Annotated in this window: 53 protein-coding genes (2 of these 53 running past the window's edge); 13 read left to right on the top strand and 40 right to left on the bottom strand. The window is 67.1% G+C overall.

What is annotated here, in order from left to right:
- From H977_RS0109025 to deoC, 5 genes are all read left to right on the top strand, one after another.
- Positions 1-1,452, top strand: the 3' portion of a protein-coding gene (locus H977_RS0109025) for an FGGY-family carbohydrate kinase (RefSeq protein ID WP_029107555.1). Its footprint begins 108 nt before the window's first position; the window shows 1,452 of its 1,560 coding nt (coding positions 109-1,560); its start codon lies off the left edge, out of view; it ends in the stop codon at positions 1,450-1,452.
- A 95-nt stretch (positions 1,453-1,547) separates the two neighbouring features.
- Positions 1,548-2,510, top strand: a complete 963-nt coding sequence (locus tag H977_RS0109020) for a sugar-binding transcriptional regulator (protein ID WP_029107554.1) — start codon at positions 1,548-1,550, stop codon at positions 2,508-2,510.
- 34 nt (positions 2,511-2,544) lie between these two features.
- Complete coding sequence (locus H977_RS0109015; protein WP_029107553.1) at positions 2,545-4,047, top strand: sugar ABC transporter ATP-binding protein; 1,503 nt, start codon at positions 2,545-2,547, stop codon at positions 4,045-4,047.
- Complete coding sequence (locus H977_RS0109010) at positions 4,040-5,047, top strand: ABC transporter permease (protein WP_029107552.1); 1,008 nt, start codon at positions 4,040-4,042, stop codon at positions 5,045-5,047. Before H977_RS0109015 ends, H977_RS0109010 begins: the two co-directional genes overlap by 8 nt.
- Positions 5,048-5,080: 33 nt before the next feature.
- On the top strand, positions 5,081-5,773 hold the full coding sequence (gene deoC / locus H977_RS0109005) for a deoxyribose-phosphate aldolase (protein ID WP_029107551.1): 693 nt from the start codon (positions 5,081-5,083) through the stop codon (positions 5,771-5,773).
- A 91-nt stretch (positions 5,774-5,864) separates the two neighbouring features.
- Here deoC and secG read toward each other — a convergent pair whose 3' ends face one another.
- The 10 genes from secG to uvrC form a co-directional block, all read right to left on the bottom strand.
- A complete protein-coding gene (gene secG / locus H977_RS0109000) occupies positions 5,865-6,098 on the bottom strand; it encodes a preprotein translocase subunit SecG (protein WP_029107550.1) in 234 nt (77 codons plus the stop codon).
- A 45-nt stretch (positions 6,099-6,143) separates the two neighbouring features.
- Positions 6,144-6,938, bottom strand: coding sequence for a triose-phosphate isomerase (gene tpiA / locus H977_RS0108995; RefSeq protein WP_029107549.1), 795 nt, complete (start codon positions 6,936-6,938; stop codon positions 6,144-6,146).
- Between the two features lie 2 nt (positions 6,939-6,940).
- Entirely contained in the window at positions 6,941-8,176 is a 1,236-nt protein-coding gene (locus H977_RS0108990; protein WP_029107548.1) for a phosphoglycerate kinase, read from the bottom strand.
- A gap of 5 nt (positions 8,177-8,181) precedes the next feature.
- Positions 8,182-9,204, bottom strand: coding sequence for a type I glyceraldehyde-3-phosphate dehydrogenase (gap, locus tag H977_RS0108985; protein WP_029107547.1), 1,023 nt, complete (start codon positions 9,202-9,204; stop codon positions 8,182-8,184).
- A gap of 94 nt (positions 9,205-9,298) precedes the next feature.
- On the bottom strand, positions 9,299-10,291 hold the full coding sequence (locus H977_RS0108980) for a phospholipase D-like domain-containing protein (protein WP_029107546.1): 993 nt from the start codon (positions 10,289-10,291) through the stop codon (positions 9,299-9,301).
- Complete coding sequence (locus tag H977_RS0108975) at positions 10,288-12,063, bottom strand: ABC transporter ATP-binding protein (RefSeq protein ID WP_036475489.1); 1,776 nt, start codon at positions 12,061-12,063, stop codon at positions 10,288-10,290. The genes H977_RS0108980 and H977_RS0108975 overlap by 4 nt, the downstream gene beginning before the upstream one ends.
- A 252-nt stretch (positions 12,064-12,315) precedes the next feature.
- Positions 12,316-13,293 carry a DNA-binding protein WhiA gene (gene whiA, locus H977_RS0108970; RefSeq protein ID WP_029107544.1) on the bottom strand — a complete coding sequence of 326 codons (978 nt, stop codon included), beginning with the start codon at positions 13,291-13,293 and terminating at the stop codon, positions 12,316-12,318.
- Positions 13,290-14,348, bottom strand: a complete 1,059-nt coding sequence (yvcK, locus tag H977_RS0108965) for a uridine diphosphate-N-acetylglucosamine-binding protein YvcK (RefSeq protein ID WP_029107543.1) — start codon at positions 14,346-14,348, stop codon at positions 13,290-13,292. Before yvcK ends, whiA begins: the two co-directional genes overlap by 4 nt.
- 49 nt (positions 14,349-14,397) lie before the next feature.
- Positions 14,398-15,312 carry an RNase adapter RapZ gene (gene rapZ, locus H977_RS0108960; RefSeq protein WP_051288754.1) on the bottom strand — a complete coding sequence of 305 codons (915 nt, stop codon included), beginning with the start codon at positions 15,310-15,312 and terminating at the stop codon, positions 14,398-14,400.
- Positions 15,313-15,349: 37 nt separating this feature from the next.
- The gene (gene uvrC, locus H977_RS32785; protein ID WP_081681664.1) at positions 15,350-17,554 is read right to left on the bottom strand and encodes an excinuclease ABC subunit UvrC; all 2,205 of its coding nucleotides are present in this window, start codon (positions 17,552-17,554) and stop codon (positions 15,350-15,352) included.
- 50 nt (positions 17,555-17,604) lie between these two features.
- Between uvrC and ggt the strand changes: the two genes are divergently transcribed.
- Positions 17,605-19,563, top strand: coding sequence for a gamma-glutamyltransferase (ggt, locus tag H977_RS0108950; RefSeq protein ID WP_196808193.1), 1,959 nt, complete (start codon positions 17,605-17,607; stop codon positions 19,561-19,563).
- Positions 19,564-19,573: 10 nt separating this feature from the next.
- Here the strand turns inward: ggt and H977_RS0108945 are convergent, their stop codons facing one another.
- The 4 genes from H977_RS0108945 to H977_RS0108930 form a co-directional block, all read right to left on the bottom strand.
- Positions 19,574-20,026, bottom strand: coding sequence for a PH domain-containing protein (locus H977_RS0108945; RefSeq protein ID WP_029107540.1), 453 nt, complete (start codon positions 20,024-20,026; stop codon positions 19,574-19,576).
- A gap of 5 nt (positions 20,027-20,031) precedes the next feature.
- On the bottom strand, positions 20,032-20,511 hold the full coding sequence (gene ribH / locus H977_RS0108940; protein WP_029107539.1) for a 6,7-dimethyl-8-ribityllumazine synthase: 480 nt from the start codon (positions 20,509-20,511) through the stop codon (positions 20,032-20,034).
- Positions 20,508-21,836, bottom strand: coding sequence for a bifunctional 3,4-dihydroxy-2-butanone-4-phosphate synthase/GTP cyclohydrolase II (locus H977_RS0108935; protein ID WP_029107538.1), 1,329 nt, complete (start codon positions 21,834-21,836; stop codon positions 20,508-20,510). The genes ribH and H977_RS0108935 overlap by 4 nt, the downstream gene beginning before the upstream one ends.
- A gap of 95 nt (positions 21,837-21,931) precedes the next feature.
- Positions 21,932-22,531 carry a riboflavin synthase gene (locus H977_RS0108930; protein WP_029107537.1) on the bottom strand — a complete coding sequence of 200 codons (600 nt, stop codon included), beginning with the start codon at positions 22,529-22,531 and terminating at the stop codon, positions 21,932-21,934.
- 73 nt (positions 22,532-22,604) lie between these two features.
- Here H977_RS0108930 and H977_RS0108925 point away from each other — a divergent pair, with 73 nt between their 5' ends.
- Positions 22,605-23,321: an LppX_LprAFG lipoprotein gene (locus H977_RS0108925; protein WP_029107536.1), complete on the top strand. Its 717-nt coding sequence runs from the start codon at positions 22,605-22,607 to the stop codon at positions 23,319-23,321.
- Complete coding sequence (locus H977_RS0108920; protein WP_029107535.1) at positions 23,321-24,994, top strand: MFS transporter; 1,674 nt, start codon at positions 23,321-23,323, stop codon at positions 24,992-24,994. Before H977_RS0108925 ends, H977_RS0108920 begins: the two co-directional genes overlap by 1 nt.
- Positions 24,995-24,999: 5 nt before the next feature.
- Here H977_RS0108920 and H977_RS35205 read toward each other — a convergent pair whose 3' ends face one another.
- From H977_RS35205 to H977_RS0108885, 8 genes are all read right to left on the bottom strand, one after another.
- On the bottom strand, positions 25,000-25,155 hold the full coding sequence (locus tag H977_RS35205) for a hypothetical protein (protein ID WP_155946567.1): 156 nt from the start codon (positions 25,153-25,155) through the stop codon (positions 25,000-25,002).
- Between the two features lie 153 nt (positions 25,156-25,308).
- Complete coding sequence (gene ribD / locus H977_RS0108915) at positions 25,309-26,310, bottom strand: bifunctional diaminohydroxyphosphoribosylaminopyrimidine deaminase/5-amino-6-(5-phosphoribosylamino)uracil reductase RibD (protein ID WP_029107534.1); 1,002 nt, start codon at positions 26,308-26,310, stop codon at positions 25,309-25,311.
- Positions 26,307-26,984, bottom strand: coding sequence for a ribulose-phosphate 3-epimerase (gene rpe, locus H977_RS0108910; protein ID WP_029107533.1), 678 nt, complete (start codon positions 26,982-26,984; stop codon positions 26,307-26,309). The genes ribD and rpe overlap by 4 nt, the downstream gene beginning before the upstream one ends.
- A 68-nt stretch (positions 26,985-27,052) precedes the next feature.
- Entirely contained in the window at positions 27,053-28,462 is a 1,410-nt protein-coding gene (locus tag H977_RS0108905) for an RsmB/NOP family class I SAM-dependent RNA methyltransferase (protein WP_029107532.1), read from the bottom strand.
- Complete coding sequence (fmt, locus tag H977_RS0108900; protein WP_029107531.1) at positions 28,459-29,388, bottom strand: methionyl-tRNA formyltransferase; 930 nt, start codon at positions 29,386-29,388, stop codon at positions 28,459-28,461. Before fmt ends, H977_RS0108905 begins: the two co-directional genes overlap by 4 nt.
- A gap of 33 nt (positions 29,389-29,421) precedes the next feature.
- Positions 29,422-29,958 carry a LemA family protein gene (locus tag H977_RS0108895; protein ID WP_029107530.1) on the bottom strand — a complete coding sequence of 179 codons (537 nt, stop codon included), beginning with the start codon at positions 29,956-29,958 and terminating at the stop codon, positions 29,422-29,424.
- Positions 29,952-31,772, bottom strand: coding sequence for a DUF2207 domain-containing protein (locus H977_RS0108890; protein WP_029107529.1), 1,821 nt, complete (start codon positions 31,770-31,772; stop codon positions 29,952-29,954). The genes H977_RS0108895 and H977_RS0108890 overlap by 7 nt, the downstream gene beginning before the upstream one ends.
- 91 nt (positions 31,773-31,863) lie before the next feature.
- Entirely contained in the window at positions 31,864-32,583 is a 720-nt protein-coding gene (locus tag H977_RS0108885; protein ID WP_036475484.1) for an SDR family NAD(P)-dependent oxidoreductase, read from the bottom strand.
- 67 nt (positions 32,584-32,650) lie between these two features.
- On the opposite strand from H977_RS0108885, the gene H977_RS0108880 reads away from it, so the two are divergent.
- The gene (locus H977_RS0108880; protein WP_029107527.1) at positions 32,651-33,208 is read left to right on the top strand and encodes a MarR family winged helix-turn-helix transcriptional regulator; all 558 of its coding nucleotides are present in this window, start codon (positions 32,651-32,653) and stop codon (positions 33,206-33,208) included.
- Positions 33,209-33,252: 44 nt separating this feature from the next.
- Here H977_RS0108880 and H977_RS0108875 read toward each other — a convergent pair whose 3' ends face one another.
- Entirely contained in the window at positions 33,253-35,253 is a 2,001-nt protein-coding gene (locus H977_RS0108875) for a primosomal protein N' (RefSeq protein WP_029107526.1), read from the bottom strand.
- A complete protein-coding gene (locus H977_RS0108870) occupies positions 35,250-35,972 on the bottom strand; it encodes a lysoplasmalogenase (RefSeq protein ID WP_051288752.1) in 723 nt (240 codons plus the stop codon). The genes H977_RS0108875 and H977_RS0108870 overlap by 4 nt, the downstream gene beginning before the upstream one ends.
- On the opposite strand from H977_RS0108870, the gene H977_RS0108865 reads away from it, so the two are divergent.
- Positions 35,971-36,915: an alpha/beta hydrolase gene (locus H977_RS0108865; RefSeq protein ID WP_029107525.1), complete on the top strand. Its 945-nt coding sequence runs from the start codon at positions 35,971-35,973 to the stop codon at positions 36,913-36,915. The genes H977_RS0108870 and H977_RS0108865 overlap by 2 nt on opposite strands.
- A 3-nt stretch (positions 36,916-36,918) precedes the next feature.
- On the opposite strand, the gene H977_RS0108860 is transcribed toward H977_RS0108865, so the two are convergent.
- Both H977_RS0108860 and H977_RS0108855 read right to left on the bottom strand, forming a co-directional pair.
- Positions 36,919-37,485 carry a cytochrome b gene (locus H977_RS0108860; protein WP_029107524.1) on the bottom strand — a complete coding sequence of 189 codons (567 nt, stop codon included), beginning with the start codon at positions 37,483-37,485 and terminating at the stop codon, positions 36,919-36,921.
- Positions 37,482-38,564, bottom strand: a complete 1,083-nt coding sequence (locus H977_RS0108855) for a catalase family peroxidase (protein ID WP_231395912.1) — start codon at positions 38,562-38,564, stop codon at positions 37,482-37,484. The genes H977_RS0108860 and H977_RS0108855 overlap by 4 nt, the downstream gene beginning before the upstream one ends.
- A 146-nt stretch (positions 38,565-38,710) precedes the next feature.
- Here H977_RS0108855 and H977_RS0108850 point away from each other — a divergent pair, with 146 nt between their 5' ends.
- Complete coding sequence (locus tag H977_RS0108850; protein ID WP_029107522.1) at positions 38,711-39,400, top strand: suppressor of fused domain protein; 690 nt, start codon at positions 38,711-38,713, stop codon at positions 39,398-39,400.
- Positions 39,401-39,524: 124 nt separating this feature from the next.
- Positions 39,525-41,009 (top strand): flavin-containing monooxygenase, encoded by a 1,485-nt coding sequence (locus H977_RS0108845; protein ID WP_029107521.1) that lies wholly within the window; start codon positions 39,525-39,527, stop codon positions 41,007-41,009.
- A 66-nt stretch (positions 41,010-41,075) separates the two neighbouring features.
- On the opposite strand, the gene metK is transcribed toward H977_RS0108845, so the two are convergent.
- The 5 genes from metK to mihF form a co-directional block, all read right to left on the bottom strand.
- Positions 41,076-42,275: a methionine adenosyltransferase gene (gene metK / locus H977_RS0108840; RefSeq protein WP_029107520.1), complete on the bottom strand. Its 1,200-nt coding sequence runs from the start codon at positions 42,273-42,275 to the stop codon at positions 41,076-41,078.
- A gap of 144 nt (positions 42,276-42,419) precedes the next feature.
- Complete coding sequence (coaBC, locus tag H977_RS0108835) at positions 42,420-43,667, bottom strand: bifunctional phosphopantothenoylcysteine decarboxylase/phosphopantothenate--cysteine ligase CoaBC (RefSeq protein WP_029107519.1); 1,248 nt, start codon at positions 43,665-43,667, stop codon at positions 42,420-42,422.
- A gap of 18 nt (positions 43,668-43,685) precedes the next feature.
- A complete protein-coding gene (gene rpoZ, locus H977_RS0108830; RefSeq protein ID WP_029107518.1) occupies positions 43,686-44,012 on the bottom strand; it encodes a DNA-directed RNA polymerase subunit omega in 327 nt (108 codons plus the stop codon).
- Positions 44,013-44,101: 89 nt separating this feature from the next.
- The gene (gmk, locus tag H977_RS0108825) at positions 44,102-44,695 is read right to left on the bottom strand and encodes a guanylate kinase (protein WP_029107517.1); all 594 of its coding nucleotides are present in this window, start codon (positions 44,693-44,695) and stop codon (positions 44,102-44,104) included.
- Positions 44,696-44,706: 11 nt separating this feature from the next.
- Positions 44,707-45,021 (bottom strand): integration host factor, actinobacterial type, encoded by a 315-nt coding sequence (gene mihF / locus H977_RS0108820; protein ID WP_003880790.1) that lies wholly within the window; start codon positions 45,019-45,021, stop codon positions 44,707-44,709.
- 498 nt (positions 45,022-45,519) lie between these two features.
- Between mihF and H977_RS34750 the strand changes: the two genes are divergently transcribed.
- Positions 45,520-46,071 (top strand): hypothetical protein, encoded by a 552-nt coding sequence (locus H977_RS34750; protein ID WP_081681663.1) that lies wholly within the window; start codon positions 45,520-45,522, stop codon positions 46,069-46,071.
- A 156-nt stretch (positions 46,072-46,227) separates the two neighbouring features.
- Here the strand turns inward: H977_RS34750 and pyrF are convergent, their stop codons facing one another.
- The 9 genes from pyrF to H977_RS0108770 all read right to left on the bottom strand — a co-directional run.
- Complete coding sequence (pyrF, locus tag H977_RS0108810; protein ID WP_029107516.1) at positions 46,228-47,040, bottom strand: orotidine-5'-phosphate decarboxylase; 813 nt, start codon at positions 47,038-47,040, stop codon at positions 46,228-46,230.
- Between the two features lie 2 nt (positions 47,041-47,042).
- Positions 47,043-50,396: a carbamoyl-phosphate synthase large subunit gene (carB, locus tag H977_RS0108805; protein WP_029107515.1), complete on the bottom strand. Its 3,354-nt coding sequence runs from the start codon at positions 50,394-50,396 to the stop codon at positions 47,043-47,045.
- Positions 50,397-51,587, bottom strand: coding sequence for a glutamine-hydrolyzing carbamoyl-phosphate synthase small subunit (gene carA / locus H977_RS0108800; RefSeq protein WP_036475481.1), 1,191 nt, complete (start codon positions 51,585-51,587; stop codon positions 50,397-50,399). It abuts the gene before it with no gap.
- Complete coding sequence (locus H977_RS0108795) at positions 51,584-52,084, bottom strand: PH-like domain-containing protein (RefSeq protein ID WP_029107513.1); 501 nt, start codon at positions 52,082-52,084, stop codon at positions 51,584-51,586. Before H977_RS0108795 ends, carA begins: the two co-directional genes overlap by 4 nt.
- Positions 52,081-53,415, bottom strand: coding sequence for a dihydroorotase (locus tag H977_RS0108790; protein WP_029107512.1), 1,335 nt, complete (start codon positions 53,413-53,415; stop codon positions 52,081-52,083). Before H977_RS0108790 ends, H977_RS0108795 begins: the two co-directional genes overlap by 4 nt.
- Entirely contained in the window at positions 53,412-54,368 is a 957-nt protein-coding gene (locus tag H977_RS0108785) for an aspartate carbamoyltransferase catalytic subunit (protein ID WP_029107511.1), read from the bottom strand. Before H977_RS0108785 ends, H977_RS0108790 begins: the two co-directional genes overlap by 4 nt.
- Positions 54,369-54,429: 61 nt before the next feature.
- The gene (gene pyrR / locus H977_RS0108780; RefSeq protein WP_029107510.1) at positions 54,430-54,987 is read right to left on the bottom strand and encodes a bifunctional pyr operon transcriptional regulator/uracil phosphoribosyltransferase PyrR; all 558 of its coding nucleotides are present in this window, start codon (positions 54,985-54,987) and stop codon (positions 54,430-54,432) included.
- A 100-nt stretch (positions 54,988-55,087) separates the two neighbouring features.
- Positions 55,088-56,434 (bottom strand): MFS transporter, encoded by a 1,347-nt coding sequence (locus tag H977_RS0108775; RefSeq protein WP_029107509.1) that lies wholly within the window; start codon positions 56,432-56,434, stop codon positions 55,088-55,090.
- A 54-nt stretch (positions 56,435-56,488) separates the two neighbouring features.
- Positions 56,489-57,671, bottom strand: the 3' portion of a protein-coding gene (locus H977_RS0108770) for an aldehyde dehydrogenase family protein (RefSeq protein ID WP_029107508.1). It continues 230 nt past the right edge of the window; 1,183 of the gene's 1,413 nt are visible here — the last part of the coding sequence; its start codon lies off the right edge, out of view — the gene reads right to left on this strand; the stop codon is at positions 56,489-56,491.

Here is a 57,671-nt window from a genome sequence, read left to right as displayed (position 1 = left end):
CACCCGAGGCCCGGGTGGGCCGAGCAGGACCCGCGGGACTGGTGGGCCGCGATCAGCGCCGCGACTCGTCAGTTGCTCGACAGCGAACCGTGCCGGGCGGCCGGGCGGGTCATCTCGATCGCTGCGTCGACCACGGCCTCGACGGTGGCGGTGGTCGATGCGGCGGGTACGCCGTTGCGCCCGGCGATCTTGTGGATGGACGGTCGCGGCGCCGCGGAATCGGAGCGCACCGCGCAGCTGAGTCCGCAACATCCGATCCTCGACTGGTCCGGAGGATCCGATGCCGCCGAATGGCTACTGCCAAAGGCAATGTGGCTCAAGAAACATGACCCCGACGCGTACCGGTCGGCCGCACGGATCGTCGAAGCCGTCGACTACCTCACATTCCGGCTGACCGGACGATGGGTCGGATCGCAGATGAACGCGGTCTGCAAGTACAACTACGACGCCCTCGTCGGCCGCTTCCCCACCGAACTGTATGCCGCACTGGGCATGGACGATCTCATCGCCAAACTGCCGGACGAGATCGTCGCCGTCGGAGGTGTGGCCGGCACCCTCACCGACGGCGCCGCAGCCGATCTCGGCATCGAGCACAGACCGGTCGTAGCGGTGGGCGGCATCGACGCACACGTGTCCCTACTGGCCTGCGGAGGCAGAACGGACGGGCTGGTGTCGATCGTGTCCGGCACGTCGTCTGCCGTCGTCACCGAGGTGGACACGCCGACCACCTCCAACGAGGTGTGGGGGCCGTACCCGAATGCGTTGACCCACAACAAGTGGCTGGTCGAGGGCGGGCAGGTGACCAGCGGTTCGGTACTGAAATGGACCGGCGAATCCATCATGGGGGTACCGCGTGACGAACTGCCGGCGCTGATCGACCAAGCCACCGCCGTCGACCCGGCGTCGCACGGTCTGCGGGCCTTGGACTACTTCATGGGCAACCGCACACCGCACCGCGAAGCACGGCTGCGTGGAGCGGTGGTCGGGCTGACTCTCGGCACCACGAAGGCCGAACTGTACCGGGCGATGGTCGAAGCAGTCGCCTGCGGGACCCGCAGCGTCATCGACTCGTTCGAACGATCCGGTGTGCCGTGTACGCGCCTGGTGTTCTCCGGTGGAATCGAACGGAACCCGTTGTGGCAGCAGGTCACGACCGACGTACTCGGACGGCCCGCCGAGTTGGTGATCGGCGAGAACCTGACCCTGCGGGCCTGCGCCGTGATCGCGGCGACCGCCGCCGGGATCGTTCCCAGCCTGGCCGCCGGTTCGCGGCTGTTCGCGCCGCGCGTGCGGCCACTGGAACCCGACCCGAAACGGATCGCCGTGTACGAGCAGACCTTTGCCGACTATCAGCGGTTGACCGCCGCGCTGCGCCCGATCATGTGCGACACCGTCGAAGGTGACTCCGGACCTGTGGCGGGGGCTCGTGGACCGTTCCGGGTGGTGCGGTGATGAGCGCTTGCGCGAAGAACGGACGAACACGATGAGCGCTTGCGCGAAGAACGGACGAACACGATGAGCGCTTGCGCGAAGAACGGACGAACACGGTGAGTGCCACTGCCGACCGGAGCCATACCGACCTGCTGCTGTATGTCGCGCAGTGCTATTACGAGCAGGGCCGCACCCAGGAAGACATCGGATCCGAACTCCACCTGACCCGGTGGAAGGTCGGACGCCTACTCGACGAGGCTCGCGGCGTAGGCCTGGTGCAGATCAAAATCGTTCACCCCCAGGCACGTCGGGTCGATCTCGAAACGGAGATGCGTAACCGGTTCAGCCTCCGCGAATGCGTCGTGGTGCCCGGTCCGGACACCATCGAGCCAGCCGGCGAGCACATCGCCGCCGCGGCCGCGAACTACCTCAAGTCGAATTCGTCGTGGATCACCACCCTCGGCGTTTCTTGGGGCAACACGCTGCAGCAGATCGCGGCAGTACTGCCGGTCGGATGGACAAACGGGATCGAGGTCATCCAGATCAACGGTGGGGTGAGCCGGTCCGTACATCCGACCAAAGCCGCCAACATCGTGACCAGCATCGCCCACAGTGGCAACGGTCAGGCCACGCTATTGCCCGTACCGGCGATCGTCGAACGAATCGAAACCCGAGATGCGCTGTACGCCGAGGGATTCGTCGAGGATGTGTTGTCCCGTGCCCGCCAGGCAGACGCCATCCTGTTCTCGCTGGGCGCGCTGGGTCCGACGTCGGTACTCGTCGAATCCGGTGCCGTCACCCCGGCCGAACTCGCTCAACTCGAATCGGCCGGAGCCTGCGGAGACATCCTCGCCCACTACATCACCGCGAAGGGCGAGGTCGCCTATCCCGACATCGACAGGCGGACAGTGGGTCTGAGCCTCGACGATGTCAAGAACGCCAACTGCGCCATTGCGGTGGCCGCCGGGCCGGGCAAAGTGCCGGTCGTCATCGGCGCCCTGAGCAGCGATATGTGCTCGGTCCTGATCACCGACGAGCCCACGGCACAGGCGGTACTGGAGCACCGACATGACACCTAGTCACCACGCAGAAACGACACTCCCGAACGAACCCGTGAAGGCTGAGCCGGTACCGGCACTGCGCATGCAGGCCATCGTGAAGACCTTCCCCGGCACCAGAGCCTGTGCCGGCGCCACGCTGGAGGTCGCCCGCGGCGAGGTGCACTGCCTTCTGGGCGAAAACGGCGCGGGCAAGAGCACTCTGATGAAGATCCTCTCCGGTTTCTACACACCGGACTCCGGCACGATCGCCCTGGACGGCGAGGAAGTCTCGTTCAACTCCCCCATCGGAGGCGTCCGCGCCGGGATCAGCACCATCTACCAGGAACTGGATCTGGTCCCGGACATGACCGTGGCGCAGAATCTGTTCCTGGGCCACGAACCGATGCGCGGCCTGATCATCGCCCGCCGGGAGCGGGATCGCCTGGCGGCCCAGGCGATCGCCAGGGTCGGTGGCCGTTTCGCGCCGTCGGACGTGGTCGCCGACCTCTCGGTGTCCGATCAGCAGCTCACCGCAATCGCCAAGGCGCTCACCACCGATGCCCGCATCATCGTGATGGACGAGCCCAGCGCGACGCTCACCGATCACGACCTCGCCGAGGTGTTTCGCGTCATCCGTGAACTCGTCGCCACGGGCAGATCGGTGATCTACATTTCGCACCGGCTCGACGAGGTGAAGGCGATCGGTGACCGGGCCACCGTCATGCGCGACGGGGCCACCGTCGGCGTGTTCGACGTCGCGACGGTGACCAAGGACGAACTGGTCGAAGCCATGATCGGTCGCGCCCTGCGCCCTCAATCCCCCCGCAGGCCCCGTCCCGACGGAGAAAGAGCCGCGCTCCTGGAGATCCGCCGCGCCGCGATCGCCGGCGTGATCGACGTATCGGGCATCACCGTCGAGCGTGGCCAGATCATCGGGCTCGCGGGGTTGGGCGGCGCGGGCCGTTCCACGCTGCTGGCCACCTTGTTCGGCGACAGAGTCGCTGAGCTCGACGTCAGCCTGGCCGGTTCCGTGATCACCCGGCTGACGCCGCGGGGCGCGGTCCGGGCCGGGATCGGCCTGGTCCCCGAGGACCGAAAGAGCCAGGGGTTGTTCCTGGAACAGTCGATCCTGCGCAACGCCGGGATCGCGGCGTTGGCGCCGTTCAGTCTCAACCCGATGAAAGCCGCCGGCCGGTTGTGCATGCCTGCGTTGCAGCGCCTTGGCGTGAAGTTCTCCAGCGTCGATCAACCCGTCGGCCAGCTCTCGGGCGGCAACCAACAGAAGGTGGTGCTGGCCAAGTGGATGGCCCGCGGGATCGACCTGCTGTTGCTCGATGAGCCCACTCGGGGGTTGGACGTGGGCGCGAAAGACGATCTGTTCGAACAGGTTCAGGCGCTCGCCGAATCCGGGGTGGGTGTGCTGATGGCATCCAGCGAGATGAGCGAACTGACCCAGAACTGCGACCAGATCTGGGTCATGCACGAAGGCAAGAACGTCGCGGTGTTCGACCCGAGAACCACATCGGCGGCGGACATCTCCCGCTGCGTAGTCACAGGAAGAACCGACAATGACTGACCTATTGCAGGAACCGGCCCGGCCGGCACCATCGGCCCCGGCCGGTACGGTGCGCACGCGTCGACAGAACATCATCGTGCGGTTCAATCTGCTGTTCATCTTCGTGGCACTGTTCGTGGTGGCCGCCGTGACCGCGCCGCAGTTCCTCTCCTCGCAAAACCTGGCGAACCTGCTGCAGCAGTCCAGCCTCACCGGCATCGTCGCGATCGGGATGACGGTGGTGATTCTCACCTCCGGGATCGATCTCTCGGTGGGCAGCGTCGCGGCGTTGTCCGGAATGCTGGTGGCGATCCTGATCGGCCTGGGAATCGCCTGGCCGGTAGCCATGGTGCTGGCCATCCTGAGCGGGCTGGTGCTCGGCGGGGTCATGGGCGGTTTGAGCTCGTATCTGGCGCTTCCGGCGTTCATGGTGACGCTGGCCGGGATGCAGAGCATCCGCGGGCTTACCTTTCTGACCACCAACGGCACCCCCACCACCGCCGAAATCCCGGTGGGTCTGCGGTTTCTGGGCGCCGGAGCGGTCGCCGGCATTCCTGTAGTCGGACTGATCTTCGTGGCCACCACGCTCGTCGTGGGCCTTGTGTTGCGCCGCACCACATTCGGCGAACACATCTACGCGGTCGGCAGCAATGCCAAAGCCGCCCGGTTGTCGGGGCTGCCGGTGCAGCGCATCACCACCGCGGCATATGTGATCTGTGGCGGGCTGGCCGCGCTGTCCGGCGTTCTGCTCACCGCCCGGCTGACCATCGGCCAGCCCACCGCGCACACCGGCCTGGAACTGGACGCCATCGCCGCGGTGGTGCTCGGTGGTACCAGCCTCTTCGGCGGAAAGGGCGGTGTGATGGGCACTTTCATCGCCGTGCTGCTGCTGTCGGTGCTGCGCAACCTGTTCAACCTGCTGGGCTTGAGTTCGTTCTTCCAGATGCTGGTGACCGGACTGATCCTGATCGCGGCGTTGATCATGAACTATCTGCTCGACCGCCAGACCAAGACTGCCTGAAACCCCAAGTCACAACGGAAGGTTCCGAATTCGATGACCACGCCAGCGACACCCGCTGAAGCCGCCGCGATGATCGACCACACCCTGCTGAAACCCGAGGCCACCGCCGCCGACGTCGAATCTCTCATCGCCGACGCAATCGAGCTGGGCACCTATTCGGTATGCGTGTCGCCTTCGATGCTGCCCGTCAGCATCCCTGCCGGCTCGAATCTCAAAGTCGCTGCCGTGTGTGGCTTTCCGAGCGGCAAGCACAGCTCAGCCGTGAAAGCCGCCGAGGCAGCCGAAGCGGTGCGCCACGGCGCTGACGAGATCGACATGGTGATCGACATCGGGGCGGCCAAGGCAGGCGACTTCGACTGCGTCGCAGCCGACATCGCTGCCGTCCGCGCCGCCGCGCCCGCACCGACGGTGCTGAAGGTGATCATCGAATCGGCCGCGTTGACCGACCAGGAGATCGTCGGGGCGTGCCGGGCCGCGGTGGCGGCGGACGCCGACTTCGTCAAAACCTCCACCGGTTTCCACCCCTCCGGTGGGGCGACGGTGCATGCGGTCGAGCTGATGCACCGCACGGTTCACGACAGCGGTCTGGCGGTGAAGGCATCCGGCGGTGTGCGCACTCTTGAGCAGGCCCGGGCCATGATCGCGGCGGGAGCGACACGGCTGGGAGTGTCCGGCTCACGCGCACTGCTCAGCTCAGCCGGGCCCGAGGCAGTAGCGGGTTACTGACACGCTGCTGCCCGCCAGCCCAAATGAAAGCCGCCCCGGTAGTGATACCGGGGCGGCTTTCGTTGGTTCCTTGACGGACGCGGGCTACCGATCAGCTGTACTTGATCAGCAGCGCGACGCCGACGATCGATACCACCCAGATGCCGGTCACGAACAGCGTCAGCCGGTCGAGGTTCTTCTCGACCACCGTGGAGCCGGACAGGCTGGACTGGACACCGCCACCGAACAGGGTGGACAGACCACCACCTTTGGCACGATGCAGCAGGACCAAGAGCACGACCAGCACGCTGGTCACGACCAGAGTGATCTGCAGAGCCAATTCCATGGGTGAAAGAATACCTGGTGCGGTGACCGGTCCAGGCCCCCGGGGTTACGGCAGCGGTCCACCCGCGGCGATGGCCGACAGCGTCGCGAACTGCTCGCCGTCCAGCGAAGCACCGCCGACCAAGGCGCCGTCCACATCGCCCTGCGCCACGATCTCGCCGACATTCTTGGCGTTGACCGATCCGCCGTAGAGCACGCGGACCCCGGCCGCCAGCTCGGGCGAGGACAGATTGCCGAGCTCGGCACGGATCGCCTTGCAGACCTCCTGCGCATCGGCCGCACTGGCCACCCGGCCGGTGCCGATCGCCCACACCGGCTCGTAGGCGATGACCGCCTGCCCGATCTGCTCCTTGCTCAGACCGGCCAGGGAGCCGCGCAACGAGTCCACGTTGTACTCGACGTGGTTGCCCGCCTCGCGCACGTCGAGCTGCTCGCCGATACAGATGATCGGCGTGATGCCGTGCTTGAACGCCGCCGCGGCCTTGGCCGCCACCAGCTCGTCGGTTTCACCGTGGTAAGTGCGCCGCTCGGAGTGGCCCACCACCACGAAGCTGCATCCGAGCTTGGCCAGGAACGCCCCGCTGATCTCACCGGTGTAGGCGCCGGAATCGTGTTTGGACACGTCCTGCGCACCGTAGGTGAGCCGCAACTTGTCCCCGTCGACCAACGTCTGCACACTGCGCAGGTCGGTGAACGGCGGGATGACGGTCACGTCCACCTTGTCGAAATACTTGTCCGGCAAGGCGAATGCGATCTTCTGCACCAGGGCGATGGCCTCGAAATGGTTGAGGTTCATCTTCCAGTTGCCGGCGATCAAAGGCTTACGTGCGGCTTTGGCCATGGCTACGACTCCAGTACTTCGATGCCGGGCAGGGTCTTGCCCTCAAGGTATTCCAGCGACGCACCGCCACCGGTTGAGATATGGGAAAAGCCGTCCTCGCCGAGGCCGAGTTGCCGCACCGCGGCGGCCGAATCGCCACCGCCCACGACGCTGAACGCGCCCTTTTCGGTGGCACCGATGATCGCCTCGGCCACGCCCTTGGTGCCCGCGGCGAACGCCGGGAACTCGAACACGCCCATCGGGCCGTTCCAGAACACGGTCTTGGCGTTGGACAGCAGCGCGGTGAAACGCTTGACCGACTCAGGACCGATGTCCAGGCCCATCTTGCCTTCGGGAATGCGATCGGAGGCCACAGTCTGCGCTTCGGCATCGGCGGCGAACTTGTCGGCCGCCACGATGTCCACCGGCAGGTGGATCACATCGGCGTAGGTGTCGAGCAGCCGCTTGCACGTGTCGATCATCTCTTCCTGCAGCAGCGAGGTTCCCACCGAAACCCCTTGTGCAGCAAGGAAGGTGAAGCACATGCCGCCACCGATGACGATACTGTCGGCCTTGGTGGCGAGGTTCTCGATGACCGCGAGCTTGTCCGAGACCTTGGAGCCGCCGAGAACGACCGCATACGGGCGCTCGGTCGAGCTGGTCAGCTGCTCGAGCACCTTCACCTCCGTCGCCACCAACGTGCCCGCGTAATGCGGCAGCAGGGTGGCGACGTCATAGACGGAGGCCTGCTTGCGGTGCACCACCCCGAAGCCGTCGGAGACGAAGGCACCCGGCGAGCCGTCCGCACCCTCGACCAGGGCGGCCAGAGCCTTGGCCAGTGCCAGCCGATCGGCGTCGTCCTTGCTGGTCTCGCGCGGATCGAAGCGGATGTTCTCCAGCAACAGCACGTCACCGTCGGTCAGGCCTTCGGCGCGGGCCAGCGCATCGGTGCCGACGACATCGCCGGCCAACTGCACGTGACGTCCCAGCTTCTCCCCCAGCGCCGCGGCAACCGGGGCGAGCGAGAACTTGGGATCCGGGCCACCCTTGGGCCGGCCCAGATGCGCGGTGACGACGACCTTGGCACCGGCCTCTGCCAGCGCATTGAGGGTCGGGACCGAGGCGATGATGCGACCCGGATCCGAAATGTTCCCGTCATCGTCGAGGGGGACGTTCAGGTCGGAGCGGACCAATACGGCCCGACCCGCCACCCCTTCAGTACCCTCGGCCAACAGGTCGGCGAGTGTCTTGACAGCCATCGCGACTACAGCGACTTACCGACGAGCGCGACCAGATCGGCGAGGCGGTTGGAGTAGCCCCACTCGTTGTCGTACCAGGAGACGACCTTGGCCTGGTTGTCGATCACCTTGGTCAGGCCCGAGTCGAACAGCGAGCTGTGCGGGTCGGTGACGATGTCGCTCGACACGATGGGTGCGTCGTAGTACTTGAGAATCCCCTTGAGCGGACCCTCGGCGGCGGCCTTGAAGGCGGCGTTGATCTCGTCGGCACTGGCTGACTTGGCCAGCTCGGCGGTCAGGTCGGTGACCGAACCGGTGGGGATCGGCACGCGCAGGGCGTAGCCGTCCAGCTTGCCCTTGAGTTCGGGCAGCACCAGGCCGATGGCCTTGGCGGCACCGGTCGAGGTCGGCACGATGTTGATGGCGGCTGCCCGGGCGCGGCGCAGATCCTTGTGCGGGCCGTCCTGCAGGTTCTGGTCCTGGGTGTAGGCGTGGATGGTGGTCATCAGGCCCTTGACGATGCCGAACTCGTCGTTGAGGACCTTGGCCAGCGGTCCGAGGCAGTTCGTGGTGCACGAGGCGTTGGAGATGATGTTCTGGCTGCCGTCGTACTTGTCGTCGTTGACACCCAGCACGATGGTGATGTCCTCATCGGTGGCCGGCGCGGAGATGATGACCTTCTTGGCGCCGGCATCGAGGTGCCCCTTGGCCTTGGCCGCGTTGGTGAAGATGCCGGTGGATTCGACGACGACGTCGACGCCGAGATCGCCCCAGGGCAGGGCCGCCGGACCTTCCTTGACCTCGAGTGACTTGATCTTCTTGTCCCCGATGACGATGGTGTCCTCGCCCTCGAGGCTGACGTCCTGCGGCAGCCGGCCCAAGATCGAGTCGAACTTCAGCAGGTGAGCCAGGGTGGCGTTGTCGGTGAGGTCATTGACCGCCACGATCTCGATGTCGGTGTTCTGCCCCTGAGCCTGCTGCGTCGCCAGCGCCCGGTAAAAGTTGCGCCCGATGCGGCCGAAGCCGTTAACGCCTACCCGGATAGTCACGTGATTTCTCCTATTTGTCGGGGGAAAGCTGCCGCACACTGCTCGTCGCCAGCCTAGTAGTGCAGCCTCCGGACTGTGCGGCCCGGTCAGTGCATCAGATGTCGGGGTCGTGTAGGGCGAGTTGGTCGAGTTCGTGTGGGTCCTGACCGACGAGATCGGCGATCAGTCCCTCATCCGACAGGTCCATCGGCTCGGAGTGCTTCCAGTCGTGGTGGGCGACCTCGTTGAGGCGCTTGATGATGTGGTGATCGGTCACCTCGATGGCCAGTTCACGCCGATGGTCGAAGCTGCCCGGGGAGAAGTTGATCGAACCGACGATGGCACGTTCATGGTCGGCCAGAATCATCTTCGCGTGCAGCTTCATGTGCTTGAGTCGGTGGATCTTGATCCCGACGTCGTCGAGGATGCGCATCCCGCTGACACCTTCGAGGAGCTTGCCCGACTTGAGGTGGTGCGCCGCGCGGGCCATGACGTGAACCTTCACCCCGCGATGCGCCGCACGGACCAGGCGCTCGATGATCACCGGGTCCTGATAGCGCTCGTTCTGGACGAACAGCGTGTGTTTGGCACTGTCGATGAACTCGGCGATGCGATGCCGGCCGTTGGTGGGGCACCAGATCAGGTGCGCCCCGCCGCCGGGATCGAAGTCCTCCCGCGCCCAGTCGGCTTCGAAGCAGTCGATGATCTCGGCGACTTCGTAGGCGCTGGGAGTGACGACGGCATAATCGCGCGTCACGGTGAAGTTCTCCTCGGTCCAGTTCAACGACTCGACAAAGGCATGGTCGTCGTCGACGATCATGGACTTCTCGTGTGTCAGATCGAAGGCCGGGTTGCTGGCACGGACCTCGATGCCGAACCGCTGCAACGTCTCCCGCGCGACGTCGTTGTCGGTCTCCCCGTCGCGACGCTCAGGGTTGAGCATGACCTTGACGTCGACACCGCGCCGGTGGGCGGCCACGACCGCGTCCAGCAGCGCCACGTGGTTGAAGGCGAACATCTTGATCCGTACTGAGCGGGTGGACGCACCGATCGCGTCGAGCACCGGCTTCGCGGAGTCGTCGGGCAGGATGATCAGCGAACGCGTCACGATGTCTCGTCCTCGTATTGGATGCGGTGCAACTCGGCGTATCTGCCGCCTGCGGTGAGGAGTTCGGTGTGTGATCCCTCTTCGACCACTCGGCCCTCCTCCAGCACGACGATCTTGTCCGCGTCGCGAATGGTGCTGAGGCGGTGGGCGATGGTGATGACCGTGCGTCCGTTCATCAGTCGCTGGAGCGCTGACATCACCAGGTGCTCGGACTCCGCATCCAGGGCGGCGGTCGGTTCGTCGAGGATGAGGATCGGGCTGTTCCGGATGAGGGCGCGGGCGATACCGATGCGCTGACGCTGACCGCCCGAGAGGGTGAGGCCCCGCTCCCCGACCGGGCTGTCATAGCCCTGGGGCATCTCGGAGATGAACTCGTGGGCGTTGGCGAGTTTGGCCATCTCGACGATCTCGTCGTGGTCGGCGTCGGGCCGGCCGAAGGCGATGTTGTCACGGATGGTGCCCCGGAACAGGACCGTGTCCTGCAATACATAGGCGATCTGGCGGCGGAGGTCGTGCAGTTTGTAGTCGCGCAGGTCGACTCCGTCGATGCGGACCGTGCCCATACTCGGGTCGTAGAACCGGGGAATCAGGCTGACCAGACTGGATTTTCCGCTTCCGGTGTGCCCGACGACACCCACGAGCTGGCCGGGTTCGACCTCGAAGGTGACATCGCGCAGTACGGGAGTCTCGCTGTCGTAGCTGAACGCCACCCGCTCGAAGCTGATCGCACCCTTGATCTGTCCCGGTTCGATCGCCTCGGGTTTCTCCTCGACCGACGTCTCGGCCGTCAGCAGGGCGTTGACGCGGTCCACCCCGACCGAGGCCATCGCGATGGTGTTGGTGAGCTTGGCCAGATCCTGCACCGGCTTGAAGAACGACGCCAGGTAGGAGATGAACACGGTCAGCGTGCCCGCCGTCATCGCGCCGGCGAGGATGAGCGCCGAACCCCGCCACAACACCACCGCGGTGCAGGCGGCCACCACGACGGTGACGATCGGCGACACCACCGACTTGACCCGCCTGGCGTTGAGCGCCGCATCCACCGCCTGCTGGCCCGCGACCGCCAGCTGGCGCTCCTGCAGGTCCTCGCGGTCGAATGCCTTGACCACCCGAATCGACTGCAGACCCTCCTCCGCGACCGCGACGATGTCGGATTCCCGCTTGCGCACTTCGTGTGTCGCCGCCTTGACGGCCTTACGGATACGCGAGACGAACAGCAACAGCAGCGGCGCCACCGCGAGTGCGATGAGCGTGAAATCCCATTGCAGCCACAGCATCATGGCCAACATGCCGACGATGGTCAGCAGGTCGGTCGCGATACCCAGCGTGGAGGCCGACGCGAAACCCTGGATGGTGTCGACGTCGTCGGTGAGCGTGCTGAGGATCGGCCCCACCCGATGGGTGTCGAAGTAGTTCAGCGACAGCTGCTGCAGGTGATGGTAGGCGCGGGTGCGCAGATCATTGCCGATCTGCTGACCGACGGTTTCCGTGAGGTAGTTGGCCACGTACGACGCGATCGCGGCGACCACCGCGATGACGAGCACCATGATCGCGGCCAGACCGGCGATGTGCATCTTGCCCTCGCCGCCGAGCAGCGGCTGCAGCAGACCGTGCAGCCAGCCCGGCAGCGGGTGGTGGCCGACCACGCTGTCCAGCACGACCTTCAACGGCCACGGCGCGGCCAGGCCAGTGGCGATCTGCACCAGCAGCACCGCGAAGATCCCGGCGATCAGCAACCGGTACGGGCGGATCAGCTCAAGAATCAGTCTCATCGCGGCCGCTGCCTCAATCGGGGGTTGACGTCGAAGTTTGTCGCCACACACTACAACGCCGCAACGACGTCGGCGTGACACAACGATGACTATCCGGCACGTTCGGGCAACGACGCAGATCGCCGCTCCCACTCCGTACTCAATAGACCGGGAACGGCCATAGGACGAGAACCTTTGTGAAAACCCGCATCACGGTCACCGCGGCGTCCGGAGTCGACGCGAACGCTTGCAGCGCTGTCGATTTCGCGTAGCTCAGGCGTCGTCGAGCAAGTCCGGGGTCACCGCCGACTCGGTGTCGGGAAGCCCTTCCTGCTTGGCCTTGCGGTCGGCCATCGACAACAGGCGCCGGATACGGCCGGCGACAGCGTCTTTCGTCATGGGCGGGTCGGCGAGCCGGCCCAGCTCCTCCAAAGACGCCTGACGGTGTTCGACCCGCAGCTTGCCCGCCGCCGCCAGGTGATCGGGCACCCCTTCACCCAGGATGTCCAGCGCACGTTCCACACGAGCAGCTGCGGCCACCGCGGCCCGCGCCGACCGGCGCAGGTTGGCGTCGTCGAAATTCGCCAAGCGATTGGCCGTCGCGCGGACCTCGCGGCGCATGCGCCGTTCCTCCCACGTCAACCTGGTGTCCTGGGCGCCCATCCGGGTCAGCAAGGCGCCGATGGCCTCGCCGTCACGCACCACAACCCGGTCGGCACCACGCACCTCGCGGGCCTTGGCACTGACGCCGAGCCGCCGGGCCGCGCCGACCAGAGCGAGCGCCGCCTCGGGACCGGGGCAGCTGACTTCCAGCGCCGACGACCGTCCCGGTTCCGTCAACGATCCGTGGGCGAGGAAGGCACCACGCCACGCTGCTTCGGCATCGCCGACGCTGCCGCCGACCACCTGCGCGGGCAGGCCACGCACCGGACGGCCACGAAGATCGAGCAGACCGGTCTGCCGGGCCAGCGCTTCCCCATCGGCGGCCACCCGCACCACATAGCGGGTGTTCTTCCGGATGCCGCTGGCCGACAGCACGTGCACCACGGCGTTGTACCCGTAGAGGTCATAGATGTCCTTGCGCAGGCGGCGCGCGATGATCCCGAGGTCCACCTCGGCCTCGACCACCACTCGGCCTGCCACGATGTGCAGGCCGCCGGCGAAACGCAACAACGAGGCGACTTCCGCGCGGCGAGCGCTCACCGAGTTGACTACGAGGCGGCTCAGCTCGTCTTTCACCTCGGCTGTCATCGCCACGGATCGTCCCCTCTCGGTGTGTTCGGCGCCGGGTCCTGGTGCGCCACGTCGACCGACCTCGCAGCGGGCGTGGGAACGGTGGGCTCCTGCACGGCCCCGGGCGCCATCGCGCGCAGTCGGACACCCTCAAGCACCGCGGCCAACTTCGCCGGGTCATGTAAAGGTGTACCAGGTCGAGACACGTCAGCAAACTCAACGCGGGCATTGAGTATGTTGGCCGTGCGGCTGAGTTGCTCCCGTTCACGGTCGCTCGGCACCCGGCTGGCATCGACGATGATGTCATGCACGCTGAAGTCCGGAGCATGCTGGGCCAGAACGTGGATGTGACGCTCGGCCGAGAACCCGGCCGTTTCGCCCGGCTCCGCCGCCAGATTCAAGACGAGTGCGCGCCGCGCAGTTGTCGACCGCAAGGCCGCTGCCAACTGCGGCACCAATACGTGCGGGATCACACTGGTGAACCAGGACCCCGGTCCGAGCACCACGAGATCGGCGCTCATGATGGCCTCCACGGCCTGCCGGGTGGCCGGCGGATCCCCGGGTAGCAACCGCACCCGGCGCACCTTGCCGACCGTCGTGGCGATCGCCACCTGACCGCGGATGACCCGGCTCATCCGCGGATCGGTCTCCAAGCCCGCGACGTCGGCCTCGATCTGCAGGGCGATCGGGCACATCGGCAACACCCGGCCCTTCACGCCAAGGATGCGGCCCAGTTCGTCGAGGGCGGCAACCGGATCGGCCAGGACTTCACTGAGGCCCGCCAAGATCAGATTGCCGATCGGATGGCCGGCCAGCGCGCCACTGCCACCGAACCGGTGCTGAATGATCGTCGCCCACAACCGACCGTGCGGACTGTCAGAGGCCAACGCCGCCAACGCCATTCGTAGATCGCCTGGTGGCACCACATCGAGTTCGCTGCGCAGCCGACCCGAAGACCCACCGTCATCGGCAACCGTCACCACGGCTGTCACGTGCGGCGTGAGCCGACGAGCCGCTGACAAGGTGGCGTACAACCCATGCCCTCCGCCGAGGGCCACGATGCGCGGGGTCAATTATCCTCCTCGCGTGCGGGATTCACTCGTACTCCTCGCGTGCGGGAAGTCATTCGCGCCCCAGATCCCGGTGCAGCACGTGCACGGTGAGCCCGTCCCCGCCCTGCAACCGCTGCGCCAGCGCCTCGGCGATCGCCACGCTGCGATGTTTGCCGCCGGTACAGCCGATGGCGACGGTCATATAACGCTTCCCCTCCCGGCGGTATCCGGCGATCACCACGTCCAACAGACGATGGTAGGTGTCGAGGAATTCCCTGGCCCCCGGTTGTCCCAACACGTAGTCACGCACATCCGGATGTTGACCGGTGTGTGGTCGTAACTCGTCGACCCAGTGCGGGTTCGGCAGGAACCGGACATCCATCACCGTGTCCGCGTCCATCGGCAGCCCGTACTTGTAGCCGAACGACTCCACGGTGACATTCGTGTAGGCGACGGTCTCGCCGCCGAACGCACGCTCGATGCTCTCCCGCAACGCCGGCACCGGCAGCGCCGACGTGTCGATCACCAGATCGGCCGCCGCGCGCACCGGTGCCAGCAACGCCCGCTCGGCGGCGATCCCCTCGGCGAGGGTCTGCGTGCCCTGCAGCGGGTGGCTGCGCCGGTTCTGCTCATAGCGACGCACCAGGATGTCGTCGGACGCCTCAAGGAACAACACCCGAGGGGTGATGCTGCGCGCCGCCAATTCATTTCGGACCCAATCGAGATCGCCGGTGAAACCGCGCGAGCGCACGTCCATCACCACGGCCAGCTGGGTGATCCGCGATCCGGCGGCCAACCCCAACTCCACCATGCGGGCGATCAGCTCCGGCGGCAGGTTGTCGGCGACATACCAGCCGAGGTCCTCCAACACCTTCGCGGCGGTCCCGCGGCCGGCCCCGGACAAGCCGGTGACCAGCACCACGTCGATTTCCTGATCCGCGTCCGCACCACCCACGATGCCGCCCTCGCGCAGATGTTCGTTCATGCGCGATCCGCCTGGCTTTCCATGTCCCCGTTACCTGTCATCCCGACACCCTGCGTCGATCATCCTCGATAACCGTTGCGGGCGCCCCTGAATCGCCCAGTCCGGCGCTGTTGTCGATTCGCGGGCCGTCGCCGCTGTCCTCGATCGGCGGCTCGCCGCTGTCCTCGATCGGCGGCTCGCCGCCGGGCTCGATGGGCGGCTCGCCGCCGTGCCCAACTGGCGGCTCGCCGCCGGGCTCGATGGGCGGCTCGCCGCCGTGCCCAACTGGCGGCTCGCCGCCGAGCGCAGCAAGGACGGCCCTCGCCGTCGTCACACCGATCCCCGGCACCGCGGTGATCTCCTCGACCGTGGCGTCCTTGAGTCGCGCCACGGAGCCGAAGTGCGTCACCAATGCCTTGCGGCGCTGCTCGCCCAGACCCCGCACCGAGTCGAGTGCCGATGCGGTCATCCGCTTGGACCGTTTGCTGCGGTGATAGCTGATCGCGAACCGGTGTGCCTCGTCACGCACGCGCTGCAACAGGTACAGACCCTCACTGTTTCTCGGGAAGATGACGGGATCGGGTTCCGAAGGTACCCACACCTCTTCCAGGCGTTTGGCCAGCCCTATCACCGCGACATCGGTCACGCCCAGTTCCTCGAGGACTGCGGCCGCCGCATTGACCTGAGGGGCGCCGCCGTCCACGACGAACAGATTGGGCGGATAGGCGAACCGGCGCGGACGCTGCTCGGCCCCCGCCTCGGGCTGGGCATCGCTCATGTGCCGCAGGAAACGGCGCCGGGTCACCTCGGCGATCGAGGCGACGTCATCCGATCGCCCTTCACCGGCGGCCTCGCGGATCGCGTAGTGGCGGTAGTCCGACTTTCGCGGCAGCCCGTCCTCGAACACCACCAGCGAGGCGACCACGTCGGTGCCCTGCACATGGCTGATGTCCACGCATTCGATCCGCAACGGCGCGTCTGCCAGCCCGAGGGAATCCTGAATGCTCTGCAGCGCTTCTGATCTGGCGTTGAAGTCGCCCGCCCGCTTGAGCTTGTGCTGGGCCAGCGCCTCGCGTGCGTTGCGTTGAACCGTCTCGGCCAGGGTGCGTTTGTCACCGCGTACCGGCACCCGCAGGCTCACCCGCGATCCACGAAGCCCCGACAACCAGGCCGCCAACTCATCGGCATTCGGAGGCAGCACCGGCACGAGGACCTCCCGCGGCACCGGGTTGGTCGCCTCGTCGGCTGCACCGCCGAGTTCGGCCTGCTCGCCGTAGAACTGGGTCAGGAACTGCTCGACGAGATGTTCCTGCCCGGACTGACTTTGGTCCTCTGTCGCCGCCGGGGCGCCTCCGGGACCCGAATCACTGGTCGCCTCCGGCTCCGAAGACTTCTCGACGATCCAACCGCGCTGACCCCGCACCCGGCCGCCGCGCACGTGGAACACCTGCACAGCCGCCTCGAGCTCGTCGTCGGCGAATGCCACCACGTCGGCATCCGTGCCGTCACCGAACACCACGGTCTGCTTCTCCAGCGCACGTTTGAGCGCGCCGATGTCGTCGCGGAGCCGGGCGGCGCGCTCGAAGTCGAGTTCCTCGGCCGCCGCGTTCATCTGCCGTTCCATGTCGCGGACCAGCCGGTCGGTCTTGCCTGCCAGGAAGTCGCAGAAGTCGAGCACGATGCGGCGGTGTTCCTCCGCACTGACCCGGCCGATGCACGGCGCCGAGCACTTGTCGATGTAACCGAGCAGACATGGACGGTCGATCTGCTTGTGCCGCTTGAACACTCCCGCAGAGCAGGTCCTGGCCGGAAACACCCGGGTCAGCAGATCGAGGGTCTCCCGGATCGCCCACGCATGCGAGTACGGGCCGAAATAACGCACGCCTTTGCGCCGGGGCCCGCGGTACACCATCAGCCGCGGGTACTCCTCGTTGAGGGTGACCGCCAGCACCGGATACGTCTTGTCGTCGCGGTAGCGGATGTTGAAGCGCGGATCGAACTCCTTGATCCAGTTGTACTCCAGCTGCAGCGCCTCGACCTCGGTGGTGACCACCGTCCACTCGACGCTGCCCGCCGTCATCACCATCTGCCGGGTGCGCGGCGCCAGGCTCGCGATGTCGGCGAAGTACGAGGTCAGCCGGCTACGCAGGCTCTTGGCCTTGCCGACGTATATGACGCGACCGTGCGGGTCCCGGAACCGGTACACGCCCGGCTCCACTGGTATCGATCCGGGCGCCGGCCGGTACGTCGCTGGATCGGGCACGGTTTCCAGGTTACTGCCGCGATCCGACGGAACTCCGCTACCGTCGAACTGTGCGGTTGCTGGCGTCCACCCGTTCGGTCATCGCCCTGCTCAGTGTCGTCGCCGTGATCCTTGCCGGATGCGCAGACGGCAGTCGGCGCCCGGCGAGGACCGACGCCGGGCCGTGCCAAATCCTGTCCAACGGCACCCCGTCACCCAAACCTCCGACGGCAGCCCCGCCTCCGGCGCCGGCCCCGACCCGGGACCTGGCGACCCACCCGGAGATCGGCACCGGCTACCGCAGCGACATGACAGCCGTCCGCACCGCGACCTATGCGGTGGCCACCGCCAATCCGCTGGCGACCGAAGCCGCCTGCAAGGTGTTGCGCGACGGCGGCACCGCGGCCGACGCGGTGGTGACCGCGCAGGCGGTGCTCGGCCTCGTCGAACCGCAGTCCTCCGGAATCGGCGGCGGCGGCTTCCTGCTGTACTACGACGCGGCAGGCAATGCGGTACGCACATACGACGGACGTGAAACCGCGCCGGCCGCGGCGACCGAGAACTATCTGCGCTGGGTGTCGGAGACCGATCGCACCGGCCCCAAACCCGATGCCCGGTCATCGGGACGCTCCATCGGGGTGCCGGGCATCGTGCGGCTGCTCGATGACGTCCACCGCCAGTTCGGCAAGAAGACCTGGCGGGATCTGTTCGATCCGGCCGTGTCGATGGCCGATCGCGGATTCGACATCAGCCCGCGGCTGGCGGCTGCCATCGACGACGCCGATGCCCAACTCCGGCTGGATCCCGCAGCCGGCGGCTACTTCCTCAACCCCGATGGCGCGCCCAAACCCGTCGGCACCCGCATGACCAATCCGGCGTACGCGAAAACGCTTGGCGCCATCGCATCCGAGGGCGCGCAGGCGTTCTATACCGGCGACATCGCGCGCGCTGTCGTGTCCGCGGCCGCCGACACGGCAGGCGACCGCACACCGGGTGCCATCACCGAGCAGGACCTCGCCGCCTACCGCGTCAAACAACGCGATCCGGTGTGCACCACCTACCGCGGTCGCGAGGTCTGCGGTATGCCACCGCCCTCCTCGGGCGGCATCGCGGTGGCAGCCACCCTGGGCATGCTCGAGCACTTCCCGATGAGCGACTACAAGCCGAGCCGCGTCGACCGCAACGGCGGGCACCCGTCCGTGACCGGGGTGCACCTGGTGTCGGAGGCCGAACGCCTCGCGTACGCCGACCGCGACCGCTACGTGGCCGACACCGATTTCGTCCCGCTTCCCGGGGGATCACCCGAGAGCCTGCTGGACGGCGCCTACCTCACGGGGCGAGCCGCGCTGATCTCCCGGCACCACACGATGGGTGTGGCCGCGCCCGGGGACTTCGCGCCCCCGATGACCATCCCGCCCGCCCCTGAGCACGGCACCAGCCAGATCAGCGTCATCGACAGCTTCGGCAACGCCGCATCCCTGACCACCACGATCGAGTCGGCCTTCGGTTCGTTCCACATGGTCGACGGCTTCCTGCTCAACAACCAGCTCACCGACTTCTCGGCCGAGCCGGCCAGCGCCGAAGGTCATCCGATACCCAACCGGGTACAGCCCGGCAAGCGCCCGCGCAGCACCATGGCGCCGACGCTGGTCTTCGACAAGGCAGGGCCACAACGAGGTCCGCTCTATGCCGTCGTGGGCTCCCCCGGCGGCGCGGTGATCATCCAGTTCGTCGTGAAAACCCTTGTCGGCATCATGGATTGGAACCTGGACCCGCAGCAGGCGGTGTCGATGATCGACTTCGGCGCCGCCAACACGCCTGTGACCAACGTCGGCGGGGAGCATCCGTTGGTCGACACCATCGCCAACGGAGACCGCGATCAGCTGGTCGAGGGCCTGCGGGCACTCGGGCATCAGGTGTCGCTGGCCGATCAGTCCAGTGGGCTCTCAGCCCTGGTACGCACCTCGTCCGGCTGGATCGGCGGTGCCGACCCGCGCCGTGAGGGCCAGGTGCTCGGCGACGCCGGCTGATCCTGCGGTGTCAGGCGAGGTTTGAGCGGTACCGGTCGATCAGGTCACGAACCTCGTCCATGGCCGCGACCGCACGCCCCTTGTCGATCGCCTGGATCGCCATCACGGGAATGTACTCGTCGTCGGGCAGATCCACCCTGGCCCAACGCGCTCCGACCGGAAAGGACACGCCGAGCACGTCGGACCAGGGAATGACCTTGAACCCGATCAGATTCCGGACCGCCACGCCCGCGGGACCGACCTTCAGCCGCGGCCGCGCGAACATCAGCACCACTCCGGCGATGATCGCTCCCAGCAAGGCGATGGCCACCTGATCCGAGGTTTGAAAGAGCACACCGGTGGAGCCGACCTTCAGCAGCACGCCCACCGCGACGTGCGCCAGAAAGATGACCAGTGCCGCGCCGTAGGCGAAATACGGTGTCCGGTAGGGCCGGATGTCGATATCCCAGGTTTGTGCAGTCATCTGTGTCACGCGTCGGCGCGCAGCTCCCGCAGGGTCAACGCGGTGGACAAGGCCGCAGCTGCCGCCTGGGCGCCCTTGTCCTCGGTGGAATCCGGGAGACCGGCGCGGTCGAGGGCCTGCGCCTCGTTGTCGGTGGTCAATACGCCGTTGGCGACCGGGGTGGACGCGTCGAGCGACACTCGCGTCAGACCCTGCGTCACCGCGTCACACACGTAGTCGAAATGCGGTGTCTGGCCGCGGATCACCACACCCAGCGCCACCACCGCGTCATGGGTCGCCGCCAATGCCTGTGCCACCACCGGGATTTCGATGGCACCGAGCACGCGCACCACTTTCGGATCGGCGATCCCGGCGTCGACCGCGACCTTGCGGGCGCCCTCGAGCAGCGCATCGCAGATCTGGGTGTGCCAGGTGCTCGCGACGATGGCGAGCTTCACATCCGAGGCGTCGACCTGGGGCAGATCCGGAACGCCGTGGGCGCTCACAGGCTCGATCCCGAGTCGGTCGCCGTGGGCGGCCGGCGGTCACCGAGCAGGTACACCGCCTCGTCGTAGTCGTCCATGCTCACCGCTTCGTCGTAATCTTCGAGGCCGACGAGATCGTGACCCATGCGGTCCCGCTTGGTCATCAGGTAGCGGATGTTCTCCGAGTTCGCCCGCACCGGCAGCGGTACCCGCTCGATGATGTGCAGCCCGTAGCCGTCCAGACCCACCCGCTTGGCCGGGTTGTTGGTCAGCAGCCGCATGGACCGGATACCGAGGTCGACCAGAATCTGCGCGCCGATGCCGTAATCGCGCGCGTCGGCAGGCAGGCCGAGTTTCAGGTTCGCGTCGACGGTGTCCTCACCGGCGTCCTGCAGCTGATAGGCCTGCAGCTTGTGCATCAGACCGATGCCACGGCCCTCGTGCCCACGCATGTAGAGCACCACGCCGCGGCCTTCTCGGGCCACCATCGCCATCGCGGCATCCAGCTGCGGGCCGCAGTCACAACGCCGGGAGCCGAACACATCCCCGGTCAGGCATTCGGAGTGCACTCGCACCAGGACGTCGTGACCGTCGCTGGCCGGCCCGGAGATGTCGCCGCGCACCAGCGCGACGTGTTCGACGTCCTCGTAGATGCTCTTGTAGCCGACCGCCACGAACTCGCCGTGCCGGGTCGGGATCCGCGCTTCGGCGATGCGCTCGATGTGCTTCTCGTGCTTGCGGCGCCACTCGATCAGGTCGGCGATCGAGATCAGCGCCAGGTCATGATCATCTGCGAAGACACGCAGCTCATCGGTGCGCGCCATGTCGCCTTCGTCCTTCTGGCTGACGATCTCGCAGATGGCGCCGGCCGGCTGCAGCCCGGCCAGGCGCGCCAGGTCCACGGCGGCCTCGGTGTGTCCGGGGCGGCGCAGCACGCCACCGTCCTTGGCTCGCAGCGGAACCACGTGGCCAGGCTTGGTGAAGTCGTCGATCGCGGAGCCGGGATCGGCGAGGGCACGCATGGTGGTGGCCCGGTCGGACGCCGAAATGCCGGTTCCGACATCCTTTTTCGCGTCGACGGTGACGGTGTAGGCAGTACCGTGCTTGTCCTGGTTGACCGCGTACATCGGCAGCAGGCCCAACCGGTCGCAGATCTCACCGTCGAGCGGCACGCACAGATAGCCGGAGGTGTAGCGGACCATGAACGCGACGAGTTCGGGGGTGGCCTTCTCGGCAGCGAAGATCAGATCGCCCTCATTCTCGCGATCTTCGTCGTCGATCACCACCACGGCTTTGCCCGCCGCGATATCGGCTATCGCCCTCTCGACGGAATCGAGCCTGGTCATCTGCGCCACCTTGCCTGTTCGAATGCCGGGTCCCGATGCGGGACCCAACGCCACTCCAGTATGAACCACCGAAATCCAGCGGTTATTGCCAGCTCTTACTCACCGGAACCGGTCATCAGCCGTTCCACGTATTTGGCGATGATGTCGACCTCGAGGTTGACCGTCGTCCCCACGGCTGCCTGCCCCAGGGTGGTGAGTTCGCGGGTGGTGGGAATCAGTGAGACCTCGAACCATTCGTCACCCACCGCGGACACCGTCAGCGACACCCCGTCGACGGTGATCGAGCCCTTCTCCACGACATACCGCGACAGTGAGGCGGGCAGGCCGATGCGCACCACTTCCCAGTGGTCGAAGGGCGTGCGGGAAATCACAGTCCCGGTGCCGTCCACATGGCCCTGCACGATGTGGCCACCAAGGCGGCTGTTGACCGCGGCGGCCCGTTCCAGGTTCACCTGGCTGCCCACCCCGACGCCACCCAGGCTCGACCTGTTCAGGGTCTCCCCCATGACGTCGGCGGTGAACGCGCCGTCGGGCAGGACGTCGACCACGGTCAGACAGACCCCGTTCACCGCGATCGAATCGCCGTGACCGGCGTCGGCGGTGACCACAGGTCCGCGGATGGTGAAACGGGCGGCATCGGTCAGCTCCGCCTTGTCGACCAGGACACCCAGCTCTTCAACGATTCCGGTGAACACGCCGACCAGAGTATTCGGCCCGACTGCGAGTTGAAGAAAACGCCCGGCTGTCCCGAACCTCTACGATGCAGTAATGCAGACGCGCCCACGCTTCGCAGTCCAGTCCTTACTCGCAATTCTCTTCGCAGCGGCCGCCCTGGTTGCCGGCTGCTCGTCCTCTTCCTCGGAGAAGTCGAACGCTCCGCTGCCCGACGCGGCCCAGCTGCTGCAGGAGTCCTCGGCCAGCACCAAGGCCCAGCAGAGTGTGCATCTGCTGCTGACCGTGCAGGGCACGATCCAGGGGCTTCCCGTGGAGAAGCTCGACGGGGACCTGACGAACACCCCCGAGGTCGCTGCTCAGGGCACCGCCGACCTGCTGTTCGCCGGGCAGAAGCTGGCCGACGCGAAGTTCGTGGTTGCCGGCGGCGATCTGTACGCGGCACTCACCCCCGGCGATCCGCTGTCGAACTACGGACCCGCGGCGAACATCTACGACATCTCGGCGATCCTGAACCCCGACAACGGCCTGGCCAATGTGCTGGCGAACTTCAGCGATCCCAAGGCCGACGGCCGCGAATCCATCAACGGCACCGAAGCGGTCCGGGTGACCGGCACCGTCAGCGCCGACGCGGTCAACAAGATCGCCCCGCAGCTCAAGGCCGAAGGCCCGGTCCCCGGAACCGCGTGGATCACCGAGGACGGCAACCACACCCTGCTGCAGGCCAAGCTCGAGCCCACGCCCGGCAACAGCGTCACCATGACGCTGACTGACTGGGGCAAGCAGGTCACCGTCACCAAGCCCGCGTCCTGATGCAGGCCGCGCAGTCGGTGCGCACCGGCCGTAACCGCAACATCGCGATCAGCGCGGGCAGCCTGGCCGTGCTGCTCGGCGCCCTCGACACCTACGTCGTGGTCACGATCATGACCGACATCATGTCCGACGTCGGTATCGCGATCAACAAGATCCAGCAGGTCACCCCCATCATCACCGGGTATCTGCTGGGCTACATCGCCGCCATGCCGCTGCTGGGCCGGGCCTCGGACCGGTTCGGGCGCAAGATGCTGATCCAGATCGGTTTGGCCGGATTCGCGGTCGGCTCGGTGATCACCGCGCTCTCGGGCGACCTGACCACCTTGGTCATCGGCCGCGTGGTGCAGGGCACCGCGAGTGGTGCGCTACTTCCCGTCACCCTGGCGCTGGCCGCCGACCTGTGGGCGGCGCGTAACCGGGCCGCGGTGCTCGGCGGCGTCGGCGCAGCACAGGAATTCGGCAGTGTTCTCGGTCCGCTGTACGGCATCGGCGCGGTGGCACTGTTCCATCACTGGCAGTCGGTGTTCTGGATCAATGTTCCGCTGGCGGTCATCGCCATGGTGATGATCCACTTCAGCCTGCCCGGCAAGGAGCCGAGCGACCACCCCGAGAAGGTGGACGTGATCGGCGGGGTCCTGCTCGCGATCACGTTGGGCCTGGCCGTCGTGGGCCTGTACAACCCGGAACCGGACGGCAAGCAGGTACTACCAGACTGGGGCCCTCCGGTCCTGATCGGCGCGCTGGTTGCGGCCGTCGCGTTCTTCGTCTGGGAGAAGGTGGCCCGCACCCGGCTGATCGAGCCCGCGGGCGTGCAGTTCCGGCCTTTCCTGGCCGCGCTGGCCGCCTCGTTGTGCACCGGTGCCGCACTGATGGTCACGCTGGTCAACGTCGAGCTGTTCGGCCAGGGCGTCCTCGGCAAGGACAAGTACGACGCCGCGTTCCTGCTGTTGCGGTTCCTGATCGCACTGCCGATCGGCGCGCTGATCGGCGGCTGGATCGCCACCCGGGTCGGCGACCGCATCGTGAGCTTCGTCGGCCTGATGATCGCGGCCGGGGGCTTCTGGCTGATCACCCACTGGTCCATCACCGTCCTCGACAACACCTACAACCTGGCTCTGTTCCGGCTGCCGGTGCTGGATACCGATCTGGCGATCGTGGGCTTGGGGCTGGGACTGGTGATCGCTCCGCTGACATCGGCCACGCTGCGGGTGGTGCCCGCCGCACAGCACGGCATCGCCTCGGCCTTCGTGGTCGTGGCCCGGATGATCGGCATGCTGATCGGCATGGCGGGCCTGTCCGCCTGGGGCCTGTTCCGCTTCAATCAGCATCTCGCCAGCCTGTCGGCCGCGGCCAACACAAGCTCCATGTCGCTGCAGGAGCGGCTGGCGTCGCAGGCGATCCGCTACCGCGAGGCGTACGTGTCGATGTACGGCGATATCTTCGGGATCACCGCGATCGTCTGCGTGGTGGGCGCGGTGCTCGGTCTGCTGATCGCCGCCCGCAACGTCCACGCCGATGAAATCGCCGGCCCTCCCACCGACGATGGTGGCGATGATGGCGACGCTTCGACCGGGCAGCTGTACCTGCCGACGCAGGTACTGCCGGTCCAGTCCGCCGAGGGGACGGCCCAGCTACCGCGGCAGGAACCTCCGGGCCGTCACCGCTCCGGCTGACCGGCTCAGCAGCGTTCGATCCCAGGGGTCAGCAATCGTGGTGCCTGGTCGGTCTCCACCGGCCGGCCGGGCATCACCATGCGGAGTGGGGCACGCACCAGCGCCCGAATGGTGCGGGGAGTCCATGGTGTGGCGGGGAGCCAGTCCTGCAGTGCAGTCATGCTCGCGTCCTTTGCTCGAGTTCACTCGGCGCTTATTCGGCAGTGAACGCGCTCTGGTACGAGTGTACCGATCACCACCGACGGCGCCCGGCATTTACCGAGCGTAACTTAGGCCACCCTAACTTGAGCTGGCTACCTGCTGCGAGCCCGCTATCAGTTGGGTACCAGGCTCAGGCGAACATCCGGCCCGATGGCGTTGATGCCGTCGAAACGCCACCGCTGCGCGTGCACCATGCTGAGCACCCCGATGTCATCGACCGCGGTGATCGGACCACCCAACAAAATCGGCGCCACATAAGCCACGATCCGGTTGACCACACCCGCACGCAGGAACGCCCCCGCAAGGGTCGGGCCACCCTCCAGAAACACATCGGTACGGTCGCCCAGAGACCGCATCACCTCGTGGGGATCATGAGTACGGATCAGCATCGTGTGCGAATCCTCGTTGAGCACCTTGGCATCCGGTGACACCTCGCGCATACCCACCACCACCCGCAGCGGCTGATGACTGGTGAGCGAGCCGTCGGCCCGCCGCGCGGTCAGCGTCGGATCATCGACGAACACCGTTCCGGTACCGACCACAATCGCATCAGCCGCGGCCCGCTTGCGATGGACATCGGCGCGAGCGGCCTCACTGGTGATCCACTGACTGGAACCATCGGCGGCCGCGCTCCGACCGTCCACACTCGTGGCGAATTTCCATGTGACATGCGGCAATCCGGTGCGCTGCTTGTGTAGCCACTCCCGCAGCGGGCCCTGTTCGACCTCGTCGGCCAACAGGCCGGCACTGACCGCGACGCCACTATCGGCGAGGCGCCGCGCCCCGCCTTCCGCTTCCGGATTGGGGTCGGACACCGCAAAGTTGACAGTCGAAACCCCTGCTGCCAGAAGCGCATCCACACAAGGCGGGGTGCGGCCATGGTGGTTGCACGGCTCCAGGGTGACGACGGCGGTACCGCCCCTGGCGCGGTCCCCGGCCGCCTGCAACGCCACCACCTCGGCATGCGGGCCGCCGACCGGCTGTGTCCCGCCCACTCCCGCGACCTGGCCGTCGCGATCCAGGATCACCGCACCGACGGGCGGGTTGGGATAGGTCGAGCCCTTGACCTGTTCGGCTTGCTCGATGGCCAGCCGCATCGCGGTCTCGGAGGTCATAGCGTCAGATGTTTGGAGCTGCTCGCGGCCTGCCGGCGAAGCGATTTCACCGCGGCGGCCGGATCGGACGCGCTGTAGACCGCGGACCCGGCGACGAAGCAGTCCACGCCGGCCTCGGCTGCCTGCTCGATGGTGTCGGCGTTGATGCCGCCGTCGATCTCGACAAGGATGGTCAGCTCGCCGGAGTCGACGAGCCGACGCACGATGCCCACCTTGGCCAGCACCTCCGGGATGAACTTCTGACCGCCGAAACCTGGCTCCACCGACATCACCAGCAGGGTGTCGAACTCTTTGAGGATCTCCAGGTACGGCTCCAACGGGGTGCCCGGTTTCACGGACAGCCCGGCCTTTGCGCCGGCGGCCCGGATATCGCGGGCCACGCCGATCGGGTTGTCGGTCGCCTCGGCGTGGAACGTCACGTTGTACGCACCGGCCTCGGCGTACGGCGGGGCCCAGCGTTCGGGGTTGTCGATCATCAGGTGGCAATCCATCGGGATGTCGGTCACCTTGAGCAACGACTCCACCACCGGCAGGCCCAGCGTGAGGTTGGGTACGAAGTGGTTGTCCATCACGTCGACGTGCAGCCAGTCCGACCCCGCCACCGCAGCGACCTCATCGGCCAGCCGCGCGAAGTCGGCGGACAGGATGGACGGGGCGATGAGGGGTTCTGCCATGGCGATCACCCTAAGACATGCTCTTCGCGCAAGCGCTCATCGGACCTCGATGCTCTTCGCGCAAGCGCTCATCGGACCTTCAGCGCGGCGGCGAACATCGCATCGGTCCCATGCCGGTGCGGCCACAGCTGGACGTGCGGCCCGTCACCGAGGTCCTCGACCGGGGCAAACAACGCCCGCGTGTCCAGCTGGGTCACCGGCTGCCTGCGCACGGCGTCGGCCACCACCCCGACCGTCTCGGCCAGGTGCGGCGAACAGGTCGCGTAGAGCACCACGCCGCCGGGGCGGGTCAGCTTGATCGCCGCGGCCAGCAGTTCACGCTGCAACTTCACCAGGCCGGGGACATCCGCTGGCTGGCGTCGCCAGCGCGCCTCCGGGCGACGGCGCAGCGCGCCGAGTCCGGTGCAGGGGGCGTCGACCAGCACGCGGTCGAACCCGGGTTCCAGACCGGAATCCCGCCCGTCCACACGGTGCACGTCGACGTCGAGACCCCGGACGTTCTCCTCGACCAGGTCCGCACGTCGAGGAGTCGGTTCGATCGCGGTCACCCGGGCACCCGAAGCCGCGCCGATCGCGGCCAGCAGTGCGGTCTTGCCGCCGGGGCCGGCACACAGATCGAGCCAGCGGCCGTTGTCCCGGCCGTCGAGTTCGGCCACGGTGAGCGCGCGGGCCACCAGCTGACTGCCCTCGTCCTGTACCTGGGCGGCGCCGTCGCGGATGGCGGCGAGCCGGCCGGGATCACCGCCCGCCAGGTACACCGCGTACGGCGAGTAGCGGCCGACGGTGCCGTCGACCTCGGCTGCCAACTCGGCCGCCGTCAACGCATTGGGCCGCGCGGCCAGGTGCACCACCGGACGTTCGTCGTCACTGGCCAGCAGGGCGTCGAGTTCACCGGCCCGGGCTCCCAACGCGTCGGTGAAGGACTGCGCGATCCACCGTGGGTGGGCGTGCAGGAAGGCGGCATGTCCGACCGGATCGGTGGCTGCCGGTGGCGCGAGCTGCTCCATCCACTCCTGTTCGCTGCTGCGCGAAATCGTGCGCAGCACGCCGTTGACGAAACCTGCTCGGGCCGTATCGAATTCGATGCCGGCTTGTTCAACGGTGGTGGACACCGCGGCGTGCGGCTCGACCCGGGTGCGCAGCAGCTGATAGGTGCCGAGCCGCAACAGGTCGAGCAGCACCGGATCGATCTGCTCGGGCGGGCGCCCGGCCGCCGCGGCGATGACGGCGTCGAGCAGTCCGCGGGTGCGGCAGGCGCCGTAGGTCAGTTCGGTGGCAAAGGCCGCGTCACGCCCCTCGATCCCCCGCTCGCGCAGCAGCGCGGGCAACGCCAGGTTGGCGTAGGAGTCACGCTCCGATACGGCGCGCAGGACATCGAATGCCGCGCGGCGGGCCGGGTCCAGCGGCGTGCGGCGGTGTTGGCGGTTACGTTGCGGCGGACGATTGGGCCGGTTCGGCCGGTTCGGCGGATTGGTCATGATGCGCGCACCGAGTCCTCCAACCGCGCGCCGCGGGCCCAGTCGGCGGCGCTCATCAGTTTCTTGCCGGGTGGCTGTATCTGCCCCAACCGCACCGGTTGCGAAGCCGTCCCGACCAGCACCGCATTGCGTTCGATCCGGATTTCACCCGGCAACAACGGGTCTCCGGACGCTTCCACCGTCACGGGGCCGACCTTGACCCGGAGATCGCCGATCATCGTCCAGGCGCCGGGGTTCGGTGTGACCGAACGGATCTGGCGGTCGACGACGTGGGCCGGCAGGTCCCAGCGCACCCGGGCGGATTCCACGGTGATCTTGGGTGCCAGGCTCACGCCGTCGGCGGGTTGGGGCACCGCGGTCAGTGCGCCCTCGGCCACACCGTCCAACGTGGACTCCAGCAACGCCGCCCCCGAATCGGCAAGTCGCCCAAGCAGATCGCCGGCGGTGTCGGTGTCACGCACCCGCTCTGTGACCACGCCGTAGACCGGACCGGAATCGAGGGCCGGTTCGATCAGGAACGTCGTCGCTCCCGTCACCTCGTCACCTGCCGCCAGGGAGGCCTGCACCGGCGCCGCCCCGCGCCAGGCCGGCAGCAACGAGAAGTGCAGATTGATCCAGCCGTGCCGGGGCACCGCGAGCAGACGCTCACTCAGCAACGCCCCGTAGGCGACCACGGCGCAGCAATCCGGAGCCAGCTCGGTCAGCTCGGCGATGAACTCGTCCGAGTTCGGCTTGGCGGGTTTCAGAACCGGGATGTCGTGCTCGAGCGCCAGCTGCGCGACCGGTGACGGTGCGGGTTTGCCGCGACGGCCGGCAGCGGCGTCGGGCCGGGTCAGCACCGCGACCACATCGTGGCGGGGCGAGTCGATGAGCCGCTGCAACGACGGGAGGGCGGGCTCTGGAGTTCCGGCAAAGACAAGACGCACCGGACCAGTTTAGGGATCCCGCCCGCTGCTTCCCTAATGCGGAGTGCGGTAGTACTCGCGCTCGGACACTCCCGCCAGCGGCGCGAGATACACCCAGGGAATCGTTCCGACCAGGCGATTCAGCGTGGCGACCGCGTCGTTGTAGTACTGGCGGGCGAACGCGAGCTTGTTCTCGGTGTCAGCGAGGTTCTCCTGCAGGTTCAGGAAGTTGTCGGACGAATTGAGTTGCGGATACGTCGATCCCAGCGCCATCACCCCGGCGAGCGCCGAGTCGAGATCATGCTCAGCCGCGCTGCGCTGCACCACCGAGGGGCCGCCGGTGGCTGAGGCCAGTGCGGCCTGGGCGCTGCTGACCCGGCCGAGGACCGCGGTCTCGTGTGAGGCGAAGGTAGCCACGGTGTGCACCAGCGCGGGGATCAGCGCGGCCCGGCGGGTCAGCTCGACATCGATGCCGCTGAGCGCCTCGGCGACGTGCACGTCGGCCGCCTTCAACTTGTTGTAGCCGACGACAAATCCCACCAATGCCGCCACCGCGAGTACCAGCACCACGACCAACAGCAGTCTCACCACGATCCGCCTCCTCCACCACCGCCGCCACCGCCGCCGCCGGACGACGACGACCCGCCGCTCGACGATGATGACGACGACGATTGCGAGGCGGTGTACGCCCCGATCGATGATGACAGCGCCGATTCGAAACTGTCGAAGTCCGCACCGCCCGAACCGCCCGTGAACCCGTGGCCGCTGTTCGACGAAGACGACGAGTTGTACCAATCCGGTTGGGGTGCGGCAGCGCCCATGGTGTCCTGATACCGCTTGGCCCACAGCGCGGCGGCACCGCCGGCCACTGCGAACGGAATGTAGGCCAGGTAGAGGTCCTTGCGGGCCGCGAAGTCAAAACGCGACTCGGCCGAATCGGTGGAGAGCAGACGGTGGAATCCCTCCGCCCGCGACCACAGTTCGCGGCCGGCGGCGGTTCGGCGGGTCCCCACACCGCCGGACCAGACACTCACCGAGCACACGAAGAATGCCGCGAAGGGCAATCCCCACAACGTGATCGGGATTCCGAACCACAGCCAGAAGCCGGCCACCGCAGCCAGGAATGCCACCACGTTGGCGACGAGAACCCACCACTCCTTGCGGCGCTTGACCAGCAGGCCGCCATCGCGGGCCCATTTGCGTACCGCCACTGCCATGTCGGCCCTGGCCTTGCTCAGCTTCTTTCCCGACGTGGCCGTGTTCGTGGCGGAGAATTCGGCACCCGGGGACATCACCTTGAGCGCTGCCCCCACGTCGATGGCGACCGGATCGACATCGGCCCACGCCGCCGCCTTCGCGAGACCTTTGATCTTCCAGTGCTTGTCACTGACCTGCCGCAACTCGATGAGACCACGCTCGGCGAGGTGGAACAGCGTCGCGCTCAGCCCGTTCTTGGGGACATTCTCGGTCCGGATGTACTCGACCTGTACCGGCCCCAACCCTTCCGGCGGCGCGTACTGCACGGGAAATCCCGGTGACGGTTCGACGGTGGTCCGCGACCAGAAGTAGGCGAGCAGCCCCATTCCGGCGGTCAGCAAGGCCATCCAGACCAATGCGCTCACCGAGCGGCCGAGGACCCGGTCCCAGGTGTACGGCCAGGGCAGGGTGATCTGCGGTGGCGTGGCCACGTCGACGCCGGCCCGCACCGTCACCGGGGTGTGCGGCTCCAGATCGGTGGCCCCGAACCGCACGGTGTGGCCTTCGGTGCGCAGATCCGTGCAGGCGCTGCCCACGCCCGATCCCACGCTGCAGCTTGCCCCGGTGATCTCGCCGGGCAGGGTGACCGAGATATCGGCCCGCTCGATCGTGTTGTTCCAGGCCGGCGCGATCACGTTCCAGTAGAAGGCCGAGCGGGCGTCGGGGTTGCCGGTGCTCGAGGCGAACGTCCGGTTGGCACCGATGGTGCCCGGATCGAGGACACCGTCGATCGTGTAGCGGATCTCGAAGACGTGGGGTCCCCAGTCCAACGTGGTGTTCGGATCACCGATCTTGGCCACCCGGAACCGCGTGCCCTTCTCCCACAGCAGTTCATAGGGTATGCGCGCACCGTCCGCGGTGATCGAGGTGATCTCGGGTACCTGGCGGAGCCGGGAGTTGTTCTGGTTGGCCACATCCCAGTAGCGGAAGAGTCCGTGCCGGCCGGAGGGGAAATTGCCGGTGATGGTCTCGACCGCGGTCATCCGCCCATCGCCGTCGACGGTGAAATCGGCCCGGTAATCGGTGATGATCACAGGATCGGCCGGTCCCCCGGTCCCCGACCCGGATCCGCCGGTGAAGATCAGCGGCCACAGCAGGCCAAAAGCGATGAGCCCCAACGTGAACAACCATGACAACACCCGGCGCATGGCAGCCTCCTGGTTCGGGACTCACCGAAAACGGGTGAATATCCGCCTCAGCCTATGCGCAATGGGTCGATTTGGTTCGAAACTCGCACGTCTAACGAGTCGTCCACTCTCCTCCGTTGACGGCGATGGCCTGACCGGTTATTTGACGTGCGCCGGGCGATGCAAGGAACCGCACGGTCGCCGCGATATCACTGGGCGCTCCCGCCCGCCGTGTCATCGCCGCATCGATAAGAGCGTGCTTACGGTCGTCAGTGAGCTTGTCCCGGAAGAATTCCGTATCGGCGATGTAGCCCGGTGAGACGATGTTGGCGGTGATGCCGCGATCGCCGATCCGCCGGGCAAGGTCGACGTTCCAGGACGCGACGGCTGCTTTGGCGGCTCCGTATGAACCGGCACCTTTGTCCGCGGCAATCGAACCGATCGTGATGACCGCCGACCCGCTGGGCATGCCTGGAAGCAGTGCCGTCGTCATGAGCACCGCGGTCATCACGTTGCTCTCCACGTTCAGGCGCCATGCGTCGGCGACTTCGCGCAAAGTCTGCGGTTCATCCCGGTCGAAGTCGGTGTTACCGCCGGCGTTGTTGACCAACACGTCGACCGGCCCGATCTCCCGTGCCGCGTCAGCAGTCTGCTCAGGGTCGGTTCCGTCCATGGTGACGGCGCGAACCGAGCCACCGATCTCGTCCACCGCCTTCTGGAGGACGTTCTCACGGCGACCGGTGATGACAACGTGGCAACCCTCCGCCGCGAATTGAGCGGCGATCTCGCGGCCGATTCCCGTGCCGCCACCTGTGATTACAACAGTGCGCATTGGTGCATCTCCTGCTATGTTCAGACTTGTTCGTTTAGGTCTAAACAACACACTAGCAGGAGAGCTCATGAAGGCAACGCCAGACGATGCCGCCGATGCGATCGCCGCCGCCTGGAAGCGTGAATTACCCGATGTTCCAGTGCATTCCATCGGGATTGTGACGCGGATATGGCACATCGCGAAACTTCTCGGTGACGACCGGGCCCGCCTGCTGCGCGACCATGACGCCGACATGGCCACCCTGGATCTGCTATCCACGTTGCGGCGCCACGGAAAGCCGTACCGCATGACCACCCGCGAGCTGGCGACGGCCTCCCTCATCACAGCCGGGGCAATTACACAACGCGTGGATCGGGCGCAGGCACAGGGTCTGGTCAAACGAACTGGCCGCCGCGAGTCACGTGCGGTTGACGTCGAACTCACCGCACTTGGCCGGGCTACAGTCGACGACCTCGTCGGCGCCGTCCTGGAGCGTGAGTGTCAGCTGCTCGATGGCCTACCGAGGCAACAGCAAGAACAGCTCGAGCGCACGCTCAGACTGTTGCTCGAGCACCTTTCGACATTTCTGGGCGCGGATCGGCAACCTGGCCATGTCGGGCACTCCGGCACCGGGCATGGCACGTGATGGCCCGCCGCAGCCGTCCACTGTGAGTCATGTGGTGCCGCTGTCTACCCGATGTGCAGCGGATCGATTTGGATGCGACATGGCTGTTGATCGTGGCGCGCACTCAGCACCGCCGTCGCTCGCCGGAGTGCGGCCGCCAACTCCAGGCCGCCGTCCCGCGGTACCCGGACCAGCATCCGGCTCACCTCGGTACCGGGCTCCAACCCGGGTGGGCGGCGGGCGCCGGGCGGCAGCTCCACCGGACCGAGGGTTTCCGCGACGTCTGGCAACTGAGCGGTATCGAGCAGCGCCTCCACCGCCGTCGTCGTTCCGTCGATGGCCGCCATGTGTACCGCAGGCGGCAGACCCACCTCGCCGCGTCCGTCGAGTTCGGCGTCGGCATGCCCCACGGGGTCCCACCGGATCAGCGCCTGCACGGTGGAGATCGCCGACTCCGCCACCACGGCCACCACACCGCCATCGGCGCGCGACCGCACCAGCGCCGCCGCGGCCATCCACCGGCGCAACGTGTCTTCGGCCGCGCGCAGATCCTGCCGGCCCAGCAGCGCCCACGCGTCGAGCAGCAAGGCGGCGCCGTAACCGCCTTCGGCGATCGGCTCCGCGCCGGGCGTACAGACCACCAGGGCCGGCCCATCCCCCACCTCGCGGATCACCGCGTCACCGCCGGAGGTGATCACCGAGGTACCGGCAAAGGCGCGCCCCAACTCTTCGGCGGTCCGCCGGGCACCCACGACGACAGCCCGCACGGCATCCGAACCACAACGCGCACAACGCAATGCGGGTTCGGCTCGGCCGCACCAGCGGCATTCGGCAGCCGCGCTACCCCGCTCAGGCAATGCCAGCGGGCCGGTGCAATGCCGGCAGCGGGTCACGGCGCGGCACCGTGCGCAGGCCAACGACGGCACATATCCGCGGCGCGGAACCTGAATGAGCACCGGGCGTTCGGCCTGCAGCGCCGAACGCGCCGCCTGCAATGCCATGGACGGCAGCCGGGCGGTGTGCGCGGCCGGATCCCGTTCCTGCGCGTAGCCGCTGTCCTCCAAGGCGATCACCCGCGGTGCGGCGGCGCGCACCACCGGCCGGGCCGCCACCACGTCGTGCGCCCAGCGGGTCCGCACCAAGGCCTGCGCCTCGGCGGTCCGCGTGTAGCCGCCGATGATCGCCGCACACCGCAGTTGATGGGCCCGCAGCATGGCGACCTCACGGGCATGCGGATAGGGCGCGCGTGGTTCGGCGAGGTTGTCGTCACCGTCATCCCACACCAGGACCAGCCCGAGGTTGGCGACGGGGGCGAACACCGCACTGCGGGTGCCGATCACCAGCTGGGCATGCCCGCGCAACGCCGCCAGCCACCGGCGGTAGCGGGCCGACGGGCCGAGACCGGCCGACAACGCGACCACCCGCGCCGCGGGCACCACGTCGGTGGCTGCGGCGTACAACGCATCCACATCGCGCTGATCGGGCACCACCGCCACCACGCCGAGCCCGGCGTTCAGCGCCACCGCGGCCGCCTCGGACAGCCGCTGCGCCCAGTCCTCCCCGGGCAGCGCCTGCCACACCGCCCGCGCCGCGCGGCCCTCACCGATGGCGGTCAGGAATTGTTCGCCGCGGCCGTAGCGAGCCCAGGCGGTGGTGTCGACAGGGACCGGCGCGACAGGTTCGGGTTCGTCCTGAATCTGCTTCTCGACCCTGGCATGGCGCGGCGGCACCGCCAGGCGCAGCACGTCCGCGCGGGTCCCGGCGTAGCGGGCGGCGACGGCGTCGACGAGTCGGCGGACCTCGGGGGTGAGCACCGGCTCAGGCGAGACCACCCGATCGAGCCAACCCAGCTTGCCGGTGTGGTCGGTGTCAGATCGCCGCTCCAGCAGGTACGCGTCGACCAGCCTGCCGTTGAAGCGCACCCGCACCCGCACGCCCGGCTGGGCGTCATCGGATTGCTCCTCCGACACCAGATAGTCGAACTCGCGGTCCAGGTGCGGGACCGTGAGCAGGGGAAGCACCCGCGCGATGGGCTCATGCTCGGCGGCGCGGCGGGTGATCGTCACTGCGCTGGTTTAGCAGACTTGTCCGACGCTCGGCCGAAGAACATGCCCGCCGTGATCAGCAGCAGCGATGTCGCGTACGCCCACCAGATGGGCACGGCCAGCAGCTGGTCGCCCCGCACGAACTGGCTGATGCCGATCATGGAGTCCGACACCGCGAAACACACCGCCCCGGCAGCGGTCCACGGGGTGGGCAGCCGGGCCAGCAGCGCGGTGCACACCATGGCTCCGAGCACCGCGATGTAGGCGACCACCGGAACGGCCATCCCCTGTTCGACCAGGCGTGGCCAGAACCACGTCAGCAGCGCCAGGCAGGCCAGGACGGTGACCGCGACGGCGATCAGGCGCGGCGTCGAGCGGCGTGCCAGCGGCAGCAGCGCGCTCAGGAAGCACAGGTGCGCGATCAGGAACGCGGCCAGCCCCAGTACGAAGGACGGCTGCCACCACGGAATCGCCAGCAGAAAGTCGCCGAGGGCCGAGAACACCAGCGCACCCACCAGCCAACGGCGTTCCCGCACGATCGAATGTGACCACGCGGCCGCCGCCAGCAGCAGCGCGGGCAGCGCCTTGACCGCGGGCTGGGCGAGGAACTGGCCCGTGAGATCGGCACCGGCCGGCAGTCGCAGGGCCACCACGAGGAGAAACGTGCCGTAGGCCGCGCCGATCACGGCGGCGGCGCCCCACAACCGCACCGTCCTGCGGTGTGCGTACGGTGGCGGCATGTCCGTTGCTGATGAGAAACCGGCTGTCGATGCCATCCTGCAGAAGGTACTGGAGGCGGTGCCGTTCCAACTATCCACCGACATCGGTGTCGAGGAGGCACGCCGCCAGTTCGCTGAGATTCCGCGGATGCCGGTCCATCCCGAGGTGCAGGCCGAGGACCGCGTGATCCCGGGGCCGGCCGGACCGATCCCGGTGCGGATATATCGGCCGCCGACGACCGACGGTGCGACGCTGCCGGTCGTGGTGTTCATTCACGGCGGTGGCTGGGCGCTGGGTGACCTGGACAGTTACGACGGCACGGCCCGCCAGCACGCCGTCGGCGCCGACGCGGTGGTCGTGTCGGTGGACTACCGGCTTGCTCCTGAGCATCCGTACCCGGCCGCTGTCGATGACGTGTGGGCCGCGACGCAGTGGGTGGCCGCCAACGCCGCCGAACTGGGCATCGACGCCGACCGGATGGCCGTCGCCGGAGATTCGGCGGGCGGCAACCTCAGCGCGGTCGTGGCGCTCCTGGCCCGCGACGCCGGCGTCCCCTTGGAGTTGCAGTTGCTCTGGTACCCGGCCACCACCTGGGACACCAGCCTGCCGTCGTTCAGCGAGAACGCCAAGGCACCGATCCTCGGACTCGACGCGGTCCAGGGGTTCTCCCGCTGGTATGCCGGACATGTGGACCTATCCGACCCGCCGGCCACGCTGGTGCCGGCCCGCGCGACGGACCTCTCAGGTGTCGCGCCGGCCTACATCGCGGTCGCCGGGCACGACCCGTTGCGTGACGACGGTATCCGTTACGCCGAATTGCTTTCCGCCGCAGGTGTTCCCGTTCAGCTGGACAACGCCGAGACCTTGGTGCACGGCTACCTCGGCTATGTCGGCGTGGTCCCGGCCTCCACCGAATCGTTCGAGCGCGCCATGATCGCGCTACGAACGGCGCTGCACGGCTGACCGCTAATGCTCCTTTTTGTTCCTGCTGGGCCACAAGCTCATTCGACGGATGATCCCGTCACGTAGCCCCACGGTGTGGAACAGCACGGCGCAAATGTGTGCGGTGAAGGTCGCGAACAACAGGTAGGCACCCACGGTGTGCGCGGTGCGCAATGCCGCATACAGGGTGATGTTGTGCGGGGCGATCGCCGGCAGGTGTATCGCGCCGACCAACACAATGGGTGACTGGGCCGCCGACAGCATGGCCCAGCCGATCAGGGGCTGGGCCAAAAGCAGCGCATACAACAGGTATTCGGAGTAGCTGGCCACCCGCCGCTCCACCGGCCCCATCGTCGACAGGAACGGCGGCAGCCGGCGAGTCAGCCGGTTGATCAGCCGCACGATCGCGAACACCAGGATGGCGATGCCCAGCGGCCGGTGGATCGCCAGCAGCAGCGGGTAGTAACTGAGCGCGGCGATCATCGTCACGCCGATGAAGAACTGCGCGATCACCATGACCGCCATGGACCAGTGCAGCAGTCTGGCCGCCAGGTTGAACCGCGTGATCGGCGGTTTCGTTTCGGTGGTCATCGCACGTCCCCGGGAACGACGACTGCGCTCGACGACTTGGGTTCTCGGGCCCTTCTGTTGAACGAGCGGGCGTATACCGCCGACCGCGCCACCGGTAGCGGATCATCGGAGACTGCCAGCCCGTCGGGCAGCACGAGCGGATCGAAGTTGATGTCGCGAGCGTTTCCGGGGGCCTCGGTATGGACCGCGTCGATGGTGATGGTGCCCGCCTCGATCGAGGGGCGGCCCGCGGGCCACGGCAGCGTCGCGTCGTGAGTGGGATCGGCGGGATCGGCCACGGTGAGAACGAGTTTCCAGCTGACCGGGCCGCGCGAGATGGTGTCGATCAGTGCATCGAAAAGACGGTTCTTGTCGTTGCTCTCAGGTGGTTCGGAGGATTGCACCGCCTGCACGGGTACCGCTGCCCACCGGATCGCCGTCGTCTCGCCCTTGGCGTTGGTGGCGCGGAAGGCGTTGAGACCGCGGTAGGTGTCATCGGCGAACCCTGCGCTCGGCGGAGCCTGCTTGATGATCTTCATGGCCGCGGCGGTTTCGGGATGGTCCGCCAGGAACGCCGCCATCGCCGCCGGGTCCGGCTTCCCGGTGTCCGGTACGGGACGCGACGCCAGCATCCGGTCGTAGAAACCCTGCGGCGTGCTGTCGGGGAACACCGGAAGATTCACCATCGCGGTGCGCCACTGCTCACCGTCGGGAAGCCGGAACATCAATCCGAGACCCCGGACGGTGTCGGTCTTGTCAGGCTGGTCGGGCAGCCCGCCCGACAGCGAGAACCTGCCGACGACAGGCAACGTGCTGCCGGGTGTGAACACAGCCGCCCGACTCACTGCCGCGCCGGCTCCGGTGCTGGTGAAGGTCCCGGTCGCGGCCAGGCCCTTGGCATGGTTACGCCGAAACCCGTCGTGCCGGCCGGCGATCTGCTCGAAGCGGTCAGCGAAGTCGGCCGGAGTCAACGCGTCGGGCCGCACCCATCCCGCAGCCTCGGCGAGTCCGCCGACACCGACGGCGGCGACGCCGCCGACCGCAGCCAAGCCGAGCAACGCTCTCCGGCGGCTGAGCGCCGGAACATCATCGGATCTCATCGTGGTCGTACCCCTATTCGCCGCAGGACCCCGTCCAGTGTGAAACGGTATGCCGTCCCGCGCCGTTCAATCGGACGACTTGACCACCGTCAGCGTCTGGCCTCAATGACATCGGCCTTCGAATCCGCGGTGTCACAACCCATAACATGCTGACTCTGGCGATATCATTCGAATTCATGTCCATGGATCCGGCGCCGGGCTGGGATGCAATCGACACCGCATTCGCACGGCTGTATCCAGGACTTGGCGACATCGCACCGCATTTCGGACGCACCGATGCGCGCCTCCCCGGCCAGGGAATTTGGGGAATCACCGCCTACCCGAACGCCACGGCCCCGCAGCCGCACTGGCACCTCGTCACATACGGATTCTCCAACGTGTTCGAATCAGCCCCGAGCCCAGATGATGACGACGACATCTGGACAGACTTCGAATGGACCTTTCGCGTTGCCGCCGACATCGACCTCACACAACCACTGGCCGCCCAAGTTCCGACGTGGTCTGTGCTCCTGCTGCAGCGGCTCGGCGATCTGGTCTTCAGCGGCAGCGCCGCGCTGGACGTCGGTCACCGCATCAAAGTCGGCGGCCCCATCACACTCGGCGAGCCCCAAACCGACCTGATCGCAATCATGTTCGGCGAAGATCCCCAGCTCATGCAGGTCGACACCGGATTCGGCCGCCTGCGCTTCGTTCAACTTGTCGGCGTCACCGCCGAGACCGTCGCTGCCGCACAATCGCTGGACAACGGCGCGGCAGGCACACTGCGAATGCTCAAAAATATGGCCGAGACCAATCCTCTGCTCATCACCGACATCAACCACGCCACCTCACGGTGAGCTCACTGTCCGGTCAGCCCCGTGACCGGCGCCCGTTCTAGCCAGTCAGGGCAACTGCGAGTTACGTTGGTCTCACGACCGATCACGTCGTCCATGCGATCGGACGCAGCCGAGAGGTGGTCTGATGCCCGACTTTCATACTCTCATCGTCGGCGCCGGGTTCTCCGGCATCGGCACCGCCATTGCCATGGACAAAGCCGGCCTGCGTGACTATCTGATCTTGGAGGCCGGCGACGGGGCCGGCGGGACTTGGTTCTGGAATACCTATCCCGGTGTGGCCGTGGACATTCCGTCGTTCTCCTATCAGTACTCGTTCGAGCAGTCGCGGCGCTGGTCACGCACCTACGCGCCCGGAGAAGAGCTGCGCACCTACGCCGACAGCTGCGTCGACAAGTACGGTTTGCGGACCCGGATCCGGTTCAACACCACCGTCGCCCGTGCGGTGTTCGATGACACCGAGAACCTGTGGCGGCTCGACCTCGATTCCGGGGATGCACTGACGGCGCGGTTCCTGGTCAACGCCAGCGGGGTACTCACCATCCCGAAGTTGCCCGATATCGACGGCGTGGACTCCTTCGCCGGCATCACCCTGCACACCGCCCGCTGGGACCACACCGTGGATTTGACCGGCAAGCGCGTCGCGATCATCGGCACCGGCGCCTCAGCAGTCCAGGTGATCCCGGAGATCGCCCCGAAGGTCAAGCAGCTCACCGTGTTTCAGCGCACCCCGATCTGGTGCTTCCCGAAGTTCGATGTACCGATCCCGCCGATCGCCCGCCGGCTGATGCGACTGCCCGGCGGGCGGACGGTGCACCGCCTGATCAGCCAGGCCTACGTGGAGTTCACCTTCCCGCTGGCCGCGCAGTACTTCACCGTCAACCCGTTCGCCAAGCGCGCCGGTGCGGCCGGCCGGGCTTATCTACGGCAGCAGGTGCGCGATCCTGAGGTACGCGACAAGCTCACACCGCGCTACGCGGTGGGATGCAAGCGACCCGGCTTCCACAACAGCTATTTGGCCACATTCAACCGGGACAACGTCAGGCTGGTCACCGAACCCATCGACAAGATCACCGGTTCCGGAGTCGCTACCACTGACGGTGAGAGCCACGACGTCGACGTGCTCATCCTGGCCACCGGCTTCAAGGTGATGGATGTCGACGCGCTGACCTTCGACATCGTGGGCTCCGGCGGGCAGTCGCTGAGCGAGTTCTGGAAACAGCACCGGATGCAGGCCTACGAAGGTGTCAGCGTTCCGGGTTTCCCCAACTTCTTCTCCGTGATGGGCCCGTACGGCTACGTCGGATCGTCGTACTTCGCGTTGATCGAGGCTCAAACCCGCCATCTGGTGCGGTGTCTCGCGCAGGCCGACCGCCGTGAGGCCCGTCGCGTCGAGGTGCGCCAGGAGGCCAACGACCGGTACTTCGCCGAGATGATGCGCAAGCGGCACCGCCAGATCTTCTGGCAGGACAGCTGCAGCCTGGCCAACAGCTACTACTTCGACCGCAACGGAGACGTGCCACTGCGGCCGGCGACCACCCTCGAGGCGTACTGGCGCAGTCGCCGCTTCCCGCTGGACGACTACGCGTTCACGGGGCAACACACCCCGTGAACAGACAGAAAACTGCCCCTTTTCGCGTGAAAAGGGGCAGTTTTCTGTCTGCTCGCGCAGGAAAAGCTAGACCGACGCCTTCAGGTCGTCGACCTTGTTCAGCTGCTCCCACGGCAGCTCGATGTCGGTGCGACCGAAGTGGCCGTAGGCCGCGGTCTGCGCGTAGATCGGACGCAGCAGGTCCAGGTCGCGGATGATCGCACCGGGGCGCAGATCGAACACGCTGCTGATGGCTTTCTCGATGCGGGCCGGGTCGACGGTCTCGGTGCCGAAGGTCTCGACGAACAGACCGACCGGAGCAGCCTTGCCGATCGCGTAGGCGACCTGCACCTCGACGCGTTCGGCCAGCCCGGCGGCGACGACGTTCTTGGCCACCCAGCGCATCGCGTACGCGGCCGAGCGGTCGACCTTTGACGGATCCTTGCCGGAGAAGGCGCCGCCGCCGTGACGGGCCCAGCCGCCGTAGGTGTCGACGATGATCTTGCGGCCGGTCAGACCGGCGTCACCCATCGGGCCGCCGAGCACGAACTTGCCCGTCGGGTTGACCAGCAGGCGGAAGTCGGAGGTGTCCAGCGTCTCGTGGTTGAGGTCGGCCAGCACGGTGTTGACGACCTTCTCCCGGATGTCCGGGGTCAAAGTGCCGTCCAGGTCGATGCCGTCGGCGTGCTGGGTGGACAGCACCACGGTGTCGAGTCGCACCGGCGTCTTGTCGTCGTACTGGATGGTGACCTGTGTCTTGCCGTCCGGGCGCAGGTAGTCCAGCACGCCGTTCTTGCGCACCTCGGTCAGCCGCCGCGACAGCCGGTGGGCCAAGGCGATGGGCAGCGGCATCAGCTCGGGGGTGTCGCCGATCGCGTAGCCGAACATCAGGCCCTGGTCGCCGGCGCCCTGGGAGTCCAAGGGATCACCGGCGCCCTCGACCCGCGCCTCGTGGGCGGTGTCGACGCCCTGGGCGATGTCGGGCGACTGCGCGCCGATGGCGATGTTCACGCCGCACGACGCGCCGTCGAACCCCTTGGTCGACGAGTCGTAGCCGATCTCCAGGATGCGATCGCGCACGATCTTCGGGATGTCGGCGTACGCGGAGGTGGTGACCTCACCGGCGACATGCACCTGGCCGGTGGTGACCATAGTTTCCACCGCGACCCGCGACTTGGGATCCTGCTCCAGCAGCGCGTCGAGCACCGAGTCGCTGATCGCATCACAGATCTTGTCGGGGTGTCCTTCGGTTACCGACTCACTGGTAAACAGGCGACCTTGGCTCACGGTCTGCTTCCTTCCTTGCCGATCTGAAAAATTTGTCAGTCTCAAAACTACTTAGTTAGGCGAATGATATCTATGCCCTGTTGCACCCAAGCGCGTGGGACGCAAATACGCAACCCTTATCCACATCTTGATCTGTGCGTCGGATCACTCGTCGTGCGTGCCCAGAAACGCCGCGATGGAGTCCACGATACGGGTGGCCATCAGAGTCTTCGAACCATGCTCGAGTGCGACCTCGGCACCGTCTGCGCTCAGCAACCAACCGTCGTTGTTGTCGACCTCGAACGCGCGATTCTCCCCCACCGCGTTGACCACCAGCAGGTCGCAGCCCTTGCGTTTCAGCTTGGCCCTGGCATGGAACAACACGTCACCGTTGGCGTCACCGGTCTCGGCGGCGAAGCCGACGATGGCCCGCATGTTCGGCAACTGTCCCTCGCTGCGGGCCCGCACCGCTCCGGCGAGCACGTCGTCGTTGCGGACGAGGTCGATGGAGCTGGGCTCGGAGGCGCCGCCCTTCTTGATCTTGCTGGCCGCCACGTGCGCCGGGCGGAAGTCGGCGACGGCCGCGGCCATCACCAGAACGTTGGACTCGGGGGCGTACTTGGACACCGCGTCGCGCAATTGCGCGGCCGAGCCGATGTGCACGACCTCGACGCCTGCCGGGTCGACCAGGCCTGCGGTGTTGCCCGCGATGAGCGTCACGTCGGCGCCCCGCTGGGCCAGGACCCGGGCCACGGCGTAACCCTGCTTGCCGGAACTGCGGTTGCCGATGAACCGCACCGGATCGAGGGGTTCCCGGGTACCGCCTGCCGTCACCAGCGCCTTGACGCCGGCCAGGTCATGGGGCAACGCGTCGCCACGCTCCAGCAGGAGCTGGGCGAAGGTAACGATCTCTTCGGCCTCCGGTAGCCGGCCCGCGCCGCTGTCGGCACCGGTAAGACGGCCCGATGCGGGTTCCAGCACCACCGCACCCCGACGGCGCAAGGTGGCCACGTTGTCGACGGTGGCCGGGTGGAACCACATCTCGGTATGCATGGCCGGGGCGAACAGCACGGGACATCGCGCCGTCAGGAGCGTGGCGGTGAGCAGATCGTCGGCCCGGCCGGCGACCGCCCTTGCCAGCAGATCGGCCGTGGCGGGGGCGACGACGACAAGGTCGGCTTCCTGGCCGATCCGGACATGCGGAACCTCGTGCACATCGGTGAACACACCGGTGTGCACGGGATTGCCCGACAGGGCTTCGAACGTGGCTGCCCCGACGAAGCGCAGAGCCGATTCGGTGGGCAGCACGCGCACCGAATGGCCGGCCTCGGTGAGTTGACGGACCAGGGTGCACGCCTTGTAGGCGGCAATGCCGCCTGCGACACCGACGACGATTCGCTTACGCGCGCTCACGTCCCGGCCCTGGCCTGGCTACTCGCCGCCCTCGGTGTGCTCGAGCAGATCCTCGTGGATCTCCCGCATCGCGATGGACAGCGGCTTCTCCTGCAGACCGGGCTCGACCAGCGGGCCGACGTATTCGAGAATGCCGTCACCCAGCTGGTTGTAGTAATCGTTGATCTGGCGCGCGCGCTTGGCGGCGTAGATCACCAGCGCGTACTTGCTCGACGCGCGGTCCAGCAACTCGTCGATGGGCGGGTTGGTGATGCCCAGCGGCGTGTCATAGGAGCTGGCAGCGGACGAATCGATACCCAAGTCGTCCGCAGCGGCCAGCTGCGCGTCGGCGTGCGGGGTGCTCACGAAAAAGTCTCCTGGCGGTTAGCGAAAATGCGTTTAGTGGACAGCGTGCGGGCTCGCGGACCCGATCACGTCGGTCCCGGCACGATGAGTCATCGGCTGTCCACCAGCAAGGATACCAATTCCGCGCACGCGGTATCCAACTGGCGGTTTACCACGACCTGGTCAAAGTCGGACTGGGCGGCCATTTCGGCCCGCGCCGTCTCCAATCGCCTGGCCATCACCTCGGGCGATTCGGTGCCCCGACCGGACAATCGACTGACCAGTTCATCCCAGCTGGGCGGTGCCAGGAACACCGATATCACCTCGGGCATGGCCCGTTTGACGGCACGTGCACCGGCCAGATCAACCTCGATCAGAACCGGGTGACCGGCCCGGGTGGCGTCCCGCACAGGCTGGGCAGGCGTACCCGAGCGGTGCAATCCGCCGTGGATGTCAGCCCATTCGAGCAGCTCACCGTCGTCGATCAGCTGCTGAAAGCGTTCCGTGGACACGAATGTGTAGTCGACACCGTCGACCTCTCCCGGCCGCGGTGCCCTCGTCGTGACCGAGACAGAGAAATACAAGTCGGGAAGCCGCTCCCGCAGACAGCGGATCACGGTGGACTTCCCGACGGCGGAGGGACCGGACAACACGACGACCGGAGCCGTCTGTGTGCGTTGTCCGGCCCCTCTACCAGCGCTCAATGCGGGAGCCTCTACTGGTCGAACTTCTCCAGGAGGGCCTTGCGCTGACGATCACCGAGGCCGCGCAGACGGCGGGTCGGGGCGATCTCCAGCTCGGTCATGATCTCCTGCGCCTTGACCTTGCCGACCTTGGGCAGGGCTTCCAGCAGAGCGGAAACCTTCATCTTGCCCAAGACCTCATCGGTCTCGGCGTCGGTGAGCACCTGCTTGAGGTTGGTGCCGCCGCGCTTGAGTCGATCTTTGAGCTCGGCTCGCGCTCGACGTGCGGCAGCAGCCTTCTCCAACGCTGCCGCGCGCTGTTCGTCGGTCAACTGGGGAAGGGCCACGGGTTCCTCCGTCTCCTGGCGATTCTTCTTCGGCCATCTCTTGTTTTTTACGGCTGGAGTACAAACCAGCCAGCGACGACGAACCTACCCACGCTGGCTGACTAAAGCGAACGCCACCCCCTGGTTACGACGCCAAAAGCCCAGCGTGTAGTGCGCGCAGACGACGCCCGGCTTCCCCGCGAAAACGTCTCCCGGCATCGCCCCCGACGCCGCACCGGGCCGGATATTCCTGCAAGTCAAAGGGTTTCGAGCGACCGATAGCTAATAACCCATGAGTCCGGGAGCGGTACCGCCACCCCCGCGCCCGGTTACCGCCGGGTATTCGAGAAAATTTTCGCTGGTCACGGCGTGTCGGGCGTGTCGGAGCCCCTGACACGCACGTCACACCGGTGCGTTTCATGACGCCTAAGCCGCGCCTAGTTGCCACATAGTGATTACACAGCTTGGCTAAATAGCCTCCCGAGGTCGGGTATCCATGACCCCGAAGGGAAGCTGGACATGAACATCAAGCGTCTGACCTGCACTTCTGTTGTCGCCATAGCTCTGGGAACCGCCACCTTGGCGGCGGGAGCCGGCGTGGCGGCCGCGCAACCGGGACCGCCGTGCGGGTTCGGCAACTGCCAGGGCCCGGGAGGACCGGGGGGACCTGACCGTCCGGGTGGCCCAGGAGGCCCAGGAGGGCCCGAACACCCCGGTGGGCCGGGCGGACCAGGCGGACCGGGTTGGCAGGGCGACCACGGCGGTCCAGGAGGCCCGGGCGACCGCGGCCCAGGTGGACCCGGCGACCGCGGACCCGGAGGTCCAGGTGGGCCGGGCGACCGCGGACCCGGCGGACCTGGCGGACCCGGATGGCCGGGAGACCACGGCGGACCTGATGATCGCGGTGGCCACTGGGGCCCGCCACCCCCCGATCTGTCCTGGCGCGGGATGGACCAGGGCCGGTTCGACCACCAGCCGTTCAACTACAACGGCAGGTGGGTGACACCGCTGTTCAATCCGGATTTCAACGGATGGGGCTTCTGGTTCTTCGGTATCTGGATCCCGCTGTGACGCGGTGCGCCGCAGTGATTCTGACGGCCGGCTGACCAATCCGATTGCGTGCAGTGGGTTTTCGAGTCACCGCTTTCCACGCCTGGGTCGCGACTGTGCGACGAACACGACCCAGGCGTGGAAAACGGCGCTGGGACACGACGAAAACGACAGCGCTCAGGCGAGGTAGGCGACCTCGTCGCGGAGCCGTTCGGCCGCGGCCCGTAGATCGGCCACGGCCGGGCCGGCCCGCAGCACCTCACGCGACACCGCGGGCAACACCAGGCGGGCTCCCCCGAATCCGCGCAGCGCATCGGCACGCCCGCCCTGTGCCCCGACACCGGGAGCCAGTACCGGCCCGCCCATGTCGCTGAGATCGGGCGGGTCGGTCACTGTCGCCCCGACCACCACACCGACAGAACCGGCGGACTGGCCGGCCGCTCGATTCACTGCCGCCACGTCGTCGACGACGGACTGCGCCACGGTGCGTGTCCCCGCCACGGCGCGCTGAACGCTCGCGCCCTCCGGGTTGGAGGTGGCGGCCAGCACAAACACCCCGCGGCCATGAGCCGCGGCGACATCCAGCAGGGGTTGCAGCGACCCGAAGCCCAGGTAAGGCGATGCGGTGACGGCGTCGGCCGCCAACGGTGAGTCACCGGCCCACGCCGCGGCATAGGCCGCCATCGTGGAGCCGATGTCCCCGCGCTTGGCGTCGGCCAGCACCAGCACGCCTGCCGCGCGCAGGGCGGCCATCGTGCGTTCCAGTACCGCGAAACCGGCTGAGCCGTAGGTCTCGAAGAACGCCACCTGCGGCTTGACGATCGCGAATTCCGCGAAGGCCGTCACGCAGATGTCGCAGAACGCGGCCAGCCCGTCGGCATCGACGGTGAGACCCCACGCCCGCAGCAGCTCCGGATGCGGGTCGATGCCGGGACACAGCGGCCCCCGCGTCGACACCGCGTCGGCCAGCCGCTGCCCGAAAGTCTCCATCGTCAGCGCGATTCCAGCTCGCTGTGCAGTTCCTGCAGTGACATCACGTCGATGTCGCCCCGGATGCCCGCCTCGATGCCCTGCACCGCGGCCGACGCGCCCTGCACCGTCGTCACACACGGAATGTTCATCGACACTGCGGCCGAACGGATCTCGTACCCGTCGACCCGCGGCCCGGAATTTCCGTACGGCGTGTTGATGACCATGTCGACCTCACCGGCCTTGATGGCGTCGACCGCGGACGGAAGATCGTCGCTTCCCGTGGGTTGCTCAGAGTGCTTGCGCACCTCATCACAGGGAATGCCGTTGCGGCGCAGCATCTCCGCGGTGCCTTCGGTGGCCAGCACCCGGAACCCGAGATCAGCCAGCCGCTTGACCGGGAACACCAGTGAGCGCTTGTCGCGGTTGGCCACCGACACGAAGACGGTGCCCGAGGTCGGCAACGACCCGTAAGCAGCGGTCTGGCTCTTGGCGAATGCGGTGCCGAAGTCGTGGTCGATGCCCATCACCTCGCCGGTCGACTTCATCTCCGGTCCCAGCAGGGAGTCGACCTGGGCGCCGTCGGCGCGGCGGAACCGGTGGAACGGCAGCACGGCTTCTTTGACGGCGACCGGGGCGTTGCGGGCGACGGTGGCCCCGTCGCCGGTCTTGCTCAGCAGGCCCTCGCCACGCAGCTCGGCGATGGTGGCGCCCAGCATCACTCGCGCGCAGGCCTTTGCGAGTGGCACTGCCGTGGCTTTTGAGACGAACGGCACCGTGCGGCTGGCGCGGGGGTTGGCCTCCAGCACGTAGAGCACGTCGTCCTTGAGCGCATACTGGACGTTGAGCAGTCCGACGACGCCGATGCCGTGGGCAATGGCCTCGGTGGCCCGGCGCACCGCTTCGATGTCGCTGCGGCCCAAGGTCACCGGCGGCAGCGCGCACGCCGAGTCGCCGGAGTGGATACCGGCCTCTTCGATGTGCTCCATGATTCCGCCGATGTACACCTCGCTGCCGTCGCACAGCGCGTCGACGTCGATCTCGATCGCGTCTTCGAGGAACCGGTCGACCAGCACCGGGTGTTCCGGGGACAGCTGGGTGGCGCGGGCGATGTAGCCCTCCAGGGTCTCCTCGTCGTAGACGATCTCCATGCCCCGCCCGCCCAGAACGTAGGAGGGACGCACCAGTACGGGGTAGCCGATGTCGGAGGCGATCCGCCGCGCCTGCTCGAAGCTGGTGGCGGTGCCGAACCGCGGCGCGGGCAGGCCGGCGTTGACCAGAACCTCACCGAAAAGCCCACGGTCCTCGGCCAGGTCGATGGCGTCGGGCCCGGTGCCGACGATCGGCACCCCGGCCTCTTCGAGGCGTTTGGCCAGACCCAGCGGAGTCTGACCGCCGAGCTGGACGATCACGCCGACGACGCCGGGACCGGCCCCGTCCTCCCCCTTGCCCGAGGCGTCCTCGGCGTAGAAGACCTCCAGCACGTCCTCGAAGGTGAGGGGCTCGAAGTACAACCGGTCGGCGGTGTCGTAATCGGTGGACACCGTCTCGGGATTGCAGTTCACCATGACGGTTTCGAATCCGACCGCACTCAGTGTCGTCGCGGCATGCACACAGCTGTAATCGAACTCGATGCCCTGGCCGATCCGGTTCGGCCCGGAACCCAGGATCAGTACCTTGGGCTTCTCTGTCTGCGGGGCGACCTCGGTCTCGGCGGCAGGGTCGAGCTCGTAGCTGCTGTAGTGGTACGGGGTCTTGGCGTCGAATTCGGCAGCGCAGGTGTCGACGGTCTTGTACACCGGGTGGATGCCCAGCCGGCGGCGCAGTGCCCGCACACCCGACTCGCCGGCCAATTCCGGTCGCAGCGCGGCGATCTGGCGATCCGACAGCCCGCTGTGCTTGGCCCGCCGCAGCAGTTCGGCGTCGAGCACGGGCGCTTCCAGCAGCTCGACCCGCAGCGCCACCAGGCCTGCGATCTGCTCGATGAACCATGGGTCGACGCCGGAGGCCTCGGCCACCTGCTCGACGCTGGCACCAAGGCGCAGCGCATGCTCGATGTCGTAGAGCCGGCCGTCGACCGGGGTGCGCAGGCCGGTCAGCAACTGCTCGACCGTCAGATCGGGATCCGGGCCGGTCCAGAACCCGGCCCGGCTGGTCTCCAGCGATCGCATCACCTTGCCGAGGGCCTCGATGAAGTTGCGGCCCAACGACATCGCCTCACCGACCGACTTCATCGTGGTGGTCAGCGTGGCGTCAGCGCCGGGGAATTTCTCGAACGCGAACCGCGGCGCCTTGACCACGACGTAGTCCAGCGTGGGCTCGAAGCAGGCCGGGGTCTCTTTGGTGATGTCGTTGAGGATCTCGTCGAGGGTGTAGCCGATGGCCAGCTTCGCCGCGATCTTGGCGATCGGGAAGCCCGTGGCCTTCGACGCCAACGCACTGGACCGTGACACACGCGGGTTCATCTCGATGACGATCAGGCGGCCGTCGCTCGGGTCGATCGCGAACTGGATGTTACAGCCGCCGGTGTCGACACCCACCTCACGCAGGATCGCGATCCCCAGGTCACGCATCTTCTGGTATTCGCGATCGGTCAGCGTCATCGCCGGCGCCACGGTCACCGAGTCGCCGGTGTGCACACCCATCGGATCGAAGTTCTCGATCGAGCAGACCACCACGACGTTGTCGCGGCTGTCGCGCATCAGCTCGAGCTCGAATTCCTTCCACCCGTAGATGGATTCCTCGATCAGCACGTTGGCCGACGGCGAGGCGGCCAGGCCGTCGCCGGCCATCCGCTCGACGTCCTCGGCCGAGTACGCCATACCGGATCCCAGGCCGCCCATGGTGAACGACGGGCGGACCACGACGGGAAGACCCAGGTCTTCCACCGTCTCGCGGACCTCGTCCATCGTGAAACACACGCGGCTGCGGGCGGATTCACCGCCCACCTTGGCGACGATGTCCTTGAACTTCTGTCGGTCCTCACCGCGTTGGATGGCCTCGAAGTCGGCACCGATCAGCTCGACCCCGTACTTCTCCAGCACACCGTTGTCGTGCAGGGCCACCGCGGTGTTCAGCGCGGTCTGCCCGCCGAGGGTGGCCAGCACGGCGTCGATCTTGTTGCCGCGCTCTGCTTGCTGGACGATGACCTTCTCGACGAACTCCCACGTGATCGGCTCCACGTAGGTGTTGTCGGCGTACTCCGGATCGGTCATGATCGTCGCCGGGTTCGAGTTGACCAGGCTCACCTGGATGCCCTCGGAGCGCAGCACCCGGCAGGCTTGGGTGCCCGAGTAATCGAATTCGCACGCCTGGCCGATGACGATCGGGCCGGAGCCGATCACCAGCACGTGATTGAGGTCAGAGCGACGTGGCATCTACTTCTCTCCTGCCATCAGGTCGACGAACTGGTCGAACAGGTACTCCGCGTCGTGCGGTCCGGCCGCGGCTTCAGGGTGGTACTGGACCGAGAACGCCCGGCCGTTGGTCAGCCGGATGCCTTCCACCACACCGTCGTTGGCGCAGGTGTGGCTGACCTCGGCAGCGCCGAACGGGGTGTCGAACACCTCGCCCTTCTCGCCCTCAAGCGCGAAGCCGTGGTTCTGGGCGGTGATCGCGACCCGTCCGGTGATGTGGTCGATCACCGGGATGTTGATGCCGCGGTGGCCGAACACCATCTTGTAGGTGGACCGGCCCAGCGCCCGGCCCAGGATCTGGTTGCCAAAGCAGATGCCGAACAACGGGATTCCGGCGCTGAGCACCTCGCGGGTCACCGCGACGATGTGGTCGGCGGTGGCCGGATCGCCCGGACCGTTGGACAGGAACACGCCGTCGGGCTTCAGGTCGGCGATCTGATCGAAGGACACCGACGACGGCAGCACGTGGCTGCGGATTCCGCGGCGGGCGAAATTGCGCGGGGTGTTGGTCTTGATACCGAGGTCCACCGCCGCGACCGTGAAGCGGTGGGCGCCTTCCGCTTCCACGACGTACAAGCTATCGGTGCTGACCTCACCGGCCAGGTCCGCGCCGAGCATCGACGGCTGGTCGAGAACCCGGGCCACCAGTTCGTCCAAGGACGCGACACCTGAGCCCGATGTCGCCGCTAACGCGGCTCCGCTGAACACGCCGGCCTTCATCGATCCGCGCGTGCGCAGGTGGCGCACCACTGCCCGGGTGTCGATCCCGGCGATACCCACGATGCCCTGCCGCACCAGCTCGTCGTCGAGAGTTCCGCTGGCGCGCCAGTTCGACGCGCGGGGCGAGGGGTCGCGTACGGCGTAACCGGCCACCCAGATCTTGTCGTCGCGGCTTTCGCCGTCCTCGGTGTTCCAGCCGGTGTTGCCGATCTGCGGTGCGGTGGCCACCACGATCTGCCCGTGGTAGCTGGGATCGGTGAGCGTCTCCTGGTAACCCGACATCCCGGTGGAGAACACCGCCTCGCCGAGCGTCTGCCCGACCGCCCCGAACGCCGTACCGGTGAAGACGCGCCCGTCCTCGAGTACCAGGACCGCCTTGCCCGATTCGCGGCTCGCCGCGGTGCCGTTGGTCTTTTTCGCGTTGTTCGTCATGCCTCTTCCTCCAGCCAGCGGTCGTACTCTGCGCGGTTGTCAGCACGGAACCCCGTGTCGATCTCGGTGCCCGAGGGCAGCCGCCATCTGATCGCCAGGATTCCGTCGTAAGTCAGTGCCTTGCCGGCGATTCCGCGTTCGGTGCGAATCGCGGTGACCGACTCGGCAGGAATCCAGATGGGCCCGGCGCCACTGCGCTGCACCATGATTCCCTCGGGATAGCGGGTCAGCACCGCCTTGGCGCGAAAGCCGAGGTCTCCCGCGGCGACCTTGTCGTTCCAGTGCGGCACCAGCGTGCTGCCGACGTACATTCCCTTGGTCGCAGGGATCGTCGCCGCGCCGACGGTATCGGGCAGCGGCGGCAAGGTGCCGATCAGCTGAGCCTGGCGTTGGGCGCGATGCACCCAGCCACGCATCATTTGGCGGATCAGGAACGCGATCAGCACGGCCAACAGGGCCGCCATCACCAGCGATGCGATCAGCGTGGGAGTGTTCACTCTTTCGATCCCCGGGTCGCTGCGGTCCTGCCCGCCGGTGCCGACTTCCCGTCGAGCGCCGTGATCCGGCCCCGCAGCAGGGTGGCGGTCACCTTGGCGGGCAGTGTCATCGATTCGAACGGCGTGTTGTCCGAGCGGCTGGCCAGTGCATCGCCTTCGACCGTCCAGCTCGCGTCGGGATCGATGACGGTGAGGTTGGCGGGCTCCCCCACCTCCAGCGGGCGGCCCTGATCGGGCAGACCGACGATGGCGGCCGGGGCCTCGCTCATCACCTTGGCGACACCGCGCCAGGTCAACAGCCCCGGACGCACCATGGTCTCGGCCACGACCGACAACGCGGTCTGCAAGCCGAGCATGCCCGGCCGGGCCACCGAGAATTCGCAGCACTTCTCGTGCTCGGCGTGCGGTGCGTGGTCGGTCGCCACACAGTCGATCACGCCGTCGGCCAACGCCTGACGCAGCGCCTCGGCGTCGCTGGATTCCCGCAGCGGCGGGTTGACCCGGTTGCGGCCGTCATAGCTGGCCAGCCGGTCGTCATCGAGCAGCAGGTGGTGTGGGGTGACCTCGGCGGTGATCGAAATACCTTGCGCCTTGGCCCATTTGAGCAGTTCCACGGTGCCCGCGGTGGAGGCGTGGCAGATGTGAACCCGCGCACCGGCATCGCGGGCCAAAATCGCGTCACGGGCGACGATCGACTCCTCGGCCGAGCGGGGCCAACCCGCCAATCCGAGCTTGGCCGCGTTGGGCCCTTCGTGAGCGACGGCCCCGACGGTCAGTCGCGGCTCTTCGGCATGCTGGGCGATGAGCACCCCGAGACCGCTGGCGTATTCCAGGGCGCGGCGCATCACCAGCGGATCGTGCACGCACAGGCCGTCGTCGGAGAACATCCGGACCTGGCCGACACCGTCTGCCATCAGGCCCATCTCGGTGAGCTGCTTGCCTTCCAGGCCGACAGTGACCGCACCGACGGGGTGCACGTCGACGAGACCCACCTGCTGGCCGCGGTTCCACACGTGGTCGGTGACCACGGCCGAGTCAGCGACCGGATCGGTGTTGGCCATCGCGAAAACGGCGGTGTAGCCACCCAGAGCCGCTGCCGCCGAACCGGTTTCGATGTCCTCTGCGTACTCGCGGCCCGGCTCGCGCAGGTGCGTGTGCAGGTCGACGAAGCCCGGCAGCAGCACCTGGCCACTGGCTTCGATCAGCTCGGCGCCGTCGGCAGCCTTGAGAGCGGACCCGATCTCGGCGATCTGACCATCGGCGATCAGCACATCGAGCGGCTCACCCTCGCCGTAGAGCCGGACCCCGCGAATGAGTACCTGATGCGTCATACGCTGATCGCCTCCCGATCCGCACCCACCAGCAGATGGAACAGCACTGCCATCCGCACGTGGACACCGTTTGAAACCTGTTGCAGCACAGCTGATTGTGATGAATCGGCGACCGGGAACGCGATCTCCATGCCGCGCAGCATCGGCCCCGGATGCAACACCACGGCGTTGCCGGGCAGCATGGCCTGACGCTTCTCCGACAGCCCGTAGCGCACCGAGTACTCACGCGCGGACGGGAAGAACGCACCGTTCATGCGCTCGGCCTGGACCCGGAGCATCAACACCGCATCGGCGGCGGGCAATTCGGCATCAAGGTCGTGCGACACCGTGACCGGCCACCCGGACACCCCGACCGGCAGCAGAGTCGGCGGCGCCACCAGCACCACCTCGGCCCCCAGGGTGGAGAGCAGAGACACGTTCGACCGGGCGACCCGACTGTGCAGCACGTCACCGACGATCACCACTCGCCTGCCCTCGATGGAGCCGAGCCGTTGACGGATGGTCAAGGCGTCGAGCAGAGCCTGCGTGGGATGTTCGTGCGTACCGTCGCCGGCGTTGATGACACTGGGCCCGCCGCCGCCGTCTTCGGCGGTCCACTCGGCGAGCTGTTGAGCGGCACCCGATGCGGGGTGGCGGATGATCAGCGCGTCGGCCCCGGCCGCGCGCAAGGTCAGCGCGGTGTCGCGCAGCGACTCCCCTTTGGCCACCGAGGATCCCGACGAGCTGACGTTGATCACGTCGGCGCTCATCCACTTGCCCGCGACCTCGAACGACACCCGGGTGCGGGTGGAGTTCTCGTAGAACATGGTGATCACCGTGCGGCCGCGCAGCGTGGGCAGCTTCTTGACCTCGCGGCCCAGCAGCGCCTCACGGAACCGGTCGGCATCATCGAGGATCGCCGTCGCGTCATCCCGGGTCAGGTCCTGCGCCGACAGAAGATGACGTGTCGTCATAGCGGTCGATTCCTCACGCAAGCGTTCGTCGCAAGTTGTCGATTCCTCACGCAAGCATTCGTCATTTCGAAATCACTACCCCGTCACGGTCGTCATCCTCGGACAGCAGCACATGGACACTCTCGGTGCGGGAGGTCGGGACGTTCTTCCCGACGTAATCGGCACGGATCGGCAGCTCGCGGTGACCGCGATCGACCAGCACCGCGAGTTGCACCACCCGCGGGCGGCCGATGTCGCGCAAGGCATCCAGCGCCGAGCGCACCGAACGGCCCGAGTACAGGACGTCGTCGACGAGGATCACCACGGCGTCATCGATGCCGCCGGGCGGGATCGATGTGGCCGCCAGCGGACGCGGCGGCTTGAAGTTGAGGTCGTCGCGATAGAGCGTGATGTCGAGCGCACCGACCGGCAATGCGACATCGGCGAACTCGTTGATCTTGGCGGCGAGGCGCGTGGCCAGTGTCACGCCGCGCGTGGGGATGCCGAGGAGAACCACCCGCTCGCGTTCGGCGGGATCGTCAAGAGCGGTCTTTTCGATGATCTGATGAGCGATCCGGGAAATGGTGCGGCCGACGTCCGCCGCAGACAACAATTCCCGGTCGGCACTTGAAGAGCCCATGAGGTGACCCTGACCTCCTTCTCCGCCTCTCGGGACGGATCGTTAAAGGACGTCGAACTGCCGCGTAGCTTAGCAGGCCGCAAACGCAAGCCCGCCACGGTCACCTCGCGGAGTCACTCGAGACGGTCTCCAATTCGGTTCCCCTCGTCTCCGGCAGGAGCACGGTCGACACGATGCTGACGACGACGAATCCCGCCATCATCGCCCCGACTGCCCAGCTACCCAGCGTGGCCACCAGGACACCGGCGACCAACGGTGGAATCGCCCCACCCACGATGCCTGCCAGATTGAACGCGAGACCCGCGCCGGTGTAGCGGTACCGCGTGGCGAAGATCTCAGGCAGGAACGACCCGATGGGGCCGTAGGACAGTCCGAAGATGCAGAAGATTCCGGCGATCGCCACCGCGAAGCCCACCGCGGAACCCGAGTCGATCAGTGGCATCACCACGAACGCCCACGGCAGGGCAAGGACAAAGCCGGCGAGGATGACGCGTCGCCGGCCGTATCGGTCGCACAACACTGCCGAGATCGCCGAGAACATCATCAATGCGACGCCGGCGAGCACACCGACACCGAGGATCAGGCTGCGCGGGTACCCGATGCGGGTGCTGGCGTAGCTCATCAGGTAGGTGCCGCCCAGAAAGCTCATCGTGAAGATGCCCACCATGCACCCAGCCGCCAACGCCACCTGCCTGGTCTGGGTGCGGAAGAGTTCGGCGAGCGGCGCCTTGGGCACACCACCGGCCACCTGCTCCCGGGCGAAGACCGGGGTCTCGTCGATGCTCAACCGCACATACAGCGCCACGATCAGCAGAACCGCGCTGAACAGGAACGGCAACCGCCAGGCCCAGTCCAGGAACATCGCGCTCTTCTCGCCGATGGTCACGCTGACCGTGAAGACCACCAGGTTGCTCACCGCGAGCCCGGCACCGGCACCCAGCTGGGTGAACATGCCGTACATGCCGCGTTTGCCGGCCGGCGCGTACTCGGCGCTCAGGAGCGCCGAACCTGCCCACTCCCCGCCGACGGCGAAGCCCTGCAACAGCCGCAGCCCCAGCAGGATGATCGGTGCGGCCACGCCGATCGTCGCCGCACTGGGCACCAACCCGACGCAGACCGTCGACAGACCCATGATCAGCAGCGTCGCGATCAGAGTCTTCTTGCGGCCCAGTCGATCTCCGAAGTGGCCGAACACCGCGGCACCGATCGGGCGGGACAGGAACGCGACCGCGAACGTGCCGAGTGAGGAGATGGTCGCCATGGTCGGCCCCATGTTCGGGAAGAACACGTGGGGGAAGATCAGGGCGGCGGCGGTGCCGTAGATGTAGAAGTCGTAGAACTCGATCGCGGTGCCGATGAAACTGGCGAACGCCACCCGCTTCATCGGATTGGGCTCGGTGCTGAGTGCCCGGCTCGGTTCGCCCTCCACCTGCTCCTGCTGGGTCATCTGCCTCTTCTCACGCCGCAATATTCGCCAGAGAAGTATCCACCTGCCCGCCGGTCACCGCTGAATCGACTTGATCTCCAGGAATTCCTCGAGGCCGTATACCCCGGCCTCACGCCCGTTGCCCGATTGCTTGTATCCGCCGAACGGTGCGTTCACGTTGAAGGCACCGGCGTTGATCTGCACCTGGCCGGCACGGATCCGGCGGGCGATCTTCTCGGCCCGATCCTGCGACCCGGACCAGACGGCGCCGGCCAGGCCGTAATCCGTGGCATTGGCGATCCGTATCGCGTCGTCCTCGGAGTCGTAGGCCTCGATCACCAGAACCGGACCGAAGACCTCCTCCTTGTGGATCGTCATGTCCTCGGTGACATCGGAGAACACCGTCGGCCGCACGAAGGCACCCGGCGCGCCGGCTTCGGTCTCACCACCGGTGACCAGGCGCGCCCCTTCGGTCACCGCCGCGCGGATATGGCCGAGCACTCGTTCCTGCTGGGCGCGAGACGACAGCGGGCCCAGCGCGGTGCCTTCGTCGGCCGGATCGCCCACCGGCAGCGCGTCGGCAGTCGCCTTGGCGAGTGCCTCCACCTCGGCCAGCTTGTCGCGCGGGACGATCATCCGGGTCAGCGCCGAGCACGTCTGTCCCGAGTTGAGCATCATCGTCTTGACCGACGCGGGCACGACCGATTCCAGGTCGGCATCGTCGAGAATGATGTTGGGGCTCTTGCCTCCCAGCTCCAGCGAGACCCGCTTGACGGTGCGGGCGGCGACTTCCTGCACACGCCGGCCGGCCCGCGTGGAGCCGGTGAAACTGACGATGTCGACGTCGTCGTGCCCGGCGATCGCCTCACCGACGTCCGCGCCGGTGCCGAACACAATGTTGAATACACCTGGGGGAAGCCCGATCTCGTCAATGATCTCGGTGAGCTTGATCGCGCACAGCGGGGTGATCTCGCTGGGTTTGATGACGACGGTGTTGCCTGCGGCCAGACCGTAGGCGACCTTCAGAGCGATCTGGTGCAACGGGTAGTTCCAGGGCGTGATCGCGCCCAGCACACCGAACGGCTCGCGCACGATCGTCGATCCCCGGTACTCGCTTTCGAACTCGTACTCGCGCACGATGTTGGCGGCTTCGGCGAAACTGTTGAGCGGTAGCCCCAGCTGGATCGCCCGGGAAATCGAGATGGGACAACCCATCTCGGAGGAGATGGTGCGGGCCAGGTCCTCGGCGCGCTCGGCC

Source organism: Mycobacterium sp. URHD0025, from assembly GCF_000426065.1.
In the GTDB taxonomy this organism is placed as follows: Bacteria; Actinomycetota; Actinomycetes; order Mycobacteriales; family Mycobacteriaceae; genus Mycobacterium.
This window is presented reverse-complemented; position numbering and strand designations above follow the sequence as displayed.

Excerpts from the sequence above, each read along its gene's own strand:
- carB (WP_029107515.1), bottom strand. The coding sequence starts at position 50,396 with ATGCCACGTCGCTCTGACCTCAATCACGTGCTGGTGATCGGCTCCGGC.
- H977_RS0108920 (WP_029107535.1), top strand. The coding sequence starts at position 23,321 with ATGCAGGCCGCGCAGTCGGTGCGCACCGGCCGTAACCGCAACATCGCG.
- H977_RS0108775 (WP_029107509.1), bottom strand. The coding sequence starts at position 56,434 with ATGACCCAGCAGGAGCAGGTGGAGGGCGAACCGAGCCGGGCACTCAGC.
- H977_RS0108865 (WP_029107525.1), top strand. The coding sequence starts at position 35,971 with ATGTCCGTTGCTGATGAGAAACCGGCTGTCGATGCCATCCTGCAGAAG.
- H977_RS0108935 (WP_029107538.1), bottom strand. The coding sequence starts at position 21,836 with ATGACCAGGCTCGATTCCGTCGAGAGGGCGATAGCCGATATCGCGGCG.
- H977_RS0108855 (WP_231395912.1), bottom strand. The coding sequence starts at position 38,564 with ATGAGATCCGATGATGTTCCGGCGCTCAGCCGCCGGAGAGCGTTGCTC.
- deoC (WP_029107551.1), top strand. The coding sequence starts at position 5,081 with ATGACCACGCCAGCGACACCCGCTGAAGCCGCCGCGATGATCGACCAC.
- H977_RS0108880 (WP_029107527.1), top strand. The coding sequence starts at position 32,651 with ATGAAGGCAACGCCAGACGATGCCGCCGATGCGATCGCCGCCGCCTGG.
- H977_RS0109010 (WP_029107552.1), top strand. The coding sequence starts at position 4,040 with ATGACTGACCTATTGCAGGAACCGGCCCGGCCGGCACCATCGGCCCCG.
- H977_RS34750 (WP_081681663.1), top strand. The coding sequence starts at position 45,520 with ATGAACATCAAGCGTCTGACCTGCACTTCTGTTGTCGCCATAGCTCTG.
- H977_RS0108845 (WP_029107521.1), top strand. The coding sequence starts at position 39,525 with ATGCCCGACTTTCATACTCTCATCGTCGGCGCCGGGTTCTCCGGCATC.
- H977_RS0108990 (WP_029107548.1), bottom strand. The coding sequence starts at position 8,176 with ATGGCTGTCAAGACACTCGCCGACCTGTTGGCCGAGGGTACTGAAGGG.
- H977_RS0108905 (WP_029107532.1), bottom strand. The coding sequence starts at position 28,462 with ATGACCAATCCGCCGAACCGGCCGAACCGGCCCAATCGTCCGCCGCAA.
- H977_RS0108790 (WP_029107512.1), bottom strand. The coding sequence starts at position 53,415 with ATGACGCATCAGGTACTCATTCGCGGGGTCCGGCTCTACGGCGAGGGT.
- H977_RS0108945 (WP_029107540.1), bottom strand. The coding sequence starts at position 20,026 with ATGACTGCACAAACCTGGGATATCGACATCCGGCCCTACCGGACACCG.
- ribD (WP_029107534.1), bottom strand. The coding sequence starts at position 26,310 with ATGACCTCCGAGACCGCGATGCGGCTGGCCATCGAGCAAGCCGAACAG.
- H977_RS35205 (WP_155946567.1), bottom strand. The coding sequence starts at position 25,155 with ATGACTGCACTGCAGGACTGGCTCCCCGCCACACCATGGACTCCCCGC.
- H977_RS0108925 (WP_029107536.1), top strand. The coding sequence starts at position 22,605 with ATGCAGACGCGCCCACGCTTCGCAGTCCAGTCCTTACTCGCAATTCTC.
- H977_RS0108870 (WP_051288752.1), bottom strand. The coding sequence starts at position 35,972 with ATGCCGCCACCGTACGCACACCGCAGGACGGTGCGGTTGTGGGGCGCC.
- H977_RS0108785 (WP_029107511.1), bottom strand. The coding sequence starts at position 54,368 with ATGACGACACGTCATCTTCTGTCGGCGCAGGACCTGACCCGGGATGAC.
- secG (WP_029107550.1), bottom strand. The coding sequence starts at position 6,098 with ATGGAATTGGCTCTGCAGATCACTCTGGTCGTGACCAGCGTGCTGGTC.
- whiA (WP_029107544.1), bottom strand. The coding sequence starts at position 13,293 with ATGACAGCCGAGGTGAAAGACGAGCTGAGCCGCCTCGTAGTCAACTCG.
- H977_RS0108975 (WP_036475489.1), bottom strand. The coding sequence starts at position 12,063 with ATGAGACTGATTCTTGAGCTGATCCGCCCGTACCGGTTGCTGATCGCC.
- rapZ (WP_051288754.1), bottom strand. The coding sequence starts at position 15,312 with ATGAACGAACATCTGCGCGAGGGCGGCATCGTGGGTGGTGCGGACGCG.
- H977_RS0108890 (WP_029107529.1), bottom strand. The coding sequence starts at position 31,772 with ATGCGCCGGGTGTTGTCATGGTTGTTCACGTTGGGGCTCATCGCTTTT.
- H977_RS0108885 (WP_036475484.1), bottom strand. The coding sequence starts at position 32,583 with ATGCGCACTGTTGTAATCACAGGTGGCGGCACGGGAATCGGCCGCGAG.
- H977_RS0108860 (WP_029107524.1), bottom strand. The coding sequence starts at position 37,485 with ATGACCACCGAAACGAAACCGCCGATCACGCGGTTCAACCTGGCGGCC.
- rpe (WP_029107533.1), bottom strand. The coding sequence starts at position 26,984 with ATGGCAGAACCCCTCATCGCCCCGTCCATCCTGTCCGCCGACTTCGCG.
- H977_RS0108850 (WP_029107522.1), top strand. The coding sequence starts at position 38,711 with ATGCTGACTCTGGCGATATCATTCGAATTCATGTCCATGGATCCGGCG.
- tpiA (WP_029107549.1), bottom strand. The coding sequence starts at position 6,938 with ATGGCCAAAGCCGCACGTAAGCCTTTGATCGCCGGCAACTGGAAGATG.
- pyrR (WP_029107510.1), bottom strand. The coding sequence starts at position 54,987 with ATGGGCTCTTCAAGTGCCGACCGGGAATTGTTGTCTGCGGCGGACGTC.
- carA (WP_036475481.1), bottom strand. The coding sequence starts at position 51,587 with ATGACGAACAACGCGAAAAAGACCAACGGCACCGCGGCGAGCCGCGAA.
- pyrF (WP_029107516.1), bottom strand. The coding sequence starts at position 47,040 with ATGGAGACTTTCGGGCAGCGGCTGGCCGACGCGGTGTCGACGCGGGGG.